Origin of the sequence: Paenibacillus sp. FSL H8-0175 (assembly GCF_045040615.1) — a bacterium.
Taxonomy (GTDB): domain Bacteria; phylum Bacillota; class Bacilli; order Paenibacillales; family Paenibacillaceae; genus Paenibacillus_AQ; species Paenibacillus_AQ odorifer.
In genome coordinates this window covers 4,784,510-4,842,180 of the sequence record NZ_CP150299.1, presented here as the reverse complement: position 1 = coordinate 4,842,180, position 57,671 = coordinate 4,784,510, and the positions used below count along the sequence as shown (strand labels likewise).

General features: G+C 44.4%; 57 protein-coding genes, 2 riboswitches and 1 other annotated feature (1 of these 60 cut by a window edge). Of the genes, 43 read left to right on the top strand and 14 right to left on the bottom strand.

Annotation, left to right across the window (positions count from 1 at the left end; translation table 11 throughout):
* A protein-coding gene (locus tag MHH46_RS21630) for a TIGR02206 family membrane protein (protein ID WP_076192242.1) crosses the window boundary here: on the bottom strand, nt 1-302 show its 5' portion. It extends 454 nt beyond the left edge of the window; the window shows 302 of its 756 coding nt (coding positions 1-302); its start codon is at nt 300-302; its stop codon lies beyond the left edge, outside the window.
* 243 nt (nt 303-545) lie between these two features.
* Here MHH46_RS21630 and MHH46_RS21625 point away from each other — a divergent pair, with 243 nt between their 5' ends.
* The gene (locus MHH46_RS21625) at nt 546-4,031 is read left to right on the top strand and encodes a collagen binding domain-containing protein (protein ID WP_076192239.1); all 3,486 of its coding nucleotides are present in this window, start codon (nt 546-548) and stop codon (nt 4,029-4,031) included.
* Between the two features lie 85 nt (nt 4,032-4,116).
* Here the strand turns inward: MHH46_RS21625 and MHH46_RS21620 are convergent, their stop codons facing one another.
* The 4 genes from MHH46_RS21620 to MHH46_RS21605 form a co-directional block, all read right to left on the bottom strand.
* Entirely contained in the window at nt 4,117-5,619 is a 1,503-nt protein-coding gene (locus tag MHH46_RS21620) for a stalk domain-containing protein (RefSeq protein ID WP_076192237.1), read from the bottom strand.
* A gap of 20 nt (nt 5,620-5,639) precedes the next feature.
* Nucleotides 5,640-7,019, bottom strand: a complete 1,380-nt coding sequence (locus MHH46_RS21615) for an MBOAT family protein (protein WP_076192234.1) — start codon at nt 7,017-7,019, stop codon at nt 5,640-5,642.
* A gap of 127 nt (nt 7,020-7,146) precedes the next feature.
* The gene (locus MHH46_RS21610) at nt 7,147-8,250 is read right to left on the bottom strand and encodes a cell wall metabolism sensor histidine kinase WalK (protein WP_076192231.1); all 1,104 of its coding nucleotides are present in this window, start codon (nt 8,248-8,250) and stop codon (nt 7,147-7,149) included.
* On the bottom strand, nt 8,247-8,960 hold the full coding sequence (locus MHH46_RS21605; protein WP_076192229.1) for a response regulator transcription factor: 714 nt from the start codon (nt 8,958-8,960) through the stop codon (nt 8,247-8,249). The genes MHH46_RS21610 and MHH46_RS21605 overlap by 4 nt, the downstream gene beginning before the upstream one ends.
* A gap of 418 nt (nt 8,961-9,378) precedes the next feature.
* On the opposite strand from MHH46_RS21605, the gene mscL reads away from it, so the two are divergent.
* The 21 genes from mscL to MHH46_RS21500 all read left to right on the top strand — a co-directional run bounded on the left by mscL (nt 9,379) and on the right by MHH46_RS21500 (nt 28,503).
* Entirely contained in the window at nt 9,379-9,774 is a 396-nt protein-coding gene (mscL, locus tag MHH46_RS21600) for a large-conductance mechanosensitive channel protein MscL (protein WP_076127447.1), read from the top strand.
* 192 nt (nt 9,775-9,966) lie between these two features.
* A riboswitch (FMN riboswitch) is annotated at nt 9,967-10,140 on the top strand.
* Between the two features lie 219 nt (nt 10,141-10,359).
* On the top strand, nt 10,360-11,460 hold the full coding sequence (gene ribD / locus MHH46_RS21595; RefSeq protein ID WP_076127449.1) for a bifunctional diaminohydroxyphosphoribosylaminopyrimidine deaminase/5-amino-6-(5-phosphoribosylamino)uracil reductase RibD: 1,101 nt from the start codon (nt 10,360-10,362) through the stop codon (nt 11,458-11,460).
* A 55-nt stretch (nt 11,461-11,515) separates the two neighbouring features.
* Complete coding sequence (gene ribE / locus MHH46_RS21590) at nt 11,516-12,184, top strand: riboflavin synthase (RefSeq protein ID WP_076192226.1); 669 nt, start codon at nt 11,516-11,518, stop codon at nt 12,182-12,184.
* A 62-nt stretch (nt 12,185-12,246) separates the two neighbouring features.
* Nucleotides 12,247-13,500, top strand: a complete 1,254-nt coding sequence (locus MHH46_RS21585; protein WP_076127453.1) for a bifunctional 3,4-dihydroxy-2-butanone-4-phosphate synthase/GTP cyclohydrolase II — start codon at nt 12,247-12,249, stop codon at nt 13,498-13,500.
* A 36-nt stretch (nt 13,501-13,536) separates the two neighbouring features.
* Nucleotides 13,537-14,004, top strand: a complete 468-nt coding sequence (gene ribE / locus MHH46_RS21580; protein WP_036676377.1) for a 6,7-dimethyl-8-ribityllumazine synthase — start codon at nt 13,537-13,539, stop codon at nt 14,002-14,004.
* Between the two features lie 136 nt (nt 14,005-14,140).
* Entirely contained in the window at nt 14,141-14,932 is a 792-nt protein-coding gene (locus tag MHH46_RS21575; protein WP_036676147.1) for a ScpA family protein, read from the top strand.
* Nucleotides 14,901-15,503, top strand: coding sequence for an SMC-Scp complex subunit ScpB (gene scpB, locus MHH46_RS21570; protein ID WP_036676149.1), 603 nt, complete (start codon nt 14,901-14,903; stop codon nt 15,501-15,503). Before MHH46_RS21575 ends, scpB begins: the two co-directional genes overlap by 32 nt.
* A 180-nt stretch (nt 15,504-15,683) precedes the next feature.
* A complete protein-coding gene (locus MHH46_RS21565; protein WP_076127459.1) occupies nt 15,684-16,391 on the top strand; it encodes a DUF2953 domain-containing protein in 708 nt (235 codons plus the stop codon).
* A gap of 89 nt (nt 16,392-16,480) precedes the next feature.
* The gene (gene ytfJ / locus MHH46_RS21560) at nt 16,481-16,969 is read left to right on the top strand and encodes a GerW family sporulation protein (RefSeq protein WP_076127461.1); all 489 of its coding nucleotides are present in this window, start codon (nt 16,481-16,483) and stop codon (nt 16,967-16,969) included.
* A 241-nt stretch (nt 16,970-17,210) separates the two neighbouring features.
* Nucleotides 17,211-18,416 (top strand): D-alanyl-D-alanine carboxypeptidase family protein, encoded by a 1,206-nt coding sequence (locus MHH46_RS21555; RefSeq protein ID WP_076192224.1) that lies wholly within the window; start codon nt 17,211-17,213, stop codon nt 18,414-18,416.
* Nucleotides 18,417-18,454: 38 nt separating this feature from the next.
* Nucleotides 18,455-19,120, top strand: coding sequence for a nucleoside recognition domain-containing protein (locus tag MHH46_RS21550; protein ID WP_076127464.1), 666 nt, complete (start codon nt 18,455-18,457; stop codon nt 19,118-19,120).
* 7 nt (nt 19,121-19,127) lie between these two features.
* Nucleotides 19,128-19,661, top strand: a complete 534-nt coding sequence (locus MHH46_RS21545) for a spore maturation protein (RefSeq protein WP_036676158.1) — start codon at nt 19,128-19,130, stop codon at nt 19,659-19,661.
* A 60-nt stretch (nt 19,662-19,721) separates the two neighbouring features.
* Complete coding sequence (locus tag MHH46_RS21540) at nt 19,722-20,066, top strand: N-acetylmuramoyl-L-alanine amidase (protein WP_038572446.1); 345 nt, start codon at nt 19,722-19,724, stop codon at nt 20,064-20,066.
* Nucleotides 20,067-20,086: 20 nt separating this feature from the next.
* Nucleotides 20,087-20,845, top strand: a complete 759-nt coding sequence (locus tag MHH46_RS21535; RefSeq protein WP_036676166.1) for a pseudouridine synthase — start codon at nt 20,087-20,089, stop codon at nt 20,843-20,845.
* 120 nt (nt 20,846-20,965) lie between these two features.
* On the top strand, nt 20,966-21,487 hold the full coding sequence (locus MHH46_RS21530) for a redoxin domain-containing protein (protein WP_038572444.1): 522 nt from the start codon (nt 20,966-20,968) through the stop codon (nt 21,485-21,487).
* On the top strand, nt 21,487-23,172 hold the full coding sequence (locus MHH46_RS21525) for a cytochrome c biogenesis protein ResB (RefSeq protein WP_076192222.1): 1,686 nt from the start codon (nt 21,487-21,489) through the stop codon (nt 23,170-23,172). Before MHH46_RS21530 ends, MHH46_RS21525 begins: the two co-directional genes overlap by 1 nt.
* The gene (gene ccsA, locus MHH46_RS21520; protein WP_036676173.1) at nt 23,169-24,431 is read left to right on the top strand and encodes a cytochrome c biogenesis protein CcsA; all 1,263 of its coding nucleotides are present in this window, start codon (nt 23,169-23,171) and stop codon (nt 24,429-24,431) included. The genes MHH46_RS21525 and ccsA overlap by 4 nt, the downstream gene beginning before the upstream one ends.
* Before the next feature lie 76 nt (nt 24,432-24,507).
* Nucleotides 24,508-25,224 (top strand): response regulator transcription factor, encoded by a 717-nt coding sequence (locus MHH46_RS21515; RefSeq protein ID WP_036676174.1) that lies wholly within the window; start codon nt 24,508-24,510, stop codon nt 25,222-25,224.
* Nucleotides 25,225-26,661 carry an ATP-binding protein gene (locus tag MHH46_RS21510; protein ID WP_076192220.1) on the top strand — a complete coding sequence of 479 codons (1,437 nt, stop codon included), beginning with the start codon at nt 25,225-25,227 and terminating at the stop codon, nt 26,659-26,661.
* A gap of 118 nt (nt 26,662-26,779) precedes the next feature.
* The gene (gene glpK, locus MHH46_RS21505) at nt 26,780-28,273 is read left to right on the top strand and encodes a glycerol kinase GlpK (protein WP_076192218.1); all 1,494 of its coding nucleotides are present in this window, start codon (nt 26,780-26,782) and stop codon (nt 28,271-28,273) included.
* 14 nt (nt 28,274-28,287) lie between these two features.
* Nucleotides 28,288-28,503, top strand: a complete 216-nt coding sequence (locus MHH46_RS21500) for a DNA-binding protein (protein WP_076184031.1) — start codon at nt 28,288-28,290, stop codon at nt 28,501-28,503.
* A 76-nt stretch (nt 28,504-28,579) separates the two neighbouring features.
* On the opposite strand, the gene MHH46_RS21495 is transcribed toward MHH46_RS21500, so the two are convergent.
* The 6 genes from MHH46_RS21495 to MHH46_RS21470 form a co-directional block, all read right to left on the bottom strand.
* Complete coding sequence (locus MHH46_RS21495) at nt 28,580-29,572, bottom strand: ketoacyl-ACP synthase III (RefSeq protein WP_076184028.1); 993 nt, start codon at nt 29,570-29,572, stop codon at nt 28,580-28,582.
* A gap of 54 nt (nt 29,573-29,626) precedes the next feature.
* Complete coding sequence (locus tag MHH46_RS21490; protein WP_248548483.1) at nt 29,627-30,070, bottom strand: hypothetical protein; 444 nt, start codon at nt 30,068-30,070, stop codon at nt 29,627-29,629.
* A 112-nt stretch (nt 30,071-30,182) separates the two neighbouring features.
* On the bottom strand, nt 30,183-30,551 hold the full coding sequence (locus tag MHH46_RS21485) for a carboxymuconolactone decarboxylase family protein (RefSeq protein ID WP_036676184.1): 369 nt from the start codon (nt 30,549-30,551) through the stop codon (nt 30,183-30,185).
* A 10-nt stretch (nt 30,552-30,561) separates the two neighbouring features.
* Entirely contained in the window at nt 30,562-32,202 is a 1,641-nt protein-coding gene (locus MHH46_RS21480; protein WP_139329858.1) for a thiamine pyrophosphate-binding protein, read from the bottom strand.
* 155 nt (nt 32,203-32,357) lie between these two features.
* Nucleotides 32,358-32,454: riboswitch (cyclic di-GMP riboswitch) on the bottom strand.
* A 174-nt stretch (nt 32,455-32,628) separates the two neighbouring features.
* Nucleotides 32,629-33,879, bottom strand: coding sequence for a methyl-accepting chemotaxis protein (locus MHH46_RS21475; RefSeq protein ID WP_036676188.1), 1,251 nt, complete (start codon nt 33,877-33,879; stop codon nt 32,629-32,631).
* 121 nt (nt 33,880-34,000) lie between these two features.
* Complete coding sequence (locus tag MHH46_RS21470) at nt 34,001-34,957, bottom strand: YafY family protein (protein ID WP_076192216.1); 957 nt, start codon at nt 34,955-34,957, stop codon at nt 34,001-34,003.
* 159 nt (nt 34,958-35,116) lie between these two features.
* On the opposite strand from MHH46_RS21470, the gene MHH46_RS21465 reads away from it, so the two are divergent.
* On the top strand, nt 35,117-35,950 hold the full coding sequence (locus tag MHH46_RS21465; RefSeq protein ID WP_076127482.1) for an SDR family NAD(P)-dependent oxidoreductase: 834 nt from the start codon (nt 35,117-35,119) through the stop codon (nt 35,948-35,950).
* 374 nt (nt 35,951-36,324) lie between these two features.
* Here the strand turns inward: MHH46_RS21465 and serA are convergent, their stop codons facing one another.
* Together serA and MHH46_RS21455 are read right to left on the bottom strand one after the other, a co-directional pair.
* Nucleotides 36,325-37,917 (bottom strand): phosphoglycerate dehydrogenase, encoded by a 1,593-nt coding sequence (gene serA / locus MHH46_RS21460; protein WP_036676193.1) that lies wholly within the window; start codon nt 37,915-37,917, stop codon nt 36,325-36,327.
* A 243-nt stretch (nt 37,918-38,160) separates the two neighbouring features.
* Nucleotides 38,161-38,391: a binding site (T-box leader), on the bottom strand.
* A 110-nt stretch (nt 38,392-38,501) separates the two neighbouring features.
* Complete coding sequence (locus MHH46_RS21455; RefSeq protein WP_076127483.1) at nt 38,502-39,407, bottom strand: hypothetical protein; 906 nt, start codon at nt 39,405-39,407, stop codon at nt 38,502-38,504.
* Between the two features lie 115 nt (nt 39,408-39,522).
* Between MHH46_RS21455 and MHH46_RS21450 the strand changes: the two genes are divergently transcribed.
* From MHH46_RS21450 to MHH46_RS21440, 3 genes are read left to right on the top strand one after another with little or no spacing between them, the layout of a single operon-like run.
* A complete protein-coding gene (locus MHH46_RS21450) occupies nt 39,523-40,116 on the top strand; it encodes a CPBP family intramembrane glutamic endopeptidase (protein WP_036676197.1) in 594 nt (197 codons plus the stop codon).
* On the top strand, nt 40,113-40,517 hold the full coding sequence (locus MHH46_RS21445) for a hypothetical protein (RefSeq protein WP_076184021.1): 405 nt from the start codon (nt 40,113-40,115) through the stop codon (nt 40,515-40,517). The genes MHH46_RS21450 and MHH46_RS21445 overlap by 4 nt, the downstream gene beginning before the upstream one ends.
* The gene (locus MHH46_RS21440) at nt 40,511-41,353 is read left to right on the top strand and encodes a metallophosphoesterase (protein WP_081387839.1); all 843 of its coding nucleotides are present in this window, start codon (nt 40,511-40,513) and stop codon (nt 41,351-41,353) included. Before MHH46_RS21445 ends, MHH46_RS21440 begins: the two co-directional genes overlap by 7 nt.
* A gap of 149 nt (nt 41,354-41,502) precedes the next feature.
* On the opposite strand, the gene MHH46_RS21435 is transcribed toward MHH46_RS21440, so the two are convergent.
* On the bottom strand, nt 41,503-42,390 hold the full coding sequence (locus MHH46_RS21435; protein WP_282579788.1) for a polysaccharide deacetylase family protein: 888 nt from the start codon (nt 42,388-42,390) through the stop codon (nt 41,503-41,505).
* A gap of 103 nt (nt 42,391-42,493) precedes the next feature.
* On the opposite strand from MHH46_RS21435, the gene MHH46_RS21430 reads away from it, so the two are divergent.
* The 17 genes from MHH46_RS21430 to MHH46_RS21350 all read left to right on the top strand — a co-directional run bounded on the left by MHH46_RS21430 (nt 42,494) and on the right by MHH46_RS21350 (nt 57,659).
* On the top strand, nt 42,494-42,865 hold the full coding sequence (locus MHH46_RS21430; protein WP_076141316.1) for a hypothetical protein: 372 nt from the start codon (nt 42,494-42,496) through the stop codon (nt 42,863-42,865).
* 234 nt (nt 42,866-43,099) lie between these two features.
* Nucleotides 43,100-43,714, top strand: coding sequence for a genetic competence negative regulator (locus MHH46_RS21425; RefSeq protein WP_036676203.1), 615 nt, complete (start codon nt 43,100-43,102; stop codon nt 43,712-43,714).
* Between the two features lie 152 nt (nt 43,715-43,866).
* Complete coding sequence (gene prsW, locus MHH46_RS21420; RefSeq protein WP_076134692.1) at nt 43,867-44,562, top strand: glutamic-type intramembrane protease PrsW; 696 nt, start codon at nt 43,867-43,869, stop codon at nt 44,560-44,562.
* A 322-nt stretch (nt 44,563-44,884) separates the two neighbouring features.
* Nucleotides 44,885-46,243 carry a germination protein YpeB gene (ypeB, locus tag MHH46_RS21415; RefSeq protein WP_076192213.1) on the top strand — a complete coding sequence of 453 codons (1,359 nt, stop codon included), beginning with the start codon at nt 44,885-44,887 and terminating at the stop codon, nt 46,241-46,243.
* A gap of 133 nt (nt 46,244-46,376) precedes the next feature.
* Nucleotides 46,377-47,030: a flagellar brake protein gene (locus MHH46_RS21410; RefSeq protein WP_036676209.1), complete on the top strand. Its 654-nt coding sequence runs from the start codon at nt 46,377-46,379 to the stop codon at nt 47,028-47,030.
* A gap of 207 nt (nt 47,031-47,237) precedes the next feature.
* Nucleotides 47,238-47,948, top strand: a complete 711-nt coding sequence (cmk, locus tag MHH46_RS21405) for a (d)CMP kinase (RefSeq protein WP_254848699.1) — start codon at nt 47,238-47,240, stop codon at nt 47,946-47,948.
* Nucleotides 47,945-48,532, top strand: coding sequence for a 1-acyl-sn-glycerol-3-phosphate acyltransferase (locus MHH46_RS21400; RefSeq protein ID WP_036676211.1), 588 nt, complete (start codon nt 47,945-47,947; stop codon nt 48,530-48,532). Before cmk ends, MHH46_RS21400 begins: the two co-directional genes overlap by 4 nt.
* A gap of 174 nt (nt 48,533-48,706) precedes the next feature.
* Nucleotides 48,707-50,029 carry a 30S ribosomal protein S1 gene (rpsA, locus tag MHH46_RS21395; RefSeq protein ID WP_170914203.1) on the top strand — a complete coding sequence of 441 codons (1,323 nt, stop codon included), beginning with the start codon at nt 48,707-48,709 and terminating at the stop codon, nt 50,027-50,029.
* Between the two features lie 176 nt (nt 50,030-50,205).
* Nucleotides 50,206-51,531, top strand: coding sequence for a ribosome biogenesis GTPase Der (gene der, locus MHH46_RS21390; protein ID WP_036676212.1), 1,326 nt, complete (start codon nt 50,206-50,208; stop codon nt 51,529-51,531).
* A 12-nt stretch (nt 51,532-51,543) separates the two neighbouring features.
* A complete protein-coding gene (gene plsY / locus MHH46_RS21385; protein ID WP_036676213.1) occupies nt 51,544-52,161 on the top strand; it encodes a glycerol-3-phosphate 1-O-acyltransferase PlsY in 618 nt (205 codons plus the stop codon).
* Nucleotides 52,154-53,194, top strand: coding sequence for an NAD(P)H-dependent glycerol-3-phosphate dehydrogenase (locus tag MHH46_RS21380; protein WP_076127494.1), 1,041 nt, complete (start codon nt 52,154-52,156; stop codon nt 53,192-53,194). Before plsY ends, MHH46_RS21380 begins: the two co-directional genes overlap by 8 nt.
* Nucleotides 53,195-53,260: 66 nt before the next feature.
* Nucleotides 53,261-53,536, top strand: coding sequence for a stage VI sporulation protein F (locus MHH46_RS21375; RefSeq protein WP_038572437.1), 276 nt, complete (start codon nt 53,261-53,263; stop codon nt 53,534-53,536).
* 197 nt (nt 53,537-53,733) lie between these two features.
* Nucleotides 53,734-53,913: a DUF2768 family protein gene (locus tag MHH46_RS21370; RefSeq protein WP_036676218.1), complete on the top strand. Its 180-nt coding sequence runs from the start codon at nt 53,734-53,736 to the stop codon at nt 53,911-53,913.
* 34 nt (nt 53,914-53,947) lie between these two features.
* Nucleotides 53,948-54,316 (top strand): 2Fe-2S iron-sulfur cluster-binding protein, encoded by a 369-nt coding sequence (locus MHH46_RS21365; RefSeq protein ID WP_076192211.1) that lies wholly within the window; start codon nt 53,948-53,950, stop codon nt 54,314-54,316.
* A 30-nt stretch (nt 54,317-54,346) separates the two neighbouring features.
* Complete coding sequence (locus tag MHH46_RS21360) at nt 54,347-55,093, top strand: DUF3939 domain-containing protein (protein ID WP_256717199.1); 747 nt, start codon at nt 54,347-54,349, stop codon at nt 55,091-55,093.
* Between the two features lie 437 nt (nt 55,094-55,530).
* Nucleotides 55,531-57,009, top strand: a complete 1,479-nt coding sequence (gene spoIVA, locus MHH46_RS21355; protein WP_036676222.1) for a stage IV sporulation protein A — start codon at nt 55,531-55,533, stop codon at nt 57,007-57,009.
* Nucleotides 57,010-57,386: 377 nt separating this feature from the next.
* Nucleotides 57,387-57,659 carry an HU family DNA-binding protein gene (locus tag MHH46_RS21350; protein ID WP_036676223.1) on the top strand — a complete coding sequence of 91 codons (273 nt, stop codon included), beginning with the start codon at nt 57,387-57,389 and terminating at the stop codon, nt 57,657-57,659.
* The last annotated feature ends 12 nt before the right edge of the window (nt 57,660-57,671 follow it).

Here is a 57,671-nt window from a genome sequence, read left to right as displayed (position 1 = left end):
ATTAACATGATAATAGACAGCAGTAGAGTGATTCCACAGAGCTCGAATGGTAATGAGGAGCTGGAGCGCCAGATGTTCTGAGCGATGTACCACATTTGCAGCCCGGCTTCTGAGACTACAAGTAGAATGATTAGCAGCAAACGCACGCTTTGCCGAAGTCTTGAATCTGTACGAATTTCAAACCGTAAACCATAGAGCAGTAGACAACTTAACGTAATGATAGACAGCGCAACCCAATGCGAAGAGGAGAACATGATGAAATCCTCCGCGTGCTGGCGATCAAAAAAAGATGAAAGCTGCATAGATGAACCTCCTTTGAACGTGAAAACATCCATCAAAAATAAAGTTTGAGAATTTTAATAATCTTGATTCTAGATATCCATAAAATGGGTATATATGTATATGTTCTGTCAACTCCACCGCATAAGGAAGACTTTTCATTATATTAACATAAGATGGGGCGTAGGGCGCGGAATTACATATGAAGCTTTTGAACATGCAGGGGTGGAAAACAATTAGAACAAGAAAATGGAGGCAACAGGAACATGTTTAAGAAAAAAATAAGTGTAATGGTCATTATTTTGATGCTTGTGGCCCAATATGCCTATGGCATCGGATTTGCTCCGCAAGTAAAAGCGGCTGCGATTGATGACGAAAGAAATATCATCACCAGTGTTTCAATGGCTGTTTACGGGCCAGATGGAATCACGGTCACGAACAGCGTATACGAACGAGATGCTAATGTTACCTTGGATTATAATTGGTCTCTTCCTAAAAATCATAATTACAAGCAAGGTGACACTTTTACTTTTCAGCTTCCAGAACAGTTCCAGTTATTTAATGATTTTAACGGACCGTTGGTCTCTGAGGATGGAGATGTAGGGAGCTTTGAAGTCAGGCAAATTTCACATGAAGTGATAATGACTTTTAATGACTACATAGAAACGCATGATGACGTGCAGGGAACGCTGCGGTTAAATACTAAATTCGATAAACAGCAAATCTCGGGCAGTACTATACAGAATATTTTATTTCCCGTGAGCGGCGGTATTCAGACAGTGACAGTAAATTTTAAACCAAGTGTTGGATCGACTATAGAGAAGAGAGGTATTGCCGAAGGTTTCAATGCGAACCAAATATTATGGACTGTTGATGTCAATAAGTCTTTGGAAGCCGTGGGGAATGCCATTGTGACGGACCCCATCCCTTCAGGCTTATCATTAAATACTCCAGTCACAGTGAGCGTGTATCAACTGAGCATTCAATTGGATGGTTCAGTAACGGAAGGAGCATTGCTCGACACAAGCAAATACTCTGCAGAGCTCTCCGGAGGGTCATTGATTGTCCGTTTTACGGAGCCTGTGATTAAAGAGGCTTACCGTATTGTATATTCCACAGGGATTACTAATGACCATCAGCTAAGCTTCACCAATACTGCAACTTTTTCAGGAGATGGGCAAGAGCCTGCCAGCTCCTCTGCCACAGTGAATGTAGAACGTGGAGGAAGCTTGAAAAAGTATTCCACAAGCTATGATGGGGGCAAGCAGATCATTTCCTGGGCAATTGAATATAACTACAATGAAAAGAACATCCCGCAAGGAAACGCTGTGTTAACAGATTTGTTCGATGATTCTCAAGAACTGGTAGCCGATTCGCTAAAAGTATATGCTGTGCAGCTGGATTCTTCCGGTGGTGCAACGTTAGGCAAGGTTTTGACAAAGGATGTTGACTACACGGTTGTTTCCACGTCAGACGTTCATAAGTCTGGGTTTGTATTGCAATTTGCACACGATGTTACTTCACCATATCGAATCGAATATAAGACAAAAGCGATAAAACGCGTGTTTGAGGATGCCACCATAACTAATACAGTATCTGATAGTACGTATAGTGATCAGGCTACCCGATTAATCCGGTCTTCCATTCTTTATAAGACTTTATCAACCGTAGATTATCAGAATAAAACATTAGGCTGGAAGGTCACATTGAATAGTGATAATTACCCGATGAGCCATGTAACAGTTACTGAATCCTTCCCATTTGGCGGCCTAAAGTTTATTCCAGAATCACTGGTGATTAGAAATCTGAATGGGAATGTTTTAAATCCAAATAACTATGATCTAGTGTACAACTCACCTGTCGAGCCTAATAAAGGCTTCAAGGTAGTGTTTAATTCACCGATATCTGGTCTTTATACGATTAGCTATACTACAGAATTTAACAAGGATTGGATTTGGGCTAAAACTGAAAATTTCAATAACAAAGTTCGGTTAGACTGGATGGACACTACTGAAGCCTTACGCACGATAGAAGCAGAAGGGTTATTCATTCCTAGACCTGAGGCGAAAAACAATGGATTTAAAGGGGGAGCCTACGATGCTTCAACTAAAAAAATTACTTGGACGATAGGCGCCAATTATAACGGCAAAACCCTCGAAGCTCCGGCGCTTGTTGATATTTTAAAATCAGGCCAGACCTTGGTTCCTGGTTCACTAAAAGTTTACACTATGAATATTGCAAAGAATGGTGACCCTACCAAGGGTACAGAAGTGAATCCTAATAAATATAGCTATAGCGTAAATAGCGTAAATAGCGTAAATAGCGATAATGAATTAAAGGTTATTTTTACAGATAAGATTAACTCCGCTTTCTACATTGAATTTAACACAAGTCTTGAAGGGCAAATAATAGGCACTACTATTGATAATAAAGCTAATCTCTATGATGGAACAAAAGTGGTTTCCAAAGATTTGACCGCCTCCGTAAAAATTCCTTTTGGAGAGGATTATGTGCTGAAGGACGGTACACAAAACGGGGATAAAATCGACTGGAGCCTGCAAATTAACCGGGGGCAGTCTACTGTAAAGGATGCTCTAATCAAAGATACTCCTAGTGCTAATCAAATTTTGCTGCAGAATTCATTCCATCTATATCCTACGGCTGTAGCTGTGAACGGAGATATCACGAAAAGCGGCCCTGAATTGATTCAGGGTATTGATTATAGCGTTGTTATCACAACGGATGCCGATGGAAAACAATCCTTTGAGTTAAGCTTTGCCTATGAAATCAGCAGGGCTTACATTCTCGAATATCAATCCCTGATTGTGGCTAACACTGGAGACAAAGTAATAAATACTGTACATTTCAGTGGTTTTAACGGCAGCGAAATAAGTAAAGAAACCTCTAAAGAAATTATTGTCGGGGTCTCCAGCGGTTCTGGCACAGGCAGCGGGGGAAGAGGCACTCTCAATATTAAGAAGCTAGATGCTGATGATAATTTAAAGGCGCTTGGTGATGCGACTTTTGCATTGTATCGACTAAATGGCACGGAACGTGTACTGATTAACAGTCTAACTACAGATGCAGAGGGTACAGCTACATTTAATAAAATATGGCTGGGTAACTATGTATTGGTGGAGACAGCAGCTCCAAATGGTTACGTGCTCGATACATCCGAGCATCCAGTGGAGATTCGTTCCTCGTCAGCGATTCAACTGGTGATTACGAATCAAAAAGCAGTAGAGCCCACGCCTACGGTAACGCCAGAACCAACCGGTGCTCCAACAACAACACCAGAACCAACCGTAACACCTGCACCATCAACAACGCCAGCACCGACGGTTTCTCCATCACCAGAAGCGACTGCTGCACCTACACCAATCCCTACAAGCAGCACATCTGGAGGTTCGGTGGTACCCACGTCTACAAGCTCGCCCGTACCCGAAGTAATTATTAATGATCCAGCTGTTCCTGCTGGTCCTGGAAATGCGGCCGATCTAGGATCCGCTACATCAACCGATGAGGGAACTCCTGAGCAAGAGATTACCGAAGAAGAAATTCCATTAGGAGAAGTTGATATCGACGATGAAGAAGTACCAAAAGGTACAGTGAACAATAGCACTTCGGTTGCTCCTCAGCTGCCGAAGACAGGTGAGAACAGTCCTTTGCCTCTGTATCTGTTGGGAATAGGGTTGATAACCATAGGATTTGTTATGAACCGAGTATTTAGACGTAGAGGTAAAACAGAGTGATCGAGATTAGTGTGATTTGAGATTTTTATGCAAAAGCACCCAGCATGATAAATGCCGGGTGCTTTTATGCTTTTTTTTGAAAATTTTATGGCTGATGCTTAAGTGTACCGGCGTTATCTGAGGTGCTTAGGTTATACCGCAGCCATTCGCCTTCCTTTTCACTTGAGACATTCCAGCCGAGCTGTTCCGCAACAAAGGCTAGCGGGACTAAAACTTTTCCTCCTGCCAGTAGCGGCGCAGCATCAATGGTGAGAGCTTTCCCGTTCACGAGTGTTTTGACACTGCCCACTGTCATAGTAACGGTGTTCTCGGCGGAAGTAAGCGATACAGTTTTAGTGGCCGCATCCCACGTTATGGATGCACCCAGGGCTGTCCCGATATCTTTGGCGGGCAGCCATAATTCTTTATTTCCTTGCACTAAACGGATGTTAAGTGCTAGTGGTAATCCATTTACTTGTACACTGCTGCGATAAACTTTTCCGCTATTATCCATAACGGCGCTTTCCGCCTGTGATTCCAGCGAGCTATTAAGCGCCTTTGTGTTGCTGGAAGTTACCCGATATTTGGAATTGTCCTGTCCGATAGCTTCTGCTATCCACGTGTTAACCTCACCATTATGATGGCTTAAATCCTTATAGAGGTCTAGATTGAATGTCCAATCCGCTTCGGCTTGGAAATCGTATAGCTTCACATTTGGAAACTGTTCAAATTGCTCGAATATCCATTGCCGCATGACAAGCTGATTGTTAAAGCGAACGGGATTACTGGCGAACCAAGCGACCTGACGCATAACGCTGTAGGGTGGGTAGTAGAAATAAAACTGGACATCGGGATATTCCTCCAGCAGAGGACGGATATACGTATTAAAATAGCCCTTTACTTGCTCAATGCTTTCCTCGTTAGTACCGTAATCCAGCTCCTTGTCACAAGCCATTAGGTAAGATTCTGCAACGTATTGCTTGCCAAACACTACTTTGTTATCCCAGTTGTATAAATATTCCAAATTCTGTTTAGCTTCACCACTCAGGTTGTTTTTGATGCTGCTTATTAATTGTTTAAATACAGATGAATTGAACCAGTATTTGTAGTCGGTCCATAGTTTGCCGTCATACAGATAGTCAGGGAAATCTTCCTCATCTTCGGCTGTGGCGAGTTTCAAAGAGAAATAATCCAAACCCCAGAGCACTTGTTTTACTTTGCCTGTCTCCAAGGCAAGTTTGGCAATTTTATAATGCTCATCGACCGTGGATCCTTCCATAGATAACTTTAAGGTTGTCCCACCTAAGCTGGCATCTACTTGAGAGGGAAGAAAGTTCTCTGTCATAGACGTGCCGATGATAATATTGTCGTAGTCGTAATTTTTAGCTAAACCTGGATTCTGATAACGTTCTTCTTCTGACAAGAGTGGGGTATACCACGATGGACGGTGATAGAATTGTAATGGGTCGATAAAAGCAGTAATCAGCGCCGTTAGAAGCGCTAACAAGCTAAAACAAAGCAGGAAATAACCTATGAAACGTTTCGATTTAGTATGAATCCCGGGGGATTTACGTGGGTTGTTATTATTCTGAAGCCGTGATGCAAGCATCATCATTCCTCCTTACAGTTCTAGAAGTTAAAGTATAAAAAGGTTGTAATTCGGTTGAAGAATAACAGCGAGAACATAATGATAAATGCCATCACAAATGCTGTTTTCCAGCTATACTGAAAATTACGTTTGTTCAACAGATGAAGAGGATTCCAGAGAATGATCGTCATTAAGATGAGAATCAGGATGATTGCCCATTTAAGCGATTCAATAGATTGCAAAGATACCCCGTTAAGCCCACTCATCCCTTTCAACAAACGAAATGCCTGCGATATATGTTCTGCACGGAAAAATACCCATGTGATGTTCACAAATATGAAAGTCAGCAACCATGATAACCATTTGGGAAGGGAGAACCCCCAGCGTCCCCAACATTTCTCTACAGCTTGTCCTACTCCATGCAAGAGCCCCCACAGGATGAATAGCCAACCCGCACCGTGCCAGAAACCACCGAGCAGAAAAGTAATAATGACATTTCGGATCGAAATCCAGAAGCTTTTCCGGTTGCCGCCAAGTGGAATGTAGATATAATCTCTAAGAAAATGGCTGAGCGTAATATGCCAGCGTCTCCAGAAATCGCGGATGCTTACGGCTCGGTAGGATTCATTGAAATTTTGCGGCAGATGGATGTTGAACAGCAGTGCTATTCCAATCGCCATATCGGTATAGCCGCTGAAATCATAGTAGATTTGTAAGGTATAGGAAAGGATAGCCACCCATGAATCTACAAAATATGTTGCCGCTGCAAAACCGTTATCAGCATAACCAGCTAGGGTATCCGCTAGGATGACTTTTTTTCCTAATCCGATGCTGAAGAAGAGGGTCCCCTTCCGTATGTTGTTCCAATTCCAAACCTTATTTCGCAGTTTATCGAATTGGGGCATCATATCCTTGTGATGAAGGATAGGACCGGAGATCAGATGCGGGAAAAAAGTCACAAATAGCGTGTAATTCAAAAGATTGTACTCACGCGCTTGGTTCCGGTAAACATCAACGAGGTAGGCGATTTGTGTAAAGGTAAAGAAACTTATGCCTAAAGGCAATATAAGATGGTGCAAAGAAAGGTTGCTTGCGGTCACCTCATTCCAATTTTCTATAAAAAAATCCGTGTATTTGTAATAGCCTAGTAATAGAATATTTGTGCTTAAGCTAAAGATTAGCAGCGGCCGGCGACGCTTAGCTGTTGTGGTATGAATGAAATGGCTCATAACATAGTTAAATAAGATGGATATCAAGATTAGAGGGACATATTTTATGTTCCAATACCCGTAAAAAACTAAAGAGGCGAGGGTAAGCCATACCTTAGCACAGAGTGTGAGACGAAGACGATTCAGAATAAAATATCCGGCCAGCACGATAGGCAGAAAACCAAACATAAAGGGATACGAATTAAATAGCATAACAACAATCCTCACTTATAGCAGATTTAGTATGAAATCACTATAAGTCAGAGATCTTAAGGCTTTATGTTATGAATTCTTATCATTTTCTTAATGGTTGAGATTGTACAAAAAATCCCCGCAAGCATCATTCGCTCACAGGGAAAGAGGTTTCAAATTCAGTTTGTTTGCGTGTGCTTTTGGCTGTAATGGTTCCGCCGTGAAGCTCTGCAATACTCTTGGCTATGGCGAGCCCTAAGCCACTTCCGCCTGTCTCTCGGGAGCGGGATTTATCGACACGATAAAAGCGTTTAAATAAGTGGGGGAGGTCGGATGCAGGGATAGGAGTACCGTAATTCGTACATAGAGCAACTATTCTATCGTCTTTTCTAACAACAGAAATGTCTAGAATTTTTCCTTCCTTTCCGTATCTTACGGCATTGGTAAATAGGTTCTCATACAATCGCACCAGCTCGTCCGCATCTCCGTTGATAATCAGAGGAGCTGTATCCGTATGAATGCGGTAGGTCATATCTGCTTGTTCCAGTACGGGTGCAAATTCTTCAATCAGCTGTTCGAGCAGCTTGCCGAGATCTACAGGCTCAATATTTAGCGGTAATCCGCTGCTGCTGACGCGAGTGTATTCAAATAAATCGTCGATTAGCTTTTTAAGAGTCAAAGATTTCTCATAGGCAATATTCACATAATAACGCAGCTCAACCTCGTTTTTATAACGATCCTTCTCCACATATTCAAGGAATCCGAGAACAGAGGTTAGTGGGGTTCGGAGGTCATGGGACACACCTGTGATTAGGTCGTTTTTGGCTTTTGCAGCGGCTCGTTCTTCCTCTATAGCAGATTTTAGCTTGCCAGCCATAGTGTTCATATTTTCAGCGAGCTTTCCGAGTTCATCCGTACCTGTTACCGGCACCGTGAAAGATAAATTGCCATCCGCAATGGCCTGAACTCCGCTCGTAATGTTATGAAGATTCTTAGTTGTATTTCTGGACAGCTTTAGGATGAAAAAAATAAATAAAGGAATCCCTATAAGAATCACAACTGGCGTTGATCCAATGGTATTGATCACCCAGAGAATGAGTCTGACTCCCCAAAAGGAGCGTGAAGGATTTAACCACAGCAATAGTGAAGTGCCATAATAGCCGCCCATTAAGATTAAAGCGGTGAGTGCTAGGCTCGTTAAGCTGAAGCCAACTATTTTCCAGGATAGGGTATCGAATCGTTTAAAGTTCAACTAGAAGGACCTCCTTTTTCCAGTTTGTAGCCAACGCCCCATACCGTTTTTAAGTATTGTGGTTTACGCGGATTTTCTTCTATTTTTTCTCTGATTTTACGAATATGCACCATAAGTGTATTGTTGCTTTCCAGGAATTGTTCTTTCCATACTTTGGCGTAGATCTGCTCCATGCTTAGGACTTGTCCCTTATTACGGGCGAGCAGCTCTAGAATCGCAAATTCTCGCGGGGTAAGCTTAACGGGCTGATCATCCACACTTACTTCATGCGTAACCGAATTAATAACCAGACCATCAATGATGATTTCATCCTGTTTGGCGGCGTTTAGATCTGCCATGTAATTTCGAGTTCTGCGCAGCTGGGATTTAACACGGGCAACTAACTCCAGCGGACTAAAAGGTTTCGTAACATAATCATCTGCACCTACGCTTAGTCCGGTGATTTTATCAAGTTCCTGCCCTTTAGCAGATAACATGATGATCGGAAATTTTTGCGTTTCACGAATTTTAATACAAGCCTCAATGCCGTCCATATTAGGCATCATGATATCAAGAACCATGAGGTCTATAATCTCTTTATTGATAATTTCGAGTGCTTCCAGCCCGTCTTTGGCAGTTAACAGCCGGTAACCCTCGTTCTCCAGATAGATCTGCATTAGTTTAATAATCTCGGCTTCGTCGTCCACCAATAGCAGCGTTGCGTTGTGCATTTCTCAGCGTCCTTTCTTGCTTGTAAAGCGCAATTCTTGCTATAAGAAGTATACAACATTTTCTTGTTTGGAAGCCTCATTTGAAGACCAGTGAAGGCAAAGGTACTGTATAGCAGCTAATAAATTAGTGGAATAAAAGACCAAATCCCCCACAGCATTATGCCAGTTTGGTTTTTCCTTTTAGTTTGCTCTGATCGCTGTACCTCAATCCATGTGTTGATTTGTAGATAATACATTTTCAGCCATGGCTCTATCATGTAAGAAATAATTCTTAAACTTTATTTAACAGGAAACTTCTTAACAGCGGTGGCAGATAAAAGTAAAGGGAAACTTAATAGTTTCTTAACAAGTCTTAAGAAATAGGAAGCTACTATGCTATAATAATTTCAAATTATATATGTTGGGGGTTATTTGGTATATGTGGAAAGAATTTAAAGCTTTTGCCTTAAAAGGAAATGTTCTTGATTTAGCGGTTGCGGTCATTATTGGAGCTGCATTCGGAAAGATTGTAACTTCATTAGTAAATGACATTATTATGCCAATTGCAGGTTTGCTTACGGGTGGTATAGATTTAAAGGACCGGGTGCTTGAAGTCACTACGGACCTGAAAATACCTTACGGACTATTTTTACAATCGGTTGTTGATTTCTTTATTATTTCCTTCTCTATCTTTCTGGTGATTAAGCTCGCCAATAAATTTCAGCGCAAAGAAGCCGTTAAAGTTGAAGTGGTAGAGACTCCAGCACCTGCAGAGGATATCGTGCTGCTTACGGAAATTCGTGATCTTTTGAAACAACAAGAACGTGGTTTGTAATCCTGAAATATAACCAAGAAGCGCCAGGAGTCCTTGTCCTGGCGCTTCTTGGTTTCCTTTTATAAACTCAGTACAATCTATAATCTAGTTACAAATTTTAAGTAAATATAATAAACGCACTTGCATTTCACTGGTGTAAGTGATAATTTTGTTAGTAAGGAAAACTTGAATCTCAATTAAATAAAGGATCAATCAATCCTTCAGGGCAGGGTGTAATTCCCTACCGGCGGTGATGCTGTTGTAGAAATAACTTATTCAGTTTATCTACAGTGCTCAGTCCGCTACCCGGCTCGCGTTGTTGACGCGAACGGTGGACCTGGTGAAATTCCGGGACCGACAGTATAGTCTGGATGGAAGAAGGAGAGGTTAACCGCTTGTCTGCAATGGACTGGCGGACCGCAGTGTTTTCATATAATCATGTGCGATATTTCACAATACCCGTCAATTGACGGCTATTTAAGCACACTTTTATTTGGACTGCCGATGAACTCTCGCATAACCCATCTTGAACTCCTCCTGGAGAATGAGATGGGTTTTTCTGTTTTTTTTAGCTTAAGAATTGACAGCAGTGGATAGGAGGAAGAGATGGACAACATGAATGATGAGTTTTATATGTCGCTAGCACTGGACATGGCCGAACGTGCCCAAGGACAGACGGGAATTAACCCTGTTGTTGGCTGCGTTGTGGTGAAGAATGGAGCAATGATTGGACTCGGAACTCATTTACAGCGAGGTACGGGGCATGCCGAGGTGCACGCCTTGAATATGGCAGCTGGGCAGGCACAGGGCAGTACGGCATATGTCACACTAGAACCGTGCAGCCATTATGGAAAAACTCCACCTTGCAGCCAAAGGCTGATCGATGAAGGGGTAGCTAGGGTTGTAGTTGCTTGTGAAGACCCCAACCCCCAGGTGGCAGGAAGAGGAATCCAAATGCTGCGTGACCAAGGGATTGAGGTCGAAGTCGGTTTGTTGCGTGATCGCGCGCTTCGATTGAATGAGCGTTTTATCAAATATATTTTGACAAAACAACCTTTTGTTACGCTGAAGAGTGCAAGTACACTTGATGGCAATCTAGCTACCAAATCTGGTGACAGTAAATGGATTTCGAATGGGGAAGCGCGGGAGATCGTACATACGCTGCGGCATCGGCATCAGGGCATCATGGTCGGTGTGAATACAGTGATTGCTGATAATCCCTCTCTGACAACAAGAACAGAAGTGCCTGGCATTAACCCGACGCGGATCATCATTGATTCCGGGCTACGTATTCCTCTGGATTCGGCAGTTGTATGTGATGGTCAAGCGCCTACACTTATTGTAACAACCGATGCTGCAGATCCTGCTAAAAAGGCTGCACTGCTGGAAGCAGGCGTTCAAATCGTTGTGTGCGGAGCAGGTCCAAGAGTGGATTTGAAGGCGGCCATGATATCCCTTGGCGAAATGGAGATAGGCTCTATTTTACTGGAAGGCGGGGGGACGCTGAATGGTGCGATGCTGGAGAGCGGGCTAGTGGATCGTGTGATTCTCTTCTTCGCTCCAAAAATTGTTGGCGGTGGCACAGAAGCGAAAGGGACTTTCGTATTTCCGGGTGTAGAGCTGATGAAGGATGCGATCTCACTTGAAGGATTGGAAGTAAAAGTGCTAGGAGATAATGTATGTATCAGCGGTACTCCGGTACGCTAACAAAAGCTATGCAAGAAGTGAATTTGAGGAAGTAATGCTTTTTAGGAGGGATATCATGTTCACCGGATTAATTGAAGAGGTTGGTGTTTTGCGCAGTGTCTCCGCCGGTGGGGAAATGATGGTGCTGAATATTGCCGCTTCGGTCATCATGGATGATCTAAAAATCGGTGACAGTGTGTCCGTCAATGGGGTTTGTCTCACGGCGACAACTTTGGGCGATCATTCCTTTACAGTGGATGTAATGCCGCAGACCTACCGGAATAGCAATCTGAAGGAGCTGAAGCCCGGCAGCCGGATGAATCTGGAACGAGCGATGGCAGCCGGCGGGCGTTTTGGAGGGCATATTGTCCAAGGACATGTTGATGGCACTGCCATTATTAAGAGTGTAAAACGTGATCAGAATGCTGTTGTATTCGAGATTGCACCGGATCGTAAATCACTATTTAAATATATTATCCCCAAGGGATCGATCACGATCGACGGCATTAGTTTAACTGTAGTGAAGACTACAGCCACATCGCTTGCAGTGTCCATTATTCCGCATACGTTAGGGGAAACAGTTCTGACGCACAAACGGGCCGGGGATAGTGTAAATATCGAGTGTGATGTACTTGGCAAATATGTAGATCATTTATTGCATTATGGCTCAGCCGCCCAAGATGAAGAAGGCGAGAGCCGCTCCAGGATTAGTCATGATTTTTTGGCGGCGAACGGGTTTGTTTAAATAAAGAGTTTGCTTACGAAGAAGGGAATAATCTTTCGTAAAGCTTTTAGGAGGATAGGATCATGAGCGAGCAATCGAAAAAGGAAAGTGTCTTGGATCCGATTGAAGAAGCAATATATGACTTAATGCGCGGTAAAGTCATCATTGTAGTGGATGATGAAGATCGTGAGAATGAAGGGGATTTTATAGCCCTTGCTGAACGTGCGACACCAGAGGTCATCAATTTTATGATTACTGAGGGACGTGGATTGGTTTGTATGCCTATTACCCAAGAGCGTGCGGCAGAACTTGAACTGCAAGCTATGGTAACCCACAATACCGATAATCACGGTACGGCTTTTACCGTATCTGTTGACCATAAAGATACAACCACTGGAATCTCTGCGGGGGAAAGATCTTTGACCGTTAAAGCCATGATCGATCCAAAAGCGAAACCTGCTGATTTCCGCAGACCGGGGCATATGTTCCCGCTGATTGCGAAAAAAGGTGGCGTTCTGCGCCGCTCCGGACATACGGAGGCTGCTGTTGATCTAGCGCGGATGTGTGGCGCTTATCCAGCCAGTGTCATTTGCGAGATTATCAAGGAAGATGGCTCAATGGCCCGCTTACCTGATCTAATCGAAATAGCCCGCAAGCATGATCTTAAGCTGATCAGTATCAAGGATCTTATTCATTATCGCAACGAAAAAGAACAACTCGTCACACGCGAAGTGTCTGTACGACTTCCTACCGATTTTGGAGATTTCCAGACCATTGCTTATACAAATGAAGTGGATGATAAAGAGCATGTAGCTTTGGTAAAAGGCGATATTTCCGGCGATGAGCCAGTGCTTGTACGTGTACATTCCGAATGCTTGACTGGTGATGTATTCCACTCCCATCGCTGTGATTGCGGCCCGCAATTTGAAGCTGCACTGCGGCAGATCGAAACTGCCGGTAGGGGCGTGTTACTCTATATGCGCCAAGAAGGCAGAGGCATTGGCCTTATCAATAAGCTTCGGGCTTACAAGCTGCAAGAGGAAGGTCTTGACACTGTAGATGCGAATCTAAAGCTTGGTTTTCCAGCAGATTTACGTGACTATGGAATTGGAGCACAGATTCTGAAGGATCTGGGTGTGCGCCAAATCCGTCTGCTCACGAACAACCCGCGTAAGATCAAAGGGCTGGAGGGTTATGGGTTGGAAGTCGTTGAGCGCGTGCCGATACAAATGCCGGAGAACAAGGACAACACCAATTATCTCCACACGAAGCAAGCGAAGCTTGGTCATATGCTGTCTTTTGACGATATTGAACAAAATGAGGATTCGAAAGCTTAACCATACATTATAAAAAACGAAGGGTAGATGATGGATATGCCAAAATATTTAGAAGGTCACTTAGTTTCTGAGGGGTTAAAATACGGAGTTGTTGTAGGACGTTTTAATGAATTTATTACCAGCAAGCTTCTGTCAGGTGCACTTGATGCCTTTAAACGCCATGGTGTTGGTGATGATGAAGTGGATGTTGCTTGGGTTCCAGGGGTATTTGAAATTCCGTTGATCGCGCAAAAAATGGCTGAAAGCGGCAAATACGACGCTGTAATCACCTTAGGAACGGTTATCCGTGGTTCCACTACACACTATGATTATGTATGTAATGAAGTTGCCAAAGGAGTAGCCGCTATCAATCTTAAGACCGGCGTGCCGACCATTTTTGGTGTAGTTACTACTGAAAATATTGAACAGGCCATCGAGCGTTCAGGAACCAAAGCAGGCAATAAAGGCTGGGATGCTGCGACTGCTGCGATTGAAATGGCGAATCTTAACAAGCTGTTTAAGTAAGTCAGCTATTGACGAATCAGTCGAATTCGTGCTTATTTATAGTATAAGAAGAAAGCATGGATTATAAGAGCCCTTTCTACTTGTGTAGCGTCCAGACGGGCGCTGCACTTTACTTTTTTTGGCGGGAGGATGCTTCGTGACTGTATTGTACAAGCTGGAGACGTTTGAAGGTCCGCTGGATCTGCTCTTGCATTTAATTGATAAGGCGGAAATCGACATCCAGGACATTCCGGTCGCCGAGATCACCGAACAGTATATGGAATACCTGCGTAGCATGCAGGAGCTTGAATTGGATATTACGAGTGAATTTCTCGTGATGGCCGCTACCCTTTTATCTATAAAGAGCAAGCTATTGCTGCCCAAACCACCGGTCATTGAGATCGATGATTTTGAATATTACGAAGAGGATGAATTTGATCCACGAGCTGAACTTGTTCAGCGACTGATTGAGTATCGTAAGTTCAAGAGTATTGCTGTACATTTAATGGATATGGAGAGCGAGCGGAGCTTGATTTTTACGAAGGAGCCTGAGGATTTGGGTCCATTCGTGCCAGAAGAGATTGATCAAACGCTAAAAGGACTACATACCTCAGACTTAATAGCCGCTTTTCGTAAAGCGCTAAGTAAGGCTGCCAGAAGGTCTTCTTACCAGCGGATCACCCGGGATGAAATATCGGTAAAAGATCGTATACGTGATGTATCAGATGCGCTGCAGCGCAGAGGAACAGGCGGTAAGCTGCATTTCTCGGCACTGCTTCACGATGAAATGGCACGGCACGAAATCGTAGTTACTTTTCTTGCGATTCTGGAACTGATGAAAATGAAGGCGATTTTTTGCTACCAAGAGAAATTGTTTGATGACATCGTAATGGAGTGGAGAGGAGGAGAACACTTCAATGGATTACAAAACGCTGAAATCGATTATTGAAGGCCTGCTGTTTCTATCAGGGGATGAAGGAATCTCCGTACGCCAAGTGGCTGAAATTACGGAACAGCGCCCAGAGCTTGCGGCCGGAGCCTTAGAGGAACTAAAAGAAGATTATGTAGCACAGGAGCGGGGCTTACAGGTAGTGCAAATTGCCGGGAATTATCGGCTGGCTACATTGCCTGATCATGCCCACTATTTTGAGCGTCTGGCCTATTCACCATCCAGATCAACCTTGTCTCAGGCTGCCTTAGAGACTCTCGCAATCGTGGCTTATCGCCAACCGATTACGCGGGTGGAGATTGAAGAGATCCGGGGTGTGAAGTCGGAACGCGCAATTCATACGCTGAATAACAAGGATTTGATTCATGAGGTTGGTCGTGCGGAAGCGGTAGGCCGGCCAATTTTGTACGGGACGACTAAATCCTTCTTGGAGAGCTTTGGTCTTGCCAGTCTAAAGGATCTGCCGGAACCGACAAATTTTGAGTCCACGGATAATTTGGAAGAAGAGACACAGCTATTGTTCAATAAGCTGGATACTCAAATGACTTTTGAGGATGTCGAGCTGCCTTAGTTCGTACGAGAACGCTAATAATTGTATTGAAGGGACTGCCCTTAAACCATTTATGTGGTTTGGGACAGTCCCTATTTTATTTAAGCTCATATTTTTTATGCAAACCCCGAATTTTTTCCAGCTTAAATTGCCATACTAAACCAAAGGTTCCCATTATTAAGGTTTCTTGGAGGTAAATACGTGACGTTATGGCTTGCAATTCCCCTTGTTTTGCTTGTACTGGCACTGATCCTGGTCCTGTCTTCATCTATCGATTTCCGCATACGGTGTTATAAACATGGAAAAAATGACCTGCTCGAATTAGATGTTACCTCTCTTTTTGGTTTGATAAAGCTTCACTATGAACTTCCCCAATTGGTCTTTAAGGGATTGGAGCAGGGTGTGTGGGGAAAGTTTAAAGAGACAGGGACTGCGACGACAGGTGTAGATACCGTAAAAGAAGAGATATTTGATAAAGAAAGAGTAATGCACTGGCGCGCCAATGTTAACCAAGCTGTGAAATCTACACGCGGCTTGAAGGAATGGTTAAAAGAGACTGTAGCTCATGTCAAAATATCAAAGCTCGATTGGTCCACCGATTTCTCTCTTGGTGATGCAGCAGACACTGCGACCGCATCGGGAGCGGTTTGGGGCCTGAAGTGGAGTATTGTTGGTTTTATTTCGCAGTGGGTAAAATTGCAGCAGCATCCTCGAATTTTTGTTAAGCCTGTTTTTGAAGATGAGCTTTGTTTTGCAATGGAGTTTGTCTGTAAGGGGAAAATGTCAGTCGGCTATACTTTGTATGCCTTAATGCGACTATCTCGGCGTGTCTTGCGTGAAAAAGGCGGGATCGGCCATTGGAGAAATCTGCTGAAACAGATGCGTCAGGAGCCACACGGGAAAGTTTAAAATGAAAGTTACATACAAATGGGCGGATGTGGGGATGATATACGCTGTAGAAGAAAGAGAAATCGTACTCAATTAAAGGAGGAAACAATATGAGCGACCATCCTATTCAAGGCCTAATGCAAACAGCGATGGAAAATATCAAGGGTATGGTAGATGTGAATACCATTGTCGGTGATCCAGTACAAACCCCTGACGGCAGCATTATCCTGCCTATCAGTAAAGTTGCCTTTGGATTTGCTGCTGGTGGTAGTGATTATCGAGTAGAAGATTCTATAAGTGGTTCAAGCTCCCAAGGTGGAGTCAAAATGCTTCCATTTGGTGGAGGTAGCGGGGGAGGCGTCTCCATTCGACCGATCGCTTTTTTAGTGGTAGGTAAGGATGGAGTGAATATTGTCCCTCTGGACAATCAAACGCACCTATTCGAAAAAATCATCGATGCAACACCAGGGCTCATCGACAAAATTCAAACGATGTTCCAAACCGGCAATGCTGCAGCTCAAACGCCGCCAACACCTGCCACACCGGCAGCAGCACCTGTTAAAACCGATCCAAGTACATCTCAATCTTCAACTCATTAGGTACACATAATTCTACAAATAGCCTCGGGGATATCGCCATACACAGGCGGTGTCCCTTTTTTGACGTGCCAGAAAGTATATTTTGATCCCCAAATTACCTGAGAATGTATCGAAGCAAAGCCTCACGTTGTGGGGATATTTTGTGTGGAACATCCTAAGGAGTGGACATACCCTAAGGCTGGTCCGCATACACTTGTACAACATAAACACTTTTACTTAAGATCCGATAAGAAGCCGGAGGATGAACATGAAGACAATAACCCGTAAATGGCCATTCGCCTTAATATTGTGCCTTTCGCTGCTGCTTCTGGCGCCGCTATCTTCAATTCAGGCCGAGAACAGCTCTATCTCTACACATGCAAGAGCAGCGGCACTGATTGATGTGGAATCTGGGCGTATTTTGTACAGCAGCCGTGGGGATGAGCCTATGCTTATTGCCAGCTTGACCAAAATTATGACCGCCCTCGTCGCCATTGAGAATGGTGATTTAGCCTCTAAAGTCAAAGTAGGAAAAAATGCCTATGCGAAAGAAGGCTCTTCTATTTACTTGCAGCAGGGAGAAGAGATGACGCTGGAAAATATGCTGTATGGCCTGATGCTGCGCTCAGGGAATGATGCAGCAACGGCGATCGCTGAGCATATCGGTGGTTCTGAGGAAGGTTTTGTATACCTTATGAACGCTAAGGCTGAGGAGCTAGGGCTAACCCATACTCATTTTGCTAATCCCCATGGTCTTGACGCTGAAGGGCATTATTCTAGTGCTAACGACTTGGCTGTTCTGACCGCTTATGCTCTTCATAATCCTGTATTTAAAGAAATTGTGAAGACGCAGGAGAAAACTGCAGACAATCCAAATGAGAAATGGGATTACAAATGGAGAAACAAAAATAAGATGCTGTATTTATACGAGGGAGCGGACGGTGTAAAGACAGGTTATACAAAAAAAGCACTGCGCTGCCTTGTCAGCTCTGCCACCAGAAACGGCCAGCAGCTTGTCGCAGTTACTATAAATGACGGCGATGACTGGAATGATCATGCTTCCCTGCTAAACTTCGGGTTTAATCACTATCCGCTCAAAACACTGATCGAACGTGGTGATGCCGTGACGGGCTATAACTTTGTAACCTCCAAAACCTTTGCTTATCCACTTGGACAAGGTGAACAAAATAGAGTGATCACGAAACTTGTTTTAAATCAGAAGGAAAGTGCTTCAGCCGAAGCTACACGAGCGAATTTTGGATTGCAAGGAGCGCTTGTGCTGGAGCTGGGCGGAAAAGAAATAGGTCGCGTGCCGGTGTATACTCCTGAGAACCTGCCTCCTGAGCAATCTGCTTATATGAAAAAGTACAGTCCAACACTAGCACAGGCTTACCCGGCAAATAATTGGTTCCAGGCGCTGGGCAGTGCACTGAAGGCTCTATTTGAAATGGGAGCGAGTTCGAAATAAGAAAATGGGCTGATGAATGAAGAAGGAGGCGCGTATCCATGATTAACGGGATTTGGCTAGGAATGATCATCATCGGTTTTCTGTTCGCCGCCGTTAACGGCAGAATGGATGAGTTTACAGCCGCCGTATTCGACGGAGCCAAGAGTGGGGTAACGGTAAGTTTTGGCTTAATCAGTGTGCTTGTGTTCTGGCTTGGGATTATGAAGATAGCAGAAGATGCAGGTTTGCTTAAAAAGATTGCCAAGGTGCTTGGCCCTGTCGTAGCTTTTTTATTCCCTGATGTGCCGAAAGGGCATCCTGCCATAGGATATATTCTCTCCAATATGAGTGCTAATCTGCTCGGACTAGGCAATGCCGCAACGCCAATGGGCATCAAGGCGATGCAGGAGCTGCAAAAGCTCAACCCTGATAAAGAGACCGCGACACCAGCCATGTGTACTCTTCTAGCGCTTAACACAGCAAGCATTACGCTTATCCCGGCCACACTGATTGCCATCCGGTTAAACTATGGTTCAGCCGATCCCGCAGGCATAGTAGGTACAACACTTGCAGCAACGGCCGTGGCTACACTTGCAGCGATTGCGGCAGACCGGTTTTTCCGAAGGTTGACTTTATTGCGCAAACCGCCGAAGCCCCCTTCAGCAAAGTCCGGGGTTCCTCCTTTGGCGAAGACAACACTCCCTAATTCCTCATTGAAAGGGTGAACGTGATTTGTACCAGTTTATCAGTCTCATATCGGCATGGGCGATTCCGGTCATGATCACGTTCATCCCGCTCTATGCTTTTACGCGCAAAGTGCCAGTCTACGAATCCTTTGTTGAAGGTGCGAAAGATGGGTTTGGCACGGCCATTGCGATTATTCCCCATCTTGTGGGGATGCTGGTTGCGATCAGCGTTTTTCGCGCTTCCGGTGCGCTGGACTTTTTTATGGGCTTCATATCCCCAGCCCTGCGGGGGCTTGGTGTTCCGGCAGAAGTATTGCCGCTTGGTCTTTTGCGGCCGCTTACGGGGACTGGGTCGCTTGCTTACACTACGGATCTAATCCGTGTGCATGGTCCGGATTCTTTAATTGGTATGATTGCTTCCACCATACAGGGGAGCACAGATACTACGCTTTATGTTTTGACCGTTTACTTTGGGGCTGTAGGCGTACGGAATGGCCGTTATGCGCTTAAGGTTGGCCTGTTCTCCGATGTTGTCGGCTTTGTCGCCGCGATCGCTGTGTGTTTGCTATTATTTGGATAGTCACCCCATTGCCCCCCTGAACATATGCTATTGCAGCAATGTGGAGGGGGGCATTCCGCAATGAACTATAAAGGCTTTATTCTGCATCATTCTAGCTGCACATCCATTAACGGTAAAGGTTTTGACTTCTGGGTAGGAGTGGATGGCGCGATTTATGCAGCACCGCTACTGACAGATCCGGAGTATATTCATATTTGTTTGGAAGGTGATTTTGGTAAGGAAGTGGGCGATCCTCCAATATCCGGAAGGCAGGAGCAGCTTTTTGCAACGGCTAAACTTGTTTTAGAATTAGTAGAACGCTACCAAATCTCCCCTTTAATCATCGAACCCCACAATAATTCCTGCCCAGGAGCATTTTTTCCTTGGAATGAACTTGTGATTTATCCCTCTGATGGTTATCATTGATCTGAGGTGACTAGTCGAATATGGAAAGATTACAGAAAATTTTGGCGCAGGCCGGTGTGGCGTCCAGACGCAAGTGTGAAGAAATGATTTTGGCCGGTAAAGTGGAAGTCAACGGGGAACTCGTAACTACGCTTGGCACGAAGGTGGACCCCGCAACAGATATTATTAAAGTTTCCGGTAGACTGATCCGGGGCGAGAACAAAATCTATATTATGTTCAACAAACCTAAGGGAGTAATCACAAGCGCTTCCGATCCAAAGGGTCGTAAGGTTGTAACGGACTACCTAAAAGGAATTACTGAACGGGTTTACCCTGTAGGCCGGCTCGATTACGATACGGAAGGTTTGCTGCTGCTGACGAATGATGGGGACTTTGCTAACTTGCTGACTCATCCGAAGCATCATGTACCTAAGACGTATCATGCTACGGTCAAGGGTATACCGCATGGCACTGCATTGGACAAGCTGAAAGCTGGCATCAAGCTGGAAGATGGCATGACAGCGCCTGCGGAAGTAGAGTACAAGGATATTGATGAGGCAAATAAGGAAGCGGTTATCAGCATCACGATTCACGAGGGACGTAACCGTCAGGTACGACGCATGTTTGATGCGATTTCACACCCCGTACTCCGTCTGAAACGGATTTCATTCGGGGATATTATGCTGCAAAATCTCAAACGTGGCTCTTACCGTCATTTGACCAAGGATGAAATTAACCATCTGCAGCAAATTGCCAAAGCAGGATTGCTTAAAGAAAGAACTCCACGTAAAGAGTCATAAAGACACAGAATATTCACAATTAAACCCCCTAAAGCTGTGACGAAATTCGCTATAATGTTCATAGGATGTTCACACCTTACAACATAAGTATGAGTTGCGTCACAGAAGGGGGCTTTACGTGTGGGTAAAGCAAGAAAACCAATTCAAATCGTAATTCTGTTTCTAATTGTTATAGTGGGCGGTTATGCCATCGGTTCCTCTGTATTTGGGGGAAGCGGCAAACCAGAGGAAGGGAGCAAAGCACCTTCCTTTGATTTGCTTGGGCTTGACGGTCTGGCTCATACCCTAGACGAATATAAGGGCAAGACTATTGTGCTTAATTTCTGGGGCTCTTGGTGTGCACCTTGTGTCAAAGAAATGCCGGCTCTCCAAGCGCAATGGGAGAAATGGAAGGACAAAGACGTAGTGGTCTTAGGCATTAATGTGGGCGAAGACCGGATGACTGTCGAGAATTTTGTGAAGCAGGTAAACATCGATTTTCCGATTTTGATGGACACTGGACGTGATGCTGTACGAAGTTATGGTATTTCTCCGCTGCCAACTACCTTATTCATTAATTCCAAGGGTAAAATTGACAACATTCATATCGGCCAGCTTGATTTGAATTCACTTGATGATCAAATTGGGAAGCTGGTGGATTGATGAGTGAACGCGAGGCATTTATAACCAATACCAAATGTGAATGTGGTCACCAGAACCCTGTAGGTACTGTTTTATGCGAAGCATGCGGGAAGCCGTTGGGGAAGGAATCAGACTGGGGCGAGAATTTGGAAATGCGTTACGATGGCGTAGCTCGCCGATCTCAGCGCGTTAACCCGGGGATTATTGATCGGGTGTGGAACTTTTTCTCTTCCGTCAAAATAGCGATCTATCTGATCGTGTTGACACTTATAGGCTCTATGCTGGGGACGATTTTCCCGCAGGAGAGTACTTTTCTTAATATTGATGCCTCAGTTTATTACAAGCAAGAGTACGGAACAGCCGGATATATTTATCACAAACTTGGACTTTCACATACATACGAATCCTGGTGGTTTGTAACTCTACTCGTAATGATCGGCGCTTCACTTGTGATCTGTAGCTTGGATCGAGTACTTCCGCTCTATAAGGCTTTAACCAGACAGAAGATTCGGAAACATCGTCAGTTCTTAACTCGGCAAAAAGCTGTGTTAGTGACTGAAGTACAAGAGGAACCAGAAGCTTGGGTAGCCCGGGTAATTCAGCCTATGCGTAAAAAGGGCTATCGCGTGAAGACGGATGGAGGGGCTCTGCTGGCAGAGAAACATCGCTTCAGCCGCTGGGGACCTTATGTAATACATATTGGCTTAATTATTTTTTTACTTGCTGTATTAGCAAGAGGATTGCCGGGACTGAACATGGATCAGCATCTTGCTTTCCCGCAAGGGGAGATCACACAGATTCCGGACACCACCTATTATTTGAAAAATGAGAAATTTACCGTGGAGTTTTATACGGAGGAAGAGATGCCTGAGGAATTTCGCGGCAAAAAAATACTTCCAAAGCTATTCCAGACCCAAGCTGTGCTTTATGAATGCACCGCGGATTGTGGAGACCCTTCGAAGGAACCGCAGCTATCCGAGGTGACGAAACATGATATCCAAGTAAATTCACCTTTGGATTATAAAGGATTGAAAGCGTATCAGTTTGATTATGATCTGACCCCTGTGCTGCGTTCGGTACAGCCTGAGCTTAAGAATTCCACCACTGGCGAGGCGTACGGCAAATTTAAGCTGGACATGAAGAACCCTCAGCGGGCAATTCAGGCGGGTCCTTATACTTTAACTTTGAAAGAAAAGTATATGGATTTTGGTCTAAATGAGGAGGGTCAGCCGATTTCCAAATCACCTTATCCGAATGCACCTGCTTTTTTGTTCCTGATACAAGGTCCGGATCTCCCGGTGGAAGGGCAGCAGTATTTCTATTTTCCTAAACAGGTGGATAAGGCGCAGTTTCAACAGGCTGCCATTAACGATAAGCTTGGCGGGAGCAATAGATTTCTTGAGCTTGAAGTGGACAACATGAGCGACGTTGATTTTTCGGAATCGACTACTTACTTGAATATACGTATTGATCGTGCAATGCCGTTTGTATGGCTAGGTGCAGCAATCGTGATGCTGGGTTTAGTGCTTGGCTTCTACTGGCAGCATAGACGTATCTGGCTTACCGTTGCTAACGGGGAGCTTATCCTCGGAGGACATACGAACAAGAACTGGTTCGGGTTCCGCCGTGAGATCGTTTCTATTTTAGAAAAAGTAGATCTGGTAGTCGATGAAAAATCATTAGATAATGGAGGAGGCCTTTCATGAGCTTGCTCGACATCAGCAGCGCTGTCTTTATTGCCGCATTTTTATTATACAGCGGTTCGTTTATGTTATTCACTATCGCCATCATGGGTCGCAAGTGGTCAGGCCGCAAGCCGGAGGAACATACCGCACGTTGGGGCAAAATTGCTTTTATTTTCTCTTCAATAGGTCTTATCTTTCATCTTATTTATTTCTTTACACGCTGGGCGGGCTCAGGGCATATTCCGGTCAGCAACATGTATGAGTTCATGACTTTTTTATCGATGATGGTGATGGTTGCCTTTACTGTGATGTACGCTATTTATCGTAAGGTAATCTTGGGTCTTTTTGCAGTTCCAATCAGTATTATTGTGATGGCTTATGCCGCAGTATTTCCACAGGAAGTACAGCCGCTGATTCCATCTCTTCAATCGAACTACTTAAAGATTCACGTAACACTGGCTGCACTAGGTGAATCCTTCTTCGCAGTAGGGTTTGCGGCGGGACTGATGTATCTGCTGCGAACAGTCAATTTTTCCAGTAAAGAGAAGGCGGATCGCAAGCAACAGAGGCTGGTCGAATTTACTCTCTTTTCAATCATTGTTATAATTGGGTTTCTGGGTTCTGTTTTTGCATTCCGCGGAGCAGGCTATGAAACTGTTTTTGTCCGTCCGAACGTTACGATTGACAGCCCCGGGCAGGAAAATAGTACAATAGAGAAAGTGAGTTATCGAATGCCGCCGATTGTAGCACCTCACAATAGCGAAATTGAGAGCTTCCAGTCGTTTCTTGGCATAAAAGAACCACTCTTTGAGGCACCATCTTGGATGAATGGTGTAAATGCTGGACGGAAGTTTAATACTGTAATTTGGTCACTCCTTTCGGGATTAATCCTCTACGGAGTTCTTCGCTTGATCGTACGTAAACCGCTGGGCACTGCTTTACACCCAGTGATGGACGGAATTGATGAGGGCGATCTAGATGAGATTACGTATAGGGCGATAGCCATTGGCTTTCCTATTTTCACATTAGGCGCTTTGATCTTTGCAATGATATGGGCGCAAATCGCTTGGGGAAGATTCTGGGGATGGGATCCTAAGGAAGTCTGGGCGCTTGTCACTTGGCTCTTCTATAGCGCTTATCTTCATTTACGTTTGGCTCGTGGATGGCAAGGAAGAAAATCTGCCTGGCTGGCTGTGCTTGGCTTCCTGGTCGTAATGTTTACTCTGGTTGGCGTTAATTTAGTCATCGCCGGACTTCATTCTTACGCGGGGACGGACTGAGCATAGTTTACCTGTTAACGTTGCACAATGGTTTAAAGGTTACGTTCTACTGTATTGATGAAGGGGTTGTAGTGAAATGGCAGATCATTTAAACAGAATTCTGGTAGTGGATGATGAGGAACGCATTCGCCGCCTGCTAAAGATGTATCTTGAAAAAGAAGGTTATGAAATCGATGAAGCGGAAGACGGAGAAATCGCTCTTCGTAAAGCAACAGCAAATGACTACGGTCTAATTTTGCTGGATGTTATGCTGCCTGGCATCGATGGGATGGAAGTGCTGACAAGACTCAGAGGAGTGAAGTCAACACCGGTCTTAATGCTTACAGCTAAAGGCGAAGAGATCAACCGTGTCCAAGGCTTTGAGATGGGCGCAGACGATTATGTTGTGAAGCCCTTCAGTCCACGTGAAGTCATTTACCGGGTGAAGGCTATTATGCGCCGTTCTTCGGCAACTGCTTTCTTGTCCAAGGAGAGCAATTCCAGCAATAACATTGTATTTACTCATCTTATTATTGAACATGATGCTCACCGTGTGACTGCTGGTGGTGAAGAAGTAAGTTTGACACCTAAAGAATATGAACTTCTGCATTATTTGGCTATTTCGCCTGATAAAGTATTTTCTCGTGAAGAACTACTTAAGGATGTCTGGAATTATGAATTTTTCGGAGATTTGCGTACTGTAGATACTCACGTAAAACGTCTTCGTGAAAAACTGAATAAAGTATCACCGGAATCTGCAGCGATGATTACGACCGTATGGGGCGTAGGCTACAAACTAGAGGTACCTAAATAAGTGAACTTCTGGAGAAGTCTTGTCGGCAAACTGTGGGTTACGATCATCTGCCTGGTCGCTGTCGTGCTTATTACCTTGGGGTTATTTTTGCTTCCCTACATAGACAGTAACTTTGCCAATTCCGGAGATATCAAACGTTTATTTATGTATACTTGTATGATCGGATTTTCTTTGACGACATTTTTTGCATTGTTTTTGTTTACCAAAATTACTCAGCCGATGCAGCGTGTCATTGAAGCTGCGAATAACATTCGACGGGGTGAATACGGAACAAGGCTTACGCTTGTCACAAGTGATGAAATTGGCCAGTTGGCTACTTCCTTTAACCACATGGCTGAGGAGCTTGAAGAGAACATTCGCAGTCTGCATCATGAGAAGGGGCATCTGTCTAGCGTACTGCGCAGTATGAGCGATGCTGTGATCACCTTTGACATTGAAGGGCAGATTATTTTGACCAATCCGCACGGCCAAGCTCTGCTAGAGAGCTGGAGCGATTTGCAGTGGGAACATGCGAGTGATGCTGAGCTTCATCCCGAAACGGCTGAGAGCAGTGTTCCACCTCCCCTGCGTCCTTTATTTTTAAGCACCTTGAAGCAAGGTGGCGATGACCGCTCCAATGTACATGTACGGCAGGGCGTCTGGTCTGTTCATATGGCACCGTTATATTCTGAAGGCAGCATTCGGGGAGTAGTTGCTGTACTGCGGGATGTGACGGAAGAGGTGCGTCTGGAAAAGATGCGCAGAGACTTCGTAGCTAATGTCTCCCATGAAATCCGTACTCCATTGTCGATGATGCAAGGGTACAGTGAGGCTTTATTGGACGGGATGGCTTCATCCCCCGAAGAAAGCAGTGAGCTGATCCAGGTCATTCATGACGAATCACTGCGTATGGGGCGTCTGGTTAAGGATTTGCTTGATCTTGCCCGAATGGAAGCCGGACATACGGATATGATGAAAGCTCAGGTGGACATGAATGAACTGCTGGAACGAGTCTACCGTAAATTTTCTGTACGTGCGAAAGAGCGCGATATCCATCTTCACTTACAGCAAGAGAGTGATATTGCTGTTCTGAAGGCAGCGGATGAGGATAAGCTGGAACAAGTCTTAACCAATTTACTTGATAATGCTTTTCGCCACACACAGGGTGGCAAAAAAATCACGGTTCATACAGGAACTTGTGTATTAGAAGGCCGTTGTTATCTTGAGATTAAAATTCAGGATGAAGGGGTTGGAATTCCACCAGAGGATCTGCCGTATATATTTGACCGCTTCTACAAAGCTGATAAGGCGCGTGTACGGGGAGAATCAGGTGGAACGGGACTTGGGCTTGCGATTGTTAAAAATATTGTAGAGTCGCATCACGGGACCATCTCAGCTTCAAGCAAACTAGGCGAAAGTACAACCTTTACGCTAAGACTTCCTGTCGAAAAACAGTAATTCCAAACACAATGTGTGATAGCGCCTCTGACAGCAGAGGTGCTTTTTGTTGAAACAAACACATTAATCTTGTTCATCGTGGAACATATCTTGTAGGTTTTGCTTGGGAGGGCATAGAATGATTTTATCTTTAGACCAAGGTACTACCAGCTCACGAGCCATATTGTTCGATACGGAGGCTAAATGGGTCTCACAAGGTCAATATGAAGTTAAACAATCCTTCCCCCATCCAGGCTGGGTAGAGCATGACCCTGAGCAAATCTGGGCGTCACAGCTCGCAGCGGCAAGAGATGCGATTGCGCGGGGTGGCATAGCAGTTGAGGAGATCTCTGCCATCGGAATAACCAATCAGAGAGAAACAGCTTTAATCTGGGATAAAATAACGGGCAAACCGATATACCCTGCGATTGTGTGGCAGGACAGGCGTACTGCAGAGCAATGTGAAGAACTTAAAAGTAAAGGGCTGGAGCAAGTTATAGCGAGCAAGACGGGCCTTGTTGTAGATGCTTATTTCTCAGCTACCAAAATCTCCTGGATACTGGATCATGTGGATGGCGCCCGAGAACGGGCGAATCGTGGGGAACTTCTAGCAGGGACGATCGACAGCTGGTTAATTTGGAGACTTACTTGCGGAGCCGTACATGTCACTGATGTTACCAATGCCTCACGTACGATGCTGTTTAATCTTCATGAACGGTGCTGGGATGAAGAGCTAATGGAAGAGCTTCGTATTCCGCGTGCCATTCTGCCAGAAGTAAGAATGTCTGGCGGCGAATTTGGAGTAGCAGACAAACAGTGGTTCGGGGCGGACATTCCAATTCGCTCTGTACTTGGAGATCAACAGGCCGCATTGTTTGGACATACTTGTCTAGAACCCGGCAGTGCCAAAAACACCTATGGTACAGGCTGCTTTATTCTAATGAACACAGGCACAGAAGCTGTAGCCTCCAGCCATGGCTTGTTGACCACTGTAGCTTGGGGTATGGAAGATGAACTCTATTATGCTCTCGAGGGCAGTGTGTTCGTGGCCGGAGCGGCCGTTCAGTGGCTGCAGGAGGGGCTTGGTCTTATAGAGGATCCAGCAGGCTCAGAAGATAAAGCACGGGAAGTAGAGGACAGTGAAGGGGTTATCGTTGTGCCTGCGTTTACCGGACTGGGGGCACCCTATTGGGATATGTATGCCCGTGGAGCCATATTTGGCCTTACTAGAGGCACTACCTCAGGACATCTGGTACGAGCTACATTGGAGTCCTTAGCCTTTCAATCTAGAGATGTAATAGGAGCTATGGAAAAAGACGCAGGCATGCCATTGACCGGCCTTCGTGTGGATGGCGGAGCTGTGCGTAACGATTTGCTGATGCAATTCCAGTCTGATATCCTGGGCAGTGAGGTTACTAGAACAACCTATGCGGAGACAACAGCTTTGGGTGCGGCGCTTCTGGCCGGGTTAACATCCGGAGTGTGGACACGTGCCCAGCTAGAGAGCTTCAACAAGGCTGAGAGGGTCTTCTCGCCTGAGATGGGTATAACTGAGCGGGAAGGTCGTTACAACGCCTGGAAGGACGCTGTAGCGCGTACCATGGGTTGGGAGAAGCATGAAGGATATCAGTGATAAAGGGGCTGTATATGTCTATGGTTAACGGAACCGAATCTGATCTGCCGGGCGGACTATCTAAGCCGGCGCTTCGAGCCCTGCATGGGGCTGGATATGTTCAGCTTCAACAATTCAGCAAGCTTACGGAGGCAGAGCTTCTGCAGCTACATGGATTGGGGCCAAAGGCGATCGTTCTACTGCGGAGTGCTCTCGCGGAAAAGGGGCTCACCTTTGCAAGTAAGTCCTGATGTTGCGTTCATATTTATATTAAAAAGCGGCAAGCTTAGGTGAATCCCTAGCTTGCCGCTTTTTGTTATACAGCTCCTAATATTCAATAACAAATGCTACATTTTGCCAACCGGCGCCCACTGTCCAGAACAGGACTTTATCACCACGTTCGATCTTTCCAGTAGTTACAGCTTTATGTAGAGCAATAAATGGGCTGCTGGTAGAGGTATATCCGAATTCATCCCCTATGTATACCGCTACATTGCGATCAATGCCGACTTTCTCACACATCTCTAAGATATTAGGCAATGAAAACTGTGAGAAGCAGGCTGCTTTAATGGCTTCAGGCGCGATATTGTTGTTAGACAGTAGAGTACGAATAGACTCAGAAGCAGCATCTATGCAAATGGAATCATCAAAAGGAATAAACTTCACATTAAACTCTCCAGCCGCTACACCTTGCTTACCCAGTTTAGCCAGGCCTGCGCACGGGAATTTGGAATTATCGCAAACACAAGGATCCGTTTGGTAGATAGAGTCAATGAAACCGACTACATCCTCAGCCTGTTCAAGAATGACAGCCGCCGCTGCATCACCGAAGTTAGCGTAGTAGACTGGATCATTCTTATCGGCATGAGGGGTTACATAATCGGAGCCGATGACCAACGCTCGTTTAATCCTAGGATTCGCTTGCATCTGACGGCTAACCTGTTCCACAGAAGCCGTCATACCCGCACAATTAGCATTGCTGTCAATGCAGATTGTATGGGATGCGCCTTTGATCAAACGGTGAATCATTAATGAGTTGGTAGGAAAGATATACTCAGGAGTTTGACTTGCATAGGCAATAAGGTCGATATCGGCACCTGTGAGACTACTTTTCTCCAGAACATTCCTGGCAGCCTCAAAAGCCATCGTAAGGGAATTCTCATCCGCATCCTTAATACTATACCGTGTAATACGACCTAATGCGGATAATAGACCTCGAATATCAATGCCTTTTTCGTCAAAATGCTTAATGAAAAAGTCGTTACCAACTATATTGCTGGGATGATAGATATCAATGCCTTTAATACGAATTCCGGTCATAATACGCCTCCAGGAAAGCAGTAAAATGTGGCCTACATATTAAGACTAAAAGATCTAGACTGTAACCGCAGAAATGATCTCGATGTTATCGAGTCCAGCTTTACGGCCAAGACGGGAAAGCTGCATTTTGAGGATCGGGTTATTTTCAAGCGTTAGATTTACTTTTACAAATCCATCATTCTTAAACATTACAAAGCAGCTTTCTAAAAGAGGTACAACATCTGGTGCAGTTACATTTAGCTTTCTGCAGTCGATTTTTAGTTCATAGTCAGCTGGAGTAATTGGATTGATAGTTTGTTGATAAGCTTGAATAGATTTTAGACCATCTTCTTCAGAAAATGTTCCATCTAACTCAATGTTAATAACCTTGTTTGTAGTGTCTGTCTTCAAAACGAAACTTCCCATGCCTAAATCTCTCCCATAGATTGAATTTGTCCAAAACAGTTCGACTGCAATATCCAGCCATGTATATCCATTTAGCTGTTTTATAAAAGTCAAAATTCGACACTATACAGCAAGTAATGGGATATTCCGACTCTATTATAGGCATATTTTTCAAGTATATGCAATAATAAAGTCGAATTTTGTATATTGTTGTCGAACTGTTGGGTTATTGGATTTCTTCTATGGTTGCAAGCAGGATATTAAAAGCTGTGATGATTCTAGGTGCCCCTATAACGGGTACTAAGTGTAATAGAATACCTTTAAGCTGTTCTACGGTAACTCCAACACGAAGGGCCATGACATAATGAACGCCCAACTGTTCGAATTGACCCATTGAAATTAAAGATGAAATGACTGCGATTTCCTTCCAGTCAGGGGCTATAGTATTACGTTGAAAAATATCGCCATAGGCATTCCCCATAATAAATTCAGCCAAGTCAGGGAAGTGGTCTTTAATTGGAGCTAGTGCTTTTGCGCCATAGTCTCCTGATAGATTCGTGAAGTGGTTGAGACCACTGTTGATATTTTCCTTCATGGTTAGCCTCCTAGTTTAGGTTCAAAGTACGGTGTGCAGTCGGAGGGACTTCATCACGGTCTGTTAGTAGTTCAATAACGGCAACATGGTTTAGAGCTACCGCATCTTTAATTGCAGCTGTGAATTCATCCGCAGTCTCACATTTGTAGCCTTTAGCACCTAGAGATTCAGCGAATTTCACGGCGTCCATTGGTACTTCATATAGAGTTCCATCGATACGACCTGTGGTTTTCTCCATACCCTTAAGAGCCATATCTAGTTGCTTATTATTGACCACGATAAAGATGACAGGGATATCTTTGCAGACAGCGGTGTTAATCTCAGCGCCGAGCATCATGAAACAACCATCACCTGTAATGCAGAGGACAGTTTCTTCAGGAGCTGCAACTTTTGCACCAATAGCCATGCCGATCGAATTACCCATGCAAGCAAAATACGCATCAAAAACAAAGCTGCCCGGTTTCTTAACCTTGTACCATTTTGCAGCGTGGAATCCATGACTTCCATCATCAACGAAAATTGAATTATTATAAGGGATCAAATCACTTAAAGTGCTCATTACCGAAGCAAGGGAAAGATTCTTGAGGGTTGGAAGCTCTTCTGAATAATCCGCATCGGCCAAAGCCTCACGTTTGGTGATTGTGCTTGGGTCAATATGATTTAGGCAGTGCACCAAATTATCGCGCAGGTCCCCAGTGACCGGTATCGTTTTGGACAATAGTATTTTTCCGACAAAGGTTGGATCAATATCAAATTGAATTAAAGTTGCTGGATGATTCTCCCGTTTAAGATTACAGATGGTCATATCACTTAAACGTGATCCAAGCACTATAAATAAATCGCTTTTATTCAATAAATCGTCCCCGTGGGTCGAACCGCCAACGCCAATAGGACCATGATAGAGTGGGTGATCCCAGACTATAGCCCCTTTTCCACCTGGAGATGTTACTACAGGAATATTAAAAGTTTCTGCGAGTTGAACAAGCTCTTTATGTGCTCCGGAGCGGTTAATTCCTTTACCCGCAATAATCAAAGGATTCTTAGCAGCTTGAATAGCATCGATGACTCTATCGATATTAGCTTGACTAATTAGAGATTCTCTTTCTGGGATTACTATATTGCATTCTTCCAATACTTCAGTTTGTACATCAAAAGGAATACAAAGATGAACAGGACCCCGTTTGGTCAGGGCCACAGAAATCGCATGATTAAAAATAGTACCAAAGTGATCCCCACGTTCAACCAATTTACTGAACAAGGTGGCAGGTCTGAACATATCAGCTAAATCAGCCAGAAAAGAGGTGGAGTCCTGACATTGAGGAATTCCAAGCTCTGTAATGGATTGGTGGCCGGTAATAAATAGGACAGGTAGGTTGTTAGCTTTCGCATGTGCTGCTGCTGTAAGCAGGTTAGTTCCCCCAGGACCCGAAGTACCAAATGCTACGCCTAGGTTACCCGTTTTCAGCGCATACCCTGCTGCTTCGAATCCGGAGCTTGCTTCATGTCTGCCGGGAATAAATTCAATACCGTAATCCACCATCTTTAGAACAATTGGACAAATGGATTTGCCAATGATCCCAAAAGAATGGGTGACTCCAAGGTTACGTAGTGCTTCCGCCATGTAATCTGCGACTGTCTTCAAAAGAAACACCTCACAAGTTTTTTGATATATATTAGTTATTAATCTACCGAATAGATACGACAGATCAATATACTCAAAAAGTAAAAACCTGTGCTCTATAGTAAGCACAGGTTGGTGGCATAAGGCACCGCTAAGACTGAACAATAGTTCAGCCGTCCTGGTTCCTCTGCAACCTGGCAATCATGGCCTCAAACGAAAAAATGAGGCTGTAGATCCATGGTTTTGCGTCATCCTCTTTCGAGGATTTTGCCAATATTAATTTATAGTTGATAAGAATAATTTTCCTTTACAATATATTCCTCATTAATTTTTGTCAACATAATCCGCTAAAAAAACTCGAAATTTGACGAAAGTCTTGTCCAAGAGATGAAGTTTTGCCTCGCGAAAAAAACTGCCACCTAAGACTCAGCTTAGGTGGCAGTTGATAGTTTTGAACTAGAATTTAAAGATATGAATGGTTTTTTGCAGATTAAATACGGCCTGGGTCATTTTTTCCGTTTCTTCTGCAACAGACTGCAGGGCATTAATCTGTTCATTCATAGCCGCCGATACCTCTTCCGTGCCAGCAGCAGTTTCTTCGGTGATTGCTGAGATATTCTCAATTGCACTGGAAATTTTCAAGGCACTTTCTAGCATAAGATCGCTCTCCGCAGAGAATGAAGAGATTTGCTCGGTAATGTACTGCACGCTTTGTACAATTTGTGCGAAAATATGGGCAGATTGAGTGATCATTTCATTCTGAACCTGCACAACCTCTTCATTGATGGCGATATTATCGATGGCTTGTTTAATATCTGACTCAATGCTGCGGACCAAGCCGAATACTTCTTTTGTGGATGCCGTAGATTCCTCAGCAAGCTTGCGGACCTCTTGAGCTACAACGGCAAAACCCCGACCATGCTCTCCGGCACGAGCAGCTTCGATGGAGGCATTCAGTGACAGCAGGTTGGTCTGCTCAGCGATCTCTGTGATGGTCTTGGTGATCATCGTAATCCCGCGGGCATTTTGTGAGAGAGCTTCAATAGTATCAGCCACTTTTTGTGTAGCCTCTATGTTTTTACGCATGCCTTCAGCCTGTGTATCTACGGATTGGCGCCCTTGCTCGACAAGTTCTAAGGTATGTATTGAACGTCTGTTCATTTCTTTGGTGGAGTTCGTATAATTGGATACTTTAGTTTCAATGTCTTTAATGGATTCTGTCATATCAGCGATATCCGTAGATATTTCATTTGCACCAAGAGCGAGCTCAGTAGAAGAAGAGGCTACTTGTGCCATGACAATTTTCAGGTTCTGGTTCTTATCTTCGATTCCGCGGCTTGCATCCATAACTTGACGGGTGATCTGCGATGCATCGGTCAAAATCTTCTTGAGCTTATCAATCATTGTGTTAAAGGAGCGGCTTACGTCACCCATTGAACCATTTTCGTCCGCTCTGCTAGTGAAATCACCCTTCGAAATACTGTGAGATACATTAGCAATATCATCAAAAGATGATGTAAGCGTTCTCTCCACGAAGCGAGCAACAGGTAAAGTCAGACCTGCAAGAACAACTACTAGTATAATTCCTACGAGAAATTGACCTAGAATCATTAACGTAACTAAGACAGGAATAGCAAACAGTGCGGCAACGAGGTAACATCCGGCAACAATTCTTTGTTTTAACGGAAGTTTGTGCATCCAGCTCATTGGTAAAATGTCCCCCTTATTAAATTTTATGTAATGGTGTTATTATAGGGGATTTATAGGTCATTGGTCTATAGAGAAGTGTCATAAATCTTCTTTAAGTAGTAGATATTTAGGATTCATGTCAAAATTCCTCATATATTGTGGAAATTGTTTTAATAGCAGACTTTACCATCCTTACTAGTTCGATAGGAGCTAAAACAATAACTGAAGGAGAGAAAGAGAGTACGATACGACAGGCAGATTCTATAGCATTAAACTCGGCCTCCACGTTCATCCACCCAGTATTAGCAGAGGGTTCTACTAAAGTTATAGTTACATATCTTTCACGTTGTAATTCTTTAAGAATAGACTCATTCACCTTTAAGTTCACTACATATTTTGGCAGTGCTGCTTTAAAAGCTAAAGTCGATTGTTCCCAGTAGCTTTTTAAATCAAAAGCCTCAGGTCTGACAAATGATTCATAAGTTGCGTCAGCTTGTATTAATCTCGACACGCGAAAAGTCCGCATTTCACCCTCGGTTCGTGCCACTACATACCAAACTCCACGTTTTGCGACTAACCCGAGAGGTTCAATGAAACGCTCCTTCATCTCGTCATTCCGTGGGTAAGTGATCTTTACTTTACGGTCTTCCCAAACAGCTTCCTGCAGGACAGATAGGAACGGATATGTCTCGTCGGAAGGGTGCCAGCTGGCACCATCAATATGAATGCGCTGGCTCAGGTAACTGGCTGGATTATTCGGCCTGGATGGGGAAGCAGCCTCCAGCTTAAGCACGGCAGAAGAGAAGTCGTTTTGTATACCCAGATCTTTTAAGATTGAGGAGTCTGCGGACAGCAGCAGTGTAGCAATTTCTGAGGGCTTCATACCCGTTAAGGAGGTCCGGTATCCTTCTGTGAGTATCCAACCTCCTTCGCGTCCCCGTTCGGCAAGAATCGGTATTCCCGCTGTACATAAGGCTTCCATATCTCTAAACACAGTTCGTTCAGACACTTCTAAGGTCTGGGCTAGCTCACGGGACGTCATCTTTCCACGATTTTGCAGCAAAAGTAAGATGGATAACAAACGATCGGCTCTCATTAAGGGAACATTCCTCCTCCTAATAAATGTTAGTTAGTTCTTAATTAATTATTATATTATATATGTCAGTTGATGTCATATTAAAGAATTATACTTATATAAGGTAAGGATTAAATACAGAACATTTAGAGAAAAACAAGTGTAGAAAGGATTGAGAACATGACTTTAAAAGGAAAAGTAGCATTGGTCACCGGAGGCAGCAGAGGTGCTGGTAGAGGAATTGCATTGGAGCTGGCAAGGAAAGGTGCATTCGTTTATATTACGGGCAGAACGACAGAGGCTTCTGGCATAGAGCATAGCAAGCGGAGCATTGATAACGTACTTAGGGAAATAAAAGCGGAGGGAGGGTCCGGCAGCGCCATACGATGTGATCATACAAAAGATCAGGAGACAGAGGCGGTCATTCGCCAGATTGCTTCAGAGCAAGGAAAGCTTGATATTTTAGTCAATAATGTATGGGGCGGCAACGATTTACCTATTGAGCAGAAGTCTTTCTGGGAGCTTCCTACAGCGCATTGGGACAATATGTTTAATGCGGGTGTGAGGGCACAGTTGATAACAAATTATTATGCAATACCATTAATGCGTGAGGCAAAAGCTGGCGGTCTAATCATCCACACAACCTTTTGGGATCATTACAAATATCTTGGAAACTTCTATTATGATCTTTCTAAAAACTCACTTGTCCGCATGGCCTACGGGTTATCGAATGAGCTTAAAGAGGACAACATTGCAGTTATTCCGCTTACTCCGGGCTGGATGAGGACAGAGGCGGTGTTGGAGAGCATGAACACGGATGAGGAGCATTGGCATGAGGTTGAAGAATTGCAGATGACTGAATCCACAACCTATATCGGTAGAGCAGCCGCTGCTCTAGCAGCCGATCCTAAGGTCATGTCTATGACCGGACAACCGCAGCAGGTTGCTAAGCTGGCTGAAAAGTATGGATTTACAGACATCGATGGTCGGACTGTTCCCGCATTCTTAGTCTAAACAGCAAACTTGATCTGTTTGATCCCATATGTGCGTGTGAAGCAGTATAGGACACAGCTGATCTATAATGCAGTATTTTCGTATATTTAGAACGCTATCGGTCCCCAGAGACGCTATTGATAGGCAAAGCACCTGATTTAGCTCTCTTTTTGAGGAATAGTGGCACCAGAGTCCGAAACCCTGCTTCAAAGGCGAAATTATTGCATATAAGGTCATCTGGGTCCGTAACCTCAAGGGCGTACGTAAGCCTCCACGAGGGTACTCAATTCGATATTGTAAATGAAGCCGAAACGGGTCAACGATCAACAACAAAAGCAGCGAAACTCCTATAAGAGGAGGATCGCTGCTCTGTTGTTTGATTTCTATCGTATTGCTTACAGAAGAATGATTTCTTCGGCAGTGTTGATTTCTGGCAGGCCAGCAAGCTTCACAAGCACATGAGTAGGTACAGCTTTATCAACGGTCAGCAGCATGATTGCTTCGCCACCAACGATTTTACGTCCCACTTGCATGGAGGCGATATTGACATCATTTTCGCCCAGCAATGTGCCCACAAGTCCGATAATCCCTGGTTTGTCGTTATGGGATACTACAATTTGATGTCCTTCAGGAGCGATATCAACCGGGAACTTGTTCACTTGAACAATTCTTTCTCCATAACCTTGCAGCAATGTTCCGGCTACGAGACGTTCTTGGTCGTGATCTGTTTTAAGGGTCACGGTAATCAGATTAGTGAAGCCTTTAGTTTTGGAAGCTTTAGTTATTACTACATTAACGTCGCGTGTTTTTGCCAAGTGCATGGAGTTAACGATGTTAACATCCTCAGCGAAGTGGCGGGAGAGCACGCCTTTCACAATATAGCGGGTAAGTGGTTGGGTATCGACATCTGACAGATCACCCGCATACTCAACATGGATTTCACGAATAGCACTATCTGTAATCTGGGTAACAAAGCTGCCCAGCTTCTCACCAAGTGTGAAGTAAGGCTGGAGTTTGTTCATTACGCTTGGAGCAACTGGAGGAATATTTACAGCATTGATGAACGGTTCATTACGCAGAATATGCAGTACTTGTTCCGATACATCGATCGCTACATTCTCCTGAGCTTCAATTGTAGAAGCGCCCAAGTGAGGAGTCACGATAATTTTTGGATGCGACAAGAATGGGTGATCTGCTTGTGGCGGTTCTTTTTCGAATACGTCAAATGCAGCGCCAGCAACAATACCGCTATCAATAGCTTCTACTAACGCCATTTCATCAATTACACCACCACGGGCACAGTTGATGATGCGCATTCCCTTTTTCATCACTTCAAATTGCGGGCGGGAAATCATATGGCGTGTTTCCGGAGTAAGTGGAGTGTGCACAGTAATGAAGTCTGCTCCGCGGACTACATCGTCAACGGAAGCTAATTTTACTTCCAGTTTCTCAGCACGCTCAGCAGTTAAGAAAGGATCAAAAGCAAGGATTTCCATGCCGAAAGCTTTGGCACGTTTTGCCACTTCGCTACCGATTCTGCCCATTCCCAGTACACCTAAAGTTTTGCCGCGAAGTTCTACACCCACGAAGGTTTTTCTATCCCAGGTTCCACCAATTGTTTTTGCGTAAGCTTGTGGAATGTGACGGGCCAAAGCCATCATCATTGCAAAAGCATGCTCACAAGTTGTAATGGTATTTCCATCAGGAGCGTTGATAACAACAACCCCACGTTGAGTAGCAGCTTCCAGCTTGATATTATCTACACCCACACCTGCACGACCAATGACCTTTAAGTTTTTTCCAGCTTCGATAATTTTTTCAGTTACTGTAGTTTGACTGCGGACGAGTAGACCATCATATTCACCGATGATTGCAACGAGCTCATCTTCACTGAGACCTGTTTTTTTGTCTACAACTACATCTGTTGCGTCCATCAATTGCTGAATGCCCAAATCACTGATTGGATCCGATACTAATACTTTAAACATGGTTTCTTATCCCCCTTAAAGTTGAAAAGCTTTATATGTCGAGGACGCCCTGATGGGCAGTCCACAATACCAGAAGGTTCACGAACTAGTAGAGAAAAACATGTAATAATAGTAGATCAACGCGGTGTCGCACAAAAGAAACAGCGTGCAAGAGTACCGCGAAATCGGTAACTTTGGGCATAAGGTAGTATTTATGGGGGATTAGGGAATTAAAAAAACTCCCAACCCCATACTACTGCCGTAGTAAGGGACGAGAGTTATCTTCGTGGTACCACCCTAATTCACTGCAACTTGGAAGAAGCAGCCTCATTGGCCTGCATAGGCCACACTGTTAACGGAGTTGATCCGATTGTACCTACTTTAAGGTTCGATACAATATCTCAGGAGCGCTAAAGATAGCTGTTCGTCACCGGTTTGCACCAACCACCGGCTCTCTGAAGACTTCCAGGATCTTTGTTCCATCATCGGTTTTGAATGATTAATTTTTTCATAATGTAACACGGTATGCAAGTTGTGTCAATAGGCTTTGCAAGCAGCGTTTCTTGAAGTGAACTTCATTTTTCGTTATGATTCAATAACTGGTTCTATTCAAAAAAGAACGGAAGCTGTGGAAGTGTCTCCCTGTTATAATACTGTTCCCGCCATTTTACAAAATCCTGTTCCTGCACAGCACCTGTAGAAATCAACAAGGTTACTGAGGACTGGATATCCGAAAGATTTAATGAGCTTGCAGTGCCTGAGTAAATCATATCGTCTATTTTAGCAGTGATGTCCTGAGGATCATAACCTGCAAAAATTCCGCGATTCAGCATCATGTCAGCGATAGAAGCATTCTTCAAAAGAAGCGGCATTTTTTTCCACTGGATGAAAGACATCGTTTTTAGTTCGCCAGGTGCAGAAGGTATTTTCTGGTTTGTCTTAGAGCCCCATTTTAGCATAGAATCATAGAAGTTCTTTTGTGCTAACAGACCGTACTTCACGGCGCCGGTTGTAAATTCATCATTTTTCAATAACTTGGCTGTCTCTGCACCAGAGGCACTAGTAGAGACTTTGCCGGAGGCCTTAGAAAATAAAGTTAAGCTTTTGAGTACATTGACCTGTGACTGATGTAATAGAGGAGAGTTAGTGAAAATTGAATCTTGATTAACTCTTTCATATTGCTGGTCTGCTAGAATACTTAGATTCTTCATTACTGCCGCATTCATACGAGCATCTGTGCTGCGCGCTAACTTATCTACTTGAATGTTCCAATTCCGCTTGAATTCCCGATAGGGCAAAAATACGTTATGATAGAAAGTAACAAGATCCTGCTGTTGGTACGAGCCCGTGAATTCTACTAATCCATTCATGCTTGATTGATTGTCATATTTGGCTTCAGTTTTGTCTGCGCCAACCTTGACGCCAGTAAAAAATGCGGCGAAGGCGCAAACTAAGAAAAACAAAAAAACTAGCGTGTATAACATTTGATTGCGGGACTTACGTTTGCTCATAATAAATGCTCCTTTTTCTGGGGGGATTATCCTATGTATTATGTATTGATAGCAACACTATGGACGGTTTCTCTCTCGGAGCGGCCCGAAAAAAATAAAGAACAGGCAGGTCACGATGAAAAAATTCAAATTTGGCGAGATTAAGGTTAAAAAGGTAGAACCAGGCCAGTTGACAGACCGTCTTCTGCTGCTCAATCTCTATATCACTCAGGGGCTCACATTAATTATCGGTTTGATATGGATATTATTTCAGAAAAGAAATCCTTTTCAGCTATTAATTATTCCAGAAAAAGTACATTTTGTGGCATGGGGCCTTGGTCTTGCTGCTGCAATGCTAATTGTTGACTATTTATTGACACATATTGTCCCTGAGGAGAGCATGGATGATGGTGGAATAAACGACCTTTTATTTCGAAATCGCCCTGTGTGGCATATTATCGTCATAGCAGCAATTGTATCGGTATGTGAGGAGCTCTTATTCCGCGGAGCCATCCAATATTCCATTGGCCCTTATTGGACGAGTATAGTATTTGCTCTTATTCATGTCCGTTATTTACGTCACTTTGTACCTACCGGCTGGGTATTCTTAAGCAGTTATGGTCTTGGATATATTTACATTCAATCGGGCAGCCTCTGGGCCCCTATACTATGTCACTTCTTCATCGACCTGATCTCAGGTCTGGTGATCCGCTATAGGAGGGAATCATGAGTGAGGAATTAAGCCGGGTAAAGTCTCGACAAAAACAACACAAAAGTGAAAGCAAACATCCTGGCAAAAGTAAAAAAGAGAAGCGGACTTCGGAGGCTGTAAAAAAGGCTACTCCTGAAAAGAAGTCTACTCCTATAAAGAAAAATGCTACCGCTCGGGTTTCTACGGCAACTTTATCAAGAAAAGCTCGCCGCCCAGCAGGTTCTGCAAAGCGCTCTTCCACAGGAAGTAAAGAGAAGGACGAAGAATCTGTTCCTTCTCGTTCAGATACTTATTCTTCAGAAAAAGTTCGTTTAAGCAAGATGTTTGTAAATTCTTTGATTTTTACCTTTGTTATTTTGCTAATCGGGCTGCTTTGGTGGGGAATTGAAGGAGCGCCTCCGCTGAGTACATTATGGTGAGCATATGGGCATGGGGAATGGCTTTGGTCATTTTATTGATAGCTGCGGTCGTTGTCATAATCATGGTGATTAATGCTTTTAGAAACAGAATTATTACCGAGGAAATAATGCTAGATTCGCTACCTGAAGAGTTCGATGGATTTCGTATCTTGTTTATAACAGATATCCATCGCCGCCGCCTTCCTTCCGCGCTTCTGACACCATTAAAGGGTGGGGTAGATGTTGTTTTTCTGGGAGGAGATCTAACGGAAAAAGATAGTCCTTTAAATCGTCTTGTCGATAATATGACTCTAGTTACTTCTATTGCATCTACCTATGTTGTGCATGGAAATCATGATTATCGGGCTAATATTTCAAGGGTAGATGAGATTATTCAGGACAGTGGTGCAAAACTGTTAATGGATGAAAATGTGGCTTTTGAACGTGAGGGAGCTAAACTTTGGTTAACCGGAATTGATTTTCCGAAAAATGGGGGCAAAACTCCATACGGTCCTTTTCCGCCATTAACCACAAACACTTCTGCTGAAGATACCTGTCGTATTATTCTTGTACATGATCCGCTTTGGTTATCGAAGCGCCAGAGTGTGCCAGCGGACCTGATTCTGGCAGGTCATACGCATGGGGGGCAGGTGATCCTTCCATTTGTGGGTCAAAGACATGTAGAGCATTTCTATCATAAATATGACGCTGGAAAGTTTAGTTGGCCAAGAGGGGACGGTTCCGCAAAAAATGCCCTGCTGCTGATCAGCAGAGGGTTTGGAACAGCACATCTGCCACTTCGCTGGGGCAGTCCTGCTGAAATGCATGTGCTGACACTGCGTAAATCAACCCAATAGTGCATACTCTTTCCAGTAAGGAAAACTGGTAGCGTAAAAAGGGGGTTCCAAAGCCATGCAAATGGCTTTTGGAACCCCCTTCTATTTTTGTTTGATTCGAAAACAATTGCACTGACGAAGCAACTATCGGACATGTAAAGATGAGAAGATCAACGCATTTTTAGCTCAATGCTGCGCGGATCAACAAAGCTGTAGCCTTTACCCTCAAGTGTAGTGAGCAAGGTATCCAGTCCCTCAACGGTCCATGGTAGCTCATGCATCAGGATATTACTGCCGGAATGCAGCTGATCGGTAACATTACTGATCAATTTTTCTGTCTTACCCGTTTCCTTTTCTTTCATTTCCCAGTCAAGTGAGCCTACAGACCAGGTCATGTATAACATTCCATTCTCAGCCGCGACCTTCTTGCCAACATCCCCACCGGCACCATGTGGCGGACGGAAAAAGTGAGGAGCTTCTCCCAATGTTTCTTTGACAATATTTTGAACATCTTCGATTTGCTTTTTAACCTCAGTATAGGACTTGTCTTTCAATACAATATGATCCCAGCTGTGGTTGCCGATAATTCCACCGCGGTTATGTATTAACTCCAGAAGCTCAGGATGCTCCTTAACACGATAACCATTTACGAAAAAGATGGCTTTAGCTTGATGTTTGTCCAGAACATCCATCAAAGGGTTAATCATTGCAGCATCTTTAGGACCGTCGTCAAAAGTGAGCAGAACCACTTTTTTATTTGTAGCTTCCTCATTAGGGACGATGTCGTAATTTTTGTTCATATGGTACAGCAGTGGAATTTCAGCGGATGCTTCACCCTTACTGGCTGTACTATTTCCTGTAGTACCTCCATCTGCTGTTGCTTCAGGGGTAGGACTGGCTGTTGCTTCAGGTGCTGGCGCCGTAGTTTCTGCGCTTTGTGTAGCTGCCGCCGTGGGCGGATTGTTTGTGGTGTTTGTTTCCTTGGCTGTATTTCCATTTGCACCGCTGTTGCCACAGGCTGTAAGCAGCAAGGTAGCCAATAGGAGCACTGATGTCATTTTACCCACTTTTTTCAACTCGCTTTCTTGTTATTAGGTTGTATGAGCCGGAATCTTTCCGCGAACACTAAACATGATTTTACCATACAAGGAGGCTGGAAATATGAATACTTCGTCATTTTTATGCGGGGTGCTGATGGGCGCCGCAGCCAGTATGATTATGTCCAAAAAGCGGAATTCTTTAATGTCTTCGCTAGGGCAATCGGGTGGTTCCATGAGTGGGGCTGCAGATAAAGCAAAAGAAAAAATAATCGGTATGGCCACGACTGGTTTTGGTAACACTGCTGTTTCAAGTAGTAATGCTCAAAGTAACGGTTCAAGCAGCGCAACCTCTGAGCATAAGACTGAATCACCAGTGAAGTCGAAGGAATCCAATCTTAAATTGTTAAAGGAATTCATTCGCAGCAATCCTGAAGTAAAGAGCGAAGTAGAGCAGATTCTTAAAGAAACGCATACAACCATACCGGGATTGTAACCGTAAAGGACTCCATCAGAATCATTTTGGGGATGAAATATTCCGCAGAATGATTCTTTTTTATTATTCAGGGCCTTGAAAATGGTTTATTCAATAGAGAGGATTTTATATATTTATTTACGTGCATTTATCTCGGCAAAATGATAACATACTTACATAGTAACCATTTTTGGCTCATTACTCGGGACTCATCATACATTATAATAAATGAGCTTGCAAAAGGAGGATCCTGTCATGAGAATAGAGCGATTAAGTCAAGATAAGATACGGATTTTCCTCACTTTTGACGACCTGAGCGAGCGGGGCATCCAGAAGGAAGACATGTGGCAGGAAGTTCCTAAGGTTCATGACCTGTTTACAGAGATGATGGATCAAGCATATAGTGAACTAGGTTTTGATGCCACGGGTCCGCTTGCCGTAGAAGTTTTCGCATTGCCCGCGCAAGGCATGGTCGTTATAGTGACCCGAGGAAAATATGATCACCATCAGTACGGTGCGTCCGGGGAAGAAGAATTGCCAGAAGAGATTTATGAAATGGAAGTTACTCTTGAACAAAGCGACTCCATTGTATATGCATTCCGCGATTTCGAGGTTCTGGTTGAAGCGGCTCATGTGCTCATCGGTAATATTACTTCCCAGGGGAAACTGTATTCTTATAACAATAAATGGTATCTGTATTTCGATCCAAAGGAATTTGAAGAAACGGCGTTGTCAGGTCTTGTTGGCGTACTTGCTGAGTTTGGAGATTCCTCACCGGTCACAGAAGCTGTTCTCGATGAATACGGGAAAACAGTGATGCCGGAGAATGCGGTCCAGTTATTGTGCACTCATTTTAAGCGTCAGGAGTAATTAGGCAAGACTAGGGGCTGATGACCATTGTTTAGGCCGATCAGCCCTAGTCTTGTTGTTGGTGATATGTCGGTCATTCTTGTATCAAAGTTATCATCTACCTTGCTGTGTAACGGCAGTAATAGGGTTTAGGGGTGTAGGGAGGTTATTCGGTGCTCGTGTTATCGGTCATTACGTCGGCAGTAGCGCCGGGACTTGCTCTGTTGACCTTTTTTTATCTGAAAGACAAGTATGATCAAGAACCGCTTCATGTAGTCATTAAAGTATTCTTGCTCGGCCTTCTGATTGTGTTTCCAGTAATGATCATTCAGAGAGGGCTGATGCTGGGACTAAATGGTGGTCCCTACGTGGAGTCGTTTCTCATATCCGCTGGCGTGGAAGAATGTCTAAAGTGGTTTGTGCTGTACCATATGATTTACAATCATACCGAATTTGACGAGCCATATGATGGGATACTATACGCTGTGGCGATTTCGCTCGGCTTCGCAACAATAGAAAATGTAATGTACGCTTGGTATAGCAACGCTTCAATCGGATCAATGTTTCTAAGAGCACTTCTTCCGGTTTCTGGACACGCTATGTTTGGTGTGATCATGGGCTACCATATGGGAAGGGCGAAGTTCTCAAAAGGAGTTCATACCCGCAGAATTCTGGTGTTTTCTCTCCTGTTGCCATGGATGTGGCATGGGATATATGACTTTATTTTGAGTACGACAGCCAACTATTGGATATGGTTTATTGTGCCTCTGATGGCTATCCTATGGTATGGAGGTATGGGAAAGGTTGCTAGGGCCAACAGCCGTTCTCCTTTCCGCTTTCTGAAACGTGAAGAAGAGGTTAACCTATAATCGAGATGGACACACTTATATTCGAAGGGCAGTTCCTAGTAAGGAATTCCAGAGAGGAGAGAGGTGTCTTTTTTTGCGTATAAAAGTACGTATCGTTTGCAAACAGTGTGGTGAGACCTACATATTAAGAGGGATTAAAGAGCATGGTGTCATTCAAACCGGCTTTAAACAATGCCTTTGCAGTAATAGCAGTGGCTTTGAGATTGAAGAGAGAGCATGAGCGGACGTTATAGTCACATTGTGTAGCAACTTCAGTGCATAAGACTCCTAGTTTATTGTCAAACTAACGCCAATAAGCTATCGAAAGGAGTCTTGTAGCCCTATGTACAAAAGATTAAGTGCTGTAATGTTCCCGCTGACCGCGCTGCTGCTGATTGGTGCGCTTGTGTGGGGTTATCAGGAGAATCAGGAGAAGAATTCAATACTAATTAAGGCGGAGAACCAATATCAACGCGCCTTTCATGATTTGTCCTATCATGTGGACCGTCTTCATGGTGAGCTTGGAAATACGCTTGCGGTTAACTCTGCTTCTAATGGGATGCACCGTAAAGGACTTGTGAATGTGTGGCGGATGACTAGTGAGGCCCAAAATGAGATTAACCAGCTGCCGCTGACCTTGCTGCCATTTAGCAAAACAGAGGAGTTTCTGTCCAAAATCTCCAACTTTTCTTATAAAGCCGGGATTCGTGACTTCACTAAAAAACCTCTGACAGATGGAGAGCTGAGCAATCTAAAAGCATTGTACAAGAACTCAGGAGAAATCTCTAAGGATTTGCAAGAGGTACAAAATAAAGTCATTGGCAATCGGCTGCGCTGGATGGATGTTGAAACGGCGTTGGCGACAGAAAATAAAGCGGAGGACAACACGATTATTGACGGCTTCAAAACGGTGGATAAACGTGTAGGGGCATATCCTGAGCTAGACTGGGGTCCTTCAGTAGCAAGCATCTACGATAAACGTTCCGTCAAAATGCTCGGAGGTACCCCCGTGACTGCCGAAGACATCAAACGTAAGGCGTTGAAGTTCGCGGATGCGGGCTCCAATGCTAAAGTGGATGTTAAAGAAAATGGGAAGAACACCGAATGGCCATCCTATACAGCAACTGTTAGCGCTTCGAATAAGAAGCACGCCATTAGTATGGATTTCACCAAAAATGGCGGGTTGCTGATCTCTTATTATGACAACCGTGAGGTTGGCCCTGCCAAAGTTTCTATTAAAGAAGCAGTTACCAAAGCAGAGCAGTTTCTTGAGAAAAAAGGATATCCCCATATGACTGCAGTCAGCGCTGATCGTTACGATAATATCGGGAATTTGACCTTTGTAACCAAACAGAATGATGTATTGATTTATCCTGAAAAGATGACCATTCGTATGGGGCTGGATACAGGTGATACCATCGGTTTTGAGGCCAGCGAATACGTCAATGAGCACAAGGACAACCGGAAGCTTCCAAAACCAAAGCTTACCCTTGCAGAGGCGAGAAAATTTCTGAATTCTGATTTCAAGGAGCAATACAATCGCTTGTCCTGGATTAAAAATGATGATTCCGTCGAGGTCTTGACTTACGAGTTCGGTGGAGGAGTTAATGGCTCAAAGTATCGTATTTACATTAACGCCGAGGATGGCATTGAAGAGTCTGTGGAAGAAATCAGACCTTCTTCGGGGTCTGAGGCAAAATAAAGGGAGGGCGCATCCAGCAGTTGGGTGCGTCCCTTTTTTTTGCAATATCTATAAAATATATCTGACTGGCTGATATTCCCATGCTATAATCAGGGGTAGTGATAATTACTAAACTGATGTGGCGGTGACATCTTTGTATCCTAAAATTAACGAATATCTATACATACAGGTTGCTTCCAGTGACGCTGCTGAAGCAGAAGTTGAATATAGATCAAGAATTGCAGAGACGGAAGAAGACGCATTCCTGATTGAAATTCCTATGCAGGAGAGCAATGGTCGTCTAAAAAGGCTCTTTATGGGGGACGAGCTTTCGGTTTATTTTTTAACTGAGGGTGGCATCAAAAATTACTTTAATACTTATGTACTGGGCTTTAAAGAAGATGTAATTCGTATGGTCCGGATTCAAAAGCCGGAGACAGATTCGATTTTTAAGATCCAGAGAAGAAGCTTTTTCCGAGTGAATGCAGATCTAGAGCTTGCTGTGAAGGATAGCCTTGGCAAACGGTTCCTAGTTCGTACAGATGATATTGGTGGTGGAGGAATCTCCTTTTTGGTGGATAACCAGGTTAAGCTGGAGGTTGGTAATAAATTGTCCTGCTGGGTACTGGTGCCTTATCGAAACGGAAGCACGGAGCATGTCAATTTTGAAGGTGAAGTAGTGCGCATTAAAAAGCTAGAGAATGGACGGCTTTTAGCGATGTTGAAATTTGTCGCTATTTCAGATTTGGAACGCCAGAAAATTATCCGTTATTGCTTCGAACGTCAGTTTGATTTCCGCAACAGATAAGCATTTTTTACAGCTCTATTAAGCTGTCTGATTTTGCACTGAAGTATAAACTGTGGTATAATTTTATAAGTCGCAGGCAATGCCTGCTTTTTTCTTGATAATATCATCAAGCATAACAATTTATGTGTGCTCCTTGATATTGCAGGAATAGTTTTCGTAACGCTAGATGCTTTTTTTATGAAAGAGTGTTTGAGGAGGAATGCCCCGTTGGATAGGCAGGGTACACATACTTATGACAGAATAAACGTCGCCATCGACGGACCTGCCGGGGCAGGCAAGAGCACTGTAGCCCGATTGGTAGCCCAGAAGTTGTCTTATATCTATGTCGATACTGGTGCAATGTACCGGGCAATCACCTGGTATATGATCCAAGAAGGCATTGAACCGGAAGATCAGCATCGAGTGAACGAGAAGGTTCGCGACATGGTGATTGAACTTATTCCGGAACGAGACATTCAGAAGGTGCTGATTAATGGGGAAGACGTGACCCCACATATTCGGAGCCTTCAGGTTAGCGGCCTTGTGTCGCAGTATGCGAAGATCGAGGATGTAAGATCCAGACTGAGTCAATTGCAGCGTCAGATGGCGCTTCGCAAAGGCGTGGTAATGGATGGCCGCGATATCGGTACAACCGTGCTGCCGGATGCCGAGGTAAAGATTTTTATGACGGCAAGTGTGGAAGAACGAGCTCTCCGTCGTTATAAGGAACTGAGAGACGCGGAATCGGTGACGCTTCAGCAGCTTGAACACGATATTGCAAAGCGGGACCGTCTGGATGAAGGACGGGAGATTTCACCGCTGCGCCGTGCAGAAGATGCTATTCTTCTGGATACGACCTTAATGAATATCGATCAAGTTGTGGAGGCCATTGTATCCCACTGTAGATCTCATGTTGACGGGGAGAGAAATCATTTATGATTTATGCAATTTGTGTTGGATTGCTTCGCTTGATTTACGCAATCCTTTTCCCACTTAAGATTGTGGGGAAAGAAAATGTGCCAAAGGAGGGCGGGGTACTGCTCTGCGCTAACCACATTAGTCTGCTTGATCCAATGACTATTGGAATTAAGCTGGACCGTCAGGTAAAGTATATGGCTAAGGCTGAACTGTTTGAGGTTCCGGTGCTTGGCTGGCTCATTAATAAATTGGGTGCTTTTCCGGTGAAACGTGGCGGCGTAAGCAAAGAATCCATAAAAACGGCCCTTAACACACTTCGTAATGGTAATGTCATGGGTATCTTCCCGGAGGGTACGCGTAACTCTGATGCCGGAGTGGCCAAGAAGGGTGCTGCTAGCTTTGCACTTCGAAGTGGCGCAGCAGTTATTCCAGCGGCTATTATCGGCCAGTATAAACCCTTTCGACGCATGGTCGTTGTCTACGGTGCTCCTGTAGACCTTAGTCAATTTGCCGGTGCGGGGAGCGAATCTCTCGAGGCTGTTACCGATGTCATTATGGATCGCATCCGTGAGATGAAAGAGACAGGTAAACCAAGTGCTAGTTAAGGGATGAGCAGAACAACAAATTTTGCTCAATGTTTTGATTAAATAACGGCATAGCCGCTATTTTTTGGAACATACTATCATCAAGTGTAAGTGAAATATTATGCATTGCTTGTTTTGAACTCTGCTATACGCAGGTTTAAATAAATGGGGTTTTGAATCGAGGAGGCTAATCACATGTCTGAAGAAATTAAAAATCAGGAAGCTGCGGAAAAGAATGAATCCGTAGAAGCGGTGGATTCCGCTGTGACAGAAAATAACGGAGCTGTAGAAGAAGTTGCTGCCGTTAACGAAGAAGAAGTGACTAACCAAGCTGACTTGGAAATCATTTCTCTGAAAAAAGGCGATACCGTGAAAGGAACAATCGTCAAAATCGAAGATAACCAAGCTTATGTAAGCATTGGATATAAATACGACGGTGTGATTCCAATTCGCGAATTGTCCGCAGTACAACTGGACAACGCTGCTGCAGCAGTAGAAGTTGGACAGGAAGTAGAATGTAAAGTTGTCAGCATCAACGACAACAAGGAAAGCCTTGTTCTTTCCAAACGTGCTGTTGATAGTGAAAAATCATGGGAAGATCTTGAGAAATACTTCGCTTCCCAAGAAGCTTTCGAAGTTACTGTGGCTGACGTTGTTAAAGGCGGCCTCGTAGCTGATGTTGGAGCTCGCGGATTTATCCCAGCTTCCATGGTAGAGCGTCACTTCGTTGAAGATTTCAGCGATTACAAAGGCCGTACCTTGCGCGTTAAAGTGAAAGAACTTGACCGTGAGAACAGCAAAGTAATCTTGTCTGCTAAAGAAGTTCTTGAAGAAGAATTCGAAGCTAACAAGCTGAAAATTATGGCTGAACTATCTGAAGGCCAAATCATCGAAGGTACAGTACAACGTCTGACTCAATTCGGCGCATTTGTTGATGTGGGCGGAGTTGACGGTCTTGTACACGTATCTGAAATCGCTTGGAGTCACGTAGAGAAACCTTCTGATGTAGTATCTGAAGGTGATAAAGTACGTGTTAAAGTATTGAAGGTTGATCCTGAAAAAGGAAAAATCAGCCTGAGCATCAAAGCTGCTGCTCCAGGTCCTTGGGACTCTGCTGCTGGCGAAATCAACATCGGTGATGTTGTAACAGGCGTTGTAAAACGTCTTGTGAACTTCGGAGCATTCGTAGAATTGCTTCCGGGTGTGGAAGGTCTTGTGCATATCTCACAAATCTCCCACAAACACATCGCTACTCCACACGAAGTATTGAAAGAAGGACAAGAAGTTCAAGTGAAAGTTCTGGACTTCAATCCATCCGAGAAACGTGTTAGCCTGAGCATCAAAGAAACTGAAGAAGCTCCAGCTCCATCTGCTAGACCTGAACGCAGCAATAGCAGAGACAGAGCTCCTAAAGAAGTTCTGAACAACCCTAACGTTTCCCTTAGCAACGAAGGCCTTAGCTTTACGCTTGCTGAACGTTTTGGTGACAAGCTGGACAAATTTAAGGGTAATAACTAATCCCTAAACGAGCTTTTGAATATACGGGTAAAGTAATCGGCGAGCCCTCGATACGGGGGTTCGCCGATTGTCTTTTTTTCGGAACTGGTCGGATTATTGAGAGTTAACATGATTGTTAGCCAATTTAAATGTTTTTTGCTATGATGAGTAACGTAAGGATGACAGGAGGAATGAATATGGCAAGACCCGTTGTGGCAATTGTTGGGAGGCCTAACGTCGGAAAATCGACGATATTTAATCGGCTGATTGGCGATAGATTAGCCATTGTAGAAGATAAGCCGGGGATTACACGTGACCGGATTTATGGTATTTCAGATTGGAACGGTAAGTCGTTCAGTGTGATTGATACCGGAGGTATTGAAATTGATGGAGAAGATACAATTCTGAAATCAATCCGTGTTCAAGCGGAGCTGGCGATTGAAGAAGCGGATGTTATTGTATTTATGTGTGAGGCGAAGAGTGGTGTGACGAATTCAGATGAAGAGGTAGCTCAGATTCTGTTCCGTTCAGGTAAACCAGTCGTTCTTGCCATCAACAAAGTGGATAATATGAAGCGTGCGGATGATATTTATGAGTTCTATAGCCTTGGTTTTGGCGATCCAATCGGAATTTCTGGTAGTCACGGAACCGGACTCGGCGACTTGCTAGATGCTGTAGTTGAGCGCCTACCTGAGAAAATAGATGATGAATACGATGAGGATGTCATTCGTGTAGCTTTGATTGGCCGTCCGAATGTAGGTAAATCCTCTCTGGTTAACGCGATTTTGGGCGAAGAACGTGTTATCGTCAGCGATATTGCAGGGACAACAAGAGATGCTATCGATACTCCTTTTGAACGTGATGGGCAACGTTATGTGCTTATCGATACGGCAGGTATGCGTAAAAAAGGCAAGGTATACGAGAACATTGAAAAATACAGTGTTATGCGTGCTATGCGTGCGATCGAACGGGCTGATGTGGTCCTCGTTGTAATTAACGGCGAAGAGGGCATCATCGATCAGGACAAGCATATTGCTGGTTATGCACATGAAGCTGGTAAAGCATCTATTTTTGTTGTCAACAAATGGGATGCCATTGTGAAAGACGATAAGACTATGCAGAACTTCGAGACGAAGATTCGTGACCATTTCTTGTTTATGAGTTACGCACCGGTTGTCTTTTTGTCGGCTTTAACCAAACAGCGTTTGCAAAAACTGCTGCCTGTTGTACAGCATGTATCTCAACAGCACGCACTGCGCATTACTACACATTTGGTGAACGACGTTGTATCTGATGCAATCGCGATTAACCCTCCACCAACTGACAAAGGCCGTCGCTTGCGTATTAACTATGTAACGCAGGTTGCGGTTAAGCCGCCTACGATTGTGGTGTTCGTGAATGATCCGTCGCTGATGCATTTCTCCTATGAACGTTATCTGGAGAATAAAATTCGCGCAGCATTTAATTTCGAAGGAACACCAATCCGTCTCTTTACACGGCGCAAATCCGAAAACGAAGGTTAGGGGAGAAGAAGTGTGGCGCTTGAACTTCTGGTTATCGTTGTAAGCTATTTGCTTGGTTCTGTCAGCTTTAGTGTACTGCTTGCAAAGTTGCTAAAGGGAATTGATATCCGTCAATACGGAAGCGGAAATGCGGGGGCTACCAATACACTGCGTGTATTGGGTAAAGGTCCTGCAATACTAGTGCTGTTGCTGGATGTGCTGAAAGGGGTGGCCGCTGTATGGTTAGGAACCTGGGTCGGCGGTTGGGGAACCTGGGTTCCGGCTCTTTGCGGAATCGCTGCCATCATCGGACATAATTGGCCGCTCTATTTTCGTTTTCGTGGGGGGAAAGGCATTGCTACTACGATCGGTGTTATGGCTACGCTTTGTTTATGGCCAGCGCTGCTCGCCGGTATCATCGCCATCCTGTCTATCTTTATCACACGTTACGTGTCCCTTGGCTCATTAATTTTTGTAGCACTGACACCAGTGGCTTTATTGTTGACAGGATTTACACAACCTGTGCTCTGGACCAGTATTATTATTGCGGTCTTCGCCTTCTGGCGGCACCGGACGAATATTGTAAAGATCGTAGAAGGCCGTGAGAACAAGATAGGCTCAAAAGTTAAAGGAGGGAATCGTGTTGTCTGATAAAGTTACCGTACTTGTAGCGGGGAGCTGGGGAACTGCGCTGGCTAGTGTGCTGGCTGCAAACCACTCGGAAGTTTATCTGTGGACACGCAACTCTGATCAAGCTGCCGAGATCAATGGCTCTCATACGAATAATAAGTATCTGCCTGGCATCGCATTGCCAGCTAACATTATTGCAACTACGGATATGGAAACGGCAGTGTCCGGTTCTAAGGCGGTTGTAATTGTAGCTCCGTCTTCAGGAATGCGGCAGGTTGCTCGCAGTCTGAAGCCATTCTGGAAGGATGACATGTTATGTGTTCATGCTACGAAGGGCTTTGAGTCGGAGAGCAATAAGCGGATGTCCATCGTAATTGCAGAGGAACTAGGCTGTGACGAAGGGCAGATCGTCGTCCTCTCCGGTCCAAGTCATGCAGAGGAAGTTGTACGCCGGTGTCCTACAACCGTTGTAGTTGCTTCACCTGATGACAAACGTAGCGCCGAAGCGCAGGAATTGTTCATCAACAACGATTTCCGTGTATATACGAATCGTGATCAGGTAGGGGTAGAGCTTGCCGGAGCTCTTAAGAATATTATTGCCCTTGGTGCAGGTCTATCCGATGGCCTTGGATATGGGGACAATGCTAAAGCAGCGCTTTTGACCCGTGGACTCGCCGAGATATCTCGGGTGGGAGTTGAGCTTGGAGCCAATCCTTTGACCTTTGCCGGCCTTGCCGGAATTGGCGACCTTGTTGTGACGGCTACTAGTCAGCACAGCCGTAACTGGCGCGCTGGGTCCATGCTTGGTCAAGGCAAGCCGCTGGCTGAGGTGCTGGAATCCATGGGGATGGTAGTCGAAGGTATACGTACTACCGAAGCAGCTTATGCAATTTCGCTCAAGCTGGGTGTGCAGATGCCGATTACGGATCAGATTTATCATGTGCTCTTTCAAGGAAGAAGCCCACGCAGTGCGGTTGAAGCCTTGATGGGTCGTGATCGTAAGCCTGAGCTTGAGTCGATCTCCCAGGAAACTTGGGAGCAGTGGCATTCCTGATCCTGTTCACCTTTTTCCGCAAATTCTCATATGTTGTAATGGGGATTGACGGAGGAGGGATGAAAAGTGAGCAGAGATTTTTCCAAGGATGCATTGAACGCCATTAACAAAAAGGCGGGCAAGAACATTACGGAAAGTGCCGTCAAAAAGCTAGCCAGTACGGTAAAGCCAGGAACTACGCAGAATGAAGCCCAGCTCCGCCAGTTAATTAAGCAGGTGTCATCAATGGCGAAAGTGCCGGTCAGTGAAGCTACTGTGCAGGAGATTATCAATGCCGTTAAAAAAGGCGGCGCAGGTTCCAGCACAATGGAGTCTTTAATGAAAATGATGCTTAAAAAATAGCTTTAAGTTGGGTGAGCAAAAGAAAACGGATCAATGAACGATTCCGTCGTCTTTTGCTTTTTTTTATATTCCTGATAATTTTCACGAAGCGTAATTTATTTAAAATAATACATAAAAAATGATGTTTTTTTACAGAAAAGGATAAGGTCATGATATAATAGTCCCTAATAAATTACAGGCGAATGGGGGCTTTGACCATGGATCCGATGACGAAAATGTGGTTATCCCTGATTGCGATGCTGATTATGGGATTATCAGTATTTCTTATAACTTTTGCTCGGAGCAAAACCAAGGGATTGCTTAAGGCTGTACTGTCTATACTTGCTTTTGTCATCATGTTAGTGGGCCTATTGGGCGGAGTTGTTTCAATTATGTAAGCAGTTACATAGTGTTGAGGAAGGAAGTAACATCATGAAATCACAAAAAGGAGTTACCGTTGTATTTCAACCAGAAGGTCGTAAAGCTGTTGTGAACCGTGGCATTTCGTTATTAGAGGCCGCTCGTAAAGCAGGAGTGCCAATTACAACTAGATGCGGAGGCAAAGCAGGCTGCCTGATGTGCAAGGTTACAGTCGCGAAGGAAGAGGCTTCTGCAGTAAGGCCTCCCGGAGAGATTGAGCGGCGTAAGCTTGGATCGGCCTTAGAAGAAGGAACACGTCTGGCCTGTCAGGCTGCCGTATGGAGCGACGTAACCGTTCAGGTGCCGGAAGATCCACTGAAGGCTGCGGTGCGCCGTAAGCTTGAAGCAGCGCGGCGTGGGGAAGAAGATGAACTGTGGTAGCGTAAGAATGTCACCGTGGGAGGGACTCGGTTGGAGTTTATAGGATATAAAATGAAACTGAAGGCAGGGGCCAAGCTTTTGCTAGGGATGGTATCGCTCGCGCTTACGCTTTCGGGCTGTCTATACCCAGGTGAAGAGAAGCGGGCTAGTGTTAATTATCGGGAAAGTGTTAAACGGATACAAGCAGCCGTTGATGATTATCAACAGGAGGAAGGGGTACTGCCCATTCTTAATGCGGATGAAACTACTCCAAGGTATGAGAAGTTTCGTATTGACCTGGGGAAGTTGAATAATAAGGGATATTTGGATGATATACCGGCTACCGCTTTTGAGCAGGGTGGAAGTGCTTATTTTCTTATTTTGAATGAGGAAATTGATCCTGTGGTGAAGGTGATGGACCTTGTTACGGTTCAAAAGGTGAATGACGTGCAACGACAGGTTAACCGTTATAAATCAGCTCATGGCGGCAACCTGCCTGTGCTTGATGAGCTATACCCCGGATTGTATACCATTGATCATAAGCAGGCGGGTACAAGCTCTATAACCTTAACTAGCGTCTATTCCGGTCAAGTTCTTGACTTTATCATGGATAAGGATGGAACTGTCTACGTAGATTATGTTTTTGATATCATGGCTGCCGTCGATAAGAAGGGTGGAGAGCACGACAAGAATCAGGACTTGCGACTGGATCTGGAGGAAGCTTCATATTACGTTCCCGTAAAGTCTTTGCCGTATCTATGGATTAATGATCAGCCGATCCCACAGCCTCCAAGTTAGAGTTATAGTTTAAAAGCGTCTAAGCTTCGGTTTTATCCGGGGCATTAGGCGTTTTTTGTTTATAACCTTTTAATCTCAGCATCCACTAAAAATAGTTCTATCAACGAATCCTACCTCATAAGATGGATGAGTAAGCTTCCGGGCGTCAGACGCCTTGCGGCGCGCAGACTTAACTTTTTTTGAAATTACATTGTGAAATGCGCGAATATGGGTCATAAATTCGTTCCGGATACATATGATGATACTAGTCCAAATGCATGTCCGAGCATTCGGAGTTTAGCGCGGGGCAAGTACGTCCCGGTCGAAAGCAGCTAGGCTTCGGGCGGGCATACGATAAGTCCGGTTGATGTCCTGCAAGGGTCAGATTACCGGCGGAACGCGAAGTCGATGCTCTTCAGGCATTTTTTCTTCGGAGTAATATGAGGAGGGGATCTCTTTTGGAAAAAGTGGATATTTTCAAGGACATTGCCGAGCGTACCGGCGGAGACATTTATCTTGGCGTCGTCGGCGCGGTTCGCACGGGGAAATCGACATTTATCAAGCGCTTCATGGAAACCATTGTCCTGCCAAACATCACGAATGAGGCTGATCGAGTAAGAGCTGTGGATGAGCTTCCGCAAAGCGCAGCAGGCAAAACGATTATGACGACAGAACCGAAGTTTGTGCCAAACAACGCAGTCCAAATCAAGGTTGCGGAAGGGCTTGAGGTTAATGTTCGTCTGGTAGACTGTGTGGGTTACGCTGTAGAGGGTGCAAAAGGTTACGAGGATGAAAATGGACCACGAATGATCTCTACACCTTGGTTTGAAGAGCCTATTCCTTTTCAGGAAGCGGCAGAAATCGGGACACGTAAGGTTATTCAGGAGCATTCAACGCTAGGTGTAGTGGTAACAACAGATGGTACGATTGCAGAAATTCCGCGGAACTCGTACGTGGACTCTGAAGAGCGCGTCATTGCAGAGCTGAAGGAAGTGGGTAAGCCGTTTGTGCTTGTCATTAACTCCACCCGGCCACGCAGTGAGGAAGCGCAGCAGCTCCGTAACGAGCTAGCCATCAAATACGATATCCCAGTTATGACGCTAAGCGCCGCAAACATGAGCGAAGATGACGTAACTGGTGTGCTGCGGGAAGTGCTTTATGAATTCCCAGTGCATGAAGTAAATGTAAATCTGCCAAGCTGGGTTATGGTGCTTGGAGAAAACCACTGGCTACGTAGTAGTTATGAGAACTCCGTTCGCGATACGGTAAAAGACATTCGCCGCCTGAGGGATGTTGACCGCCTTGTATCTCAGTTCACCGAATATGACTTTATTGATAAAGCTGGCCTAAGTGGTATGAACATGGGTCAGGGTGTAGCAGAGATCGACCTGTATGCTCCAGAAGAGCTGTACGATCAAGTTCTGATGGAAGTGGTTGGGGTTGAGATCCGCGGTAAGGATCATTTGCTCCAGCTTATGCAGGAGTTCTCACATGCGAAACGAGAATACGACCGATTCTCAGAAGCTTTGGAAATGGTCAAGACTACTGGCTATGGTATCGCGGCTCCATCTTTAGCCGAAATGGCACTCGACGAGCCAGAACTGATTCGTCAGGGCTCTCGCTTCGGGGTTCGCTTAAAGGCTACGGCACCATCCATTCATATGATTCGGGTGGATGTGGAGTCTGAATTCTCGCCAATCATCGGAACGGAAAAGCAAAGCGAAGAGCTGGTTCGTTATCTGATGCAGGACTTTGAGAATGATCCTATTAAGATTTGGGAATCCGATATTTTTGGCCGCTCCCTGCACTCCATTGTAAGAGAAGGAATTCAAGGCAAGATAGCTATGATGCCGGATAATGCGCGCTACAAACTGCAAGAAACGCTTGGTCGCATTATAAATGAGGGTTCCGGCGGACTTATTGCAATTATTCTCTAAGCTGAATATAAATAAATTCAAAGAGTGGGAGAAATCCTGCTCTTTTTATTTGTATCTATCCTAAAACTTGATTCCTAGTTCCTATAATAACGGTGAATCTGACTCAATTATTCTGATGAAATAAAGACCTTAAATGCTCCTATAGGTCTAACAAATTAGATTGAATTTAGATAAATATGCAAGGATAGATGATAATTTCTGCTCCTTTTTTGAGTAACAGCTTGAATTTATGGATGGGCTGTATTACTATAAGTTTGTTGCGCTTCAAGGTCTAAGGGCGCCAAAGTTAAGTTTTAAACGGGATTATCACGTATATTTTACGTTGAAACGGAAACAGTGTATGATACCGGAGAATTTACTCAGGGAGGTGAGAAAACATGAATAAATCAGATTTGATCAATGTAGTTACAGAAGCAACTGAACTTCCCAAGAAGGATGCTACTAAAGCTGTAGATGCGGTTTTCGAAGCAATTACAGAAGCACTGCAAAGCGGTGATAAAGTACAACTGGTTGGATTCGGAAACTTTGAAGTGCGTGAGCGTTCAGCACGTAAAGGCCGTAACCCGCAAACTGGTGAAGAAATCGAAATTCCTGCAAGCAAGGTACCGGCATTCAAACCCGGTAAGGCGCTGAAAGACGGAATCAAATAAAGATTTCTACAT

Excerpts from the sequence above, each read along its gene's own strand:
- MHH46_RS21620 (WP_076192237.1), bottom strand. The coding sequence starts at position 5,619 with ATGCTTGCATCACGGCTTCAGAATAATAACAACCCACGTAAATCCCCC.
- ribE (WP_036676377.1), top strand. The coding sequence starts at position 13,537 with ATGCCAAAATATTTAGAAGGTCACTTAGTTTCTGAGGGGTTAAAATAC.
- MHH46_RS21495 (WP_076184028.1), bottom strand. The coding sequence starts at position 29,572 with ATGACCGGAATTCGTATTAAAGGCATTGATATCTATCATCCCAGCAAT.
- MHH46_RS21540 (WP_038572446.1), top strand. The coding sequence starts at position 19,722 with ATGAACTATAAAGGCTTTATTCTGCATCATTCTAGCTGCACATCCATT.
- glpK (WP_076192218.1), top strand. The coding sequence starts at position 26,780 with ATGATTTTATCTTTAGACCAAGGTACTACCAGCTCACGAGCCATATTG.
- MHH46_RS21430 (WP_076141316.1), top strand. The coding sequence starts at position 42,494 with ATGAATACTTCGTCATTTTTATGCGGGGTGCTGATGGGCGCCGCAGCC.
- MHH46_RS21365 (WP_076192211.1), top strand. The coding sequence starts at position 53,948 with ATGAAATCACAAAAAGGAGTTACCGTTGTATTTCAACCAGAAGGTCGT.
- MHH46_RS21500 (WP_076184031.1), top strand. The coding sequence starts at position 28,288 with ATGTCTATGGTTAACGGAACCGAATCTGATCTGCCGGGCGGACTATCT.
- MHH46_RS21485 (WP_036676184.1), bottom strand. The coding sequence starts at position 30,551 with ATGAAGGAAAATATCAACAGTGGTCTCAACCACTTCACGAATCTATCA.
- ribD (WP_076127449.1), top strand. The coding sequence starts at position 10,360 with ATGGACAACATGAATGATGAGTTTTATATGTCGCTAGCACTGGACATG.
- serA (WP_036676193.1), bottom strand. The coding sequence starts at position 37,917 with ATGTTTAAAGTATTAGTATCGGATCCAATCAGTGATTTGGGCATTCAG.
- MHH46_RS21440 (WP_081387839.1), top strand. The coding sequence starts at position 40,511 with ATGGTGAGCATATGGGCATGGGGAATGGCTTTGGTCATTTTATTGATA.
- MHH46_RS21615 (WP_076192234.1), bottom strand. The coding sequence starts at position 7,019 with ATGCTATTTAATTCGTATCCCTTTATGTTTGGTTTTCTGCCTATCGTG.
- MHH46_RS21400 (WP_036676211.1), top strand. The coding sequence starts at position 47,945 with ATGATTTATGCAATTTGTGTTGGATTGCTTCGCTTGATTTACGCAATC.
- der (WP_036676212.1), top strand. The coding sequence starts at position 50,206 with ATGGCAAGACCCGTTGTGGCAATTGTTGGGAGGCCTAACGTCGGAAAA.
- ypeB (WP_076192213.1), top strand. The coding sequence starts at position 44,885 with ATGTACAAAAGATTAAGTGCTGTAATGTTCCCGCTGACCGCGCTGCTG.
- MHH46_RS21555 (WP_076192224.1), top strand. The coding sequence starts at position 17,211 with ATGAACATGAAGACAATAACCCGTAAATGGCCATTCGCCTTAATATTG.
- MHH46_RS21350 (WP_036676223.1), top strand. The coding sequence starts at position 57,387 with ATGAATAAATCAGATTTGATCAATGTAGTTACAGAAGCAACTGAACTT.
- MHH46_RS21515 (WP_036676174.1), top strand. The coding sequence starts at position 24,508 with ATGGCAGATCATTTAAACAGAATTCTGGTAGTGGATGATGAGGAACGC.
- MHH46_RS21435 (WP_282579788.1), bottom strand. The coding sequence starts at position 42,390 with ATGACATCAGTGCTCCTATTGGCTACCTTGCTGCTTACAGCCTGTGGC.
- MHH46_RS21465 (WP_076127482.1), top strand. The coding sequence starts at position 35,117 with ATGACTTTAAAAGGAAAAGTAGCATTGGTCACCGGAGGCAGCAGAGGT.
- MHH46_RS21585 (WP_076127453.1), top strand. The coding sequence starts at position 12,247 with ATGAGCGAGCAATCGAAAAAGGAAAGTGTCTTGGATCCGATTGAAGAA.
- MHH46_RS21425 (WP_036676203.1), top strand. The coding sequence starts at position 43,100 with ATGAGAATAGAGCGATTAAGTCAAGATAAGATACGGATTTTCCTCACT.
- MHH46_RS21455 (WP_076127483.1), bottom strand. The coding sequence starts at position 39,407 with ATGAGCAAACGTAAGTCCCGCAATCAAATGTTATACACGCTAGTTTTT.
- ribE (WP_076192226.1), top strand. The coding sequence starts at position 11,516 with ATGTTCACCGGATTAATTGAAGAGGTTGGTGTTTTGCGCAGTGTCTCC.
- MHH46_RS21450 (WP_036676197.1), top strand. The coding sequence starts at position 39,523 with ATGAAAAAATTCAAATTTGGCGAGATTAAGGTTAAAAAGGTAGAACCA.
- MHH46_RS21370 (WP_036676218.1), top strand. The coding sequence starts at position 53,734 with ATGGATCCGATGACGAAAATGTGGTTATCCCTGATTGCGATGCTGATT.
- ccsA (WP_036676173.1), top strand. The coding sequence starts at position 23,169 with ATGAGCTTGCTCGACATCAGCAGCGCTGTCTTTATTGCCGCATTTTTA.
- MHH46_RS21525 (WP_076192222.1), top strand. The coding sequence starts at position 21,487 with ATGAGTGAACGCGAGGCATTTATAACCAATACCAAATGTGAATGTGGT.
- MHH46_RS21550 (WP_076127464.1), top strand. The coding sequence starts at position 18,455 with ATGATTAACGGGATTTGGCTAGGAATGATCATCATCGGTTTTCTGTTC.
- MHH46_RS21475 (WP_036676188.1), bottom strand. The coding sequence starts at position 33,879 with ATGAGCTGGATGCACAAACTTCCGTTAAAACAAAGAATTGTTGCCGGA.
- MHH46_RS21625 (WP_076192239.1), top strand. The coding sequence starts at position 546 with ATGTTTAAGAAAAAAATAAGTGTAATGGTCATTATTTTGATGCTTGTG.
- MHH46_RS21605 (WP_076192229.1), bottom strand. The coding sequence starts at position 8,960 with ATGCACAACGCAACGCTGCTATTGGTGGACGACGAAGCCGAGATTATT.
- MHH46_RS21535 (WP_036676166.1), top strand. The coding sequence starts at position 20,087 with ATGGAAAGATTACAGAAAATTTTGGCGCAGGCCGGTGTGGCGTCCAGA.
- MHH46_RS21445 (WP_076184021.1), top strand. The coding sequence starts at position 40,113 with ATGAGTGAGGAATTAAGCCGGGTAAAGTCTCGACAAAAACAACACAAA.
- scpB (WP_036676149.1), top strand. The coding sequence starts at position 14,901 with ATGGATTACAAAACGCTGAAATCGATTATTGAAGGCCTGCTGTTTCTA.
- MHH46_RS21470 (WP_076192216.1), bottom strand. The coding sequence starts at position 34,957 with ATGAGAGCCGATCGTTTGTTATCCATCTTACTTTTGCTGCAAAATCGT.
- rpsA (WP_170914203.1), top strand. The coding sequence starts at position 48,707 with ATGTCTGAAGAAATTAAAAATCAGGAAGCTGCGGAAAAGAATGAATCC.
- ytfJ (WP_076127461.1), top strand. The coding sequence starts at position 16,481 with ATGAGCGACCATCCTATTCAAGGCCTAATGCAAACAGCGATGGAAAAT.
- mscL (WP_076127447.1), top strand. The coding sequence starts at position 9,379 with ATGTGGAAAGAATTTAAAGCTTTTGCCTTAAAAGGAAATGTTCTTGAT.